Annotated in this window: 50 protein-coding genes and 2 pseudogenes (2 of these 52 only partly in view); 33 read left to right on the plus strand and 19 right to left on the minus strand. The window is 69.0% G+C overall.

Annotation, left to right across the window (positions count from 1 at the left end):
- The 8 genes in view from TSH64_RS03505 to TSH64_RS03540 are tightly spaced (at most 52 nt apart) and all read left to right on the plus strand, a layout consistent with a single transcriptional unit that may run on beyond the window.
- Positions 1-240 carry the 3' portion of a branched-chain amino acid ABC transporter permease gene (locus TSH64_RS03505; RefSeq protein WP_109095575.1) on the plus strand. 729 nt of this gene lie to the left of the window's left edge, so the window shows 240 of its 969 coding nt (coding positions 730-969); the start codon falls outside the window, past its left edge; the stop codon is at positions 238-240.
- Complete coding sequence (locus TSH64_RS03510; RefSeq protein ID WP_109095576.1) at positions 233-1,015, plus strand: ABC transporter ATP-binding protein; 783 nt, start codon at positions 233-235, stop codon at positions 1,013-1,015. The genes TSH64_RS03505 and TSH64_RS03510 overlap by 8 nt, the downstream gene beginning before the upstream one ends.
- The gene (locus tag TSH64_RS03515; RefSeq protein WP_109095577.1) at positions 1,012-1,734 is read left to right on the plus strand and encodes an ABC transporter ATP-binding protein; all 723 of its coding nucleotides are present in this window, start codon (positions 1,012-1,014) and stop codon (positions 1,732-1,734) included. The genes TSH64_RS03510 and TSH64_RS03515 overlap by 4 nt, the downstream gene beginning before the upstream one ends.
- 24 nt (positions 1,735-1,758) lie before the next feature.
- Entirely contained in the window at positions 1,759-2,922 is a 1,164-nt protein-coding gene (locus TSH64_RS03520; RefSeq protein WP_109095578.1) for a thiolase family protein, read from the plus strand.
- Positions 2,922-3,353: a Zn-ribbon domain-containing OB-fold protein gene (locus TSH64_RS03525; RefSeq protein ID WP_109095579.1), complete on the plus strand. Its 432-nt coding sequence runs from the start codon at positions 2,922-2,924 to the stop codon at positions 3,351-3,353. The genes TSH64_RS03520 and TSH64_RS03525 overlap by 1 nt, the downstream gene beginning before the upstream one ends.
- A gap of 52 nt (positions 3,354-3,405) precedes the next feature.
- Complete coding sequence (locus TSH64_RS03530; RefSeq protein ID WP_158285336.1) at positions 3,406-4,605, plus strand: amino acid ABC transporter substrate-binding protein; 1,200 nt, start codon at positions 3,406-3,408, stop codon at positions 4,603-4,605.
- Position 4,606: 1 nt separating this feature from the next.
- Positions 4,607-5,377: an enoyl-CoA hydratase/isomerase family protein gene (locus TSH64_RS03535; protein ID WP_109095581.1), complete on the plus strand. Its 771-nt coding sequence runs from the start codon at positions 4,607-4,609 to the stop codon at positions 5,375-5,377.
- Positions 5,370-6,197 (plus strand): amidohydrolase family protein, encoded by an 828-nt coding sequence (locus TSH64_RS03540; RefSeq protein ID WP_109095582.1) that lies wholly within the window; start codon positions 5,370-5,372, stop codon positions 6,195-6,197. The genes TSH64_RS03535 and TSH64_RS03540 overlap by 8 nt, the downstream gene beginning before the upstream one ends.
- A 61-nt stretch (positions 6,198-6,258) precedes the next feature.
- Here the strand turns inward: TSH64_RS03540 and TSH64_RS03545 are convergent, their stop codons facing one another.
- Positions 6,259-7,209, minus strand: a complete 951-nt coding sequence (locus TSH64_RS03545) for a response regulator transcription factor (RefSeq protein WP_109095583.1) — start codon at positions 7,207-7,209, stop codon at positions 6,259-6,261.
- Complete coding sequence (locus tag TSH64_RS03550; protein ID WP_109095584.1) at positions 7,178-10,648, minus strand: ATP-binding protein; 3,471 nt, start codon at positions 10,646-10,648, stop codon at positions 7,178-7,180. Before TSH64_RS03550 ends, TSH64_RS03545 begins: the two co-directional genes overlap by 32 nt.
- Before the next feature lie 410 nt (positions 10,649-11,058).
- Between TSH64_RS03550 and urtA (TSH64_RS03555) the strand changes: the two genes are divergently transcribed.
- From urtA (TSH64_RS03555) to TSH64_RS36725, 11 genes and pseudogenes are all read left to right on the plus strand, one after another.
- Positions 11,059-12,333: an urea ABC transporter substrate-binding protein gene (gene urtA / locus TSH64_RS03555; protein WP_109095585.1), complete on the plus strand. Its 1,275-nt coding sequence runs from the start codon at positions 11,059-11,061 to the stop codon at positions 12,331-12,333.
- 93 nt (positions 12,334-12,426) lie between these two features.
- On the plus strand, positions 12,427-13,353 hold the full coding sequence (gene urtB, locus TSH64_RS03560) for an urea ABC transporter permease subunit UrtB (protein ID WP_109050810.1): 927 nt from the start codon (positions 12,427-12,429) through the stop codon (positions 13,351-13,353).
- A gap of 13 nt (positions 13,354-13,366) precedes the next feature.
- Positions 13,367-14,515: an urea ABC transporter permease subunit UrtC gene (gene urtC / locus TSH64_RS03565; protein ID WP_109095586.1), complete on the plus strand. Its 1,149-nt coding sequence runs from the start codon at positions 13,367-13,369 to the stop codon at positions 14,513-14,515.
- Positions 14,516-14,530: 15 nt separating this feature from the next.
- Complete coding sequence (gene urtD, locus TSH64_RS03570; protein ID WP_109050809.1) at positions 14,531-15,277, plus strand: urea ABC transporter ATP-binding protein UrtD; 747 nt, start codon at positions 14,531-14,533, stop codon at positions 15,275-15,277.
- 45 nt (positions 15,278-15,322) lie between these two features.
- Positions 15,323-16,012, plus strand: a complete 690-nt coding sequence (gene urtE, locus TSH64_RS03575; RefSeq protein WP_109095587.1) for an urea ABC transporter ATP-binding subunit UrtE — start codon at positions 15,323-15,325, stop codon at positions 16,010-16,012.
- A gap of 592 nt (positions 16,013-16,604) precedes the next feature.
- Positions 16,605-17,150 (plus strand): annotated as a pseudogene (locus TSH64_RS36185) (methyl-accepting chemotaxis protein); the annotation flags it as partial.
- Between the two features lie 159 nt (positions 17,151-17,309).
- Positions 17,310-18,512, plus strand: a complete 1,203-nt coding sequence (urtA, locus tag TSH64_RS35780; RefSeq protein ID WP_199237747.1) for an urea ABC transporter substrate-binding protein — start codon at positions 17,310-17,312, stop codon at positions 18,510-18,512.
- Positions 18,513-18,576: 64 nt separating this feature from the next.
- A complete protein-coding gene (fmdA, locus tag TSH64_RS03585) occupies positions 18,577-19,809 on the plus strand; it encodes a formamidase (protein WP_109095589.1) in 1,233 nt (410 codons plus the stop codon).
- Positions 19,810-19,830: 21 nt separating this feature from the next.
- On the plus strand, positions 19,831-20,175 hold the full coding sequence (locus TSH64_RS03590; protein WP_109095590.1) for a zinc ribbon domain-containing protein: 345 nt from the start codon (positions 19,831-19,833) through the stop codon (positions 20,173-20,175).
- Positions 20,176-20,599: 424 nt separating this feature from the next.
- Positions 20,600-20,728, plus strand: a complete 129-nt coding sequence (locus tag TSH64_RS36555) for a hypothetical protein (protein WP_282188092.1) — start codon at positions 20,600-20,602, stop codon at positions 20,726-20,728.
- Positions 20,725-20,874 (plus strand): annotated as a pseudogene (locus tag TSH64_RS36725) (helix-turn-helix domain-containing protein); the annotation flags it as partial. The gene TSH64_RS36555 and the pseudogene TSH64_RS36725, both read left to right, overlap by 4 nt.
- A gap of 127 nt (positions 20,875-21,001) precedes the next feature.
- On the opposite strand, the gene cysE reads toward TSH64_RS36725, so the two are convergent.
- Genes cysE through TSH64_RS03610 form a run of 3 tightly spaced genes read right to left on the minus strand, consistent with a single transcriptional unit; the run spans position 21,002 to position 24,603 of the window.
- A complete protein-coding gene (gene cysE, locus TSH64_RS03600) occupies positions 21,002-21,886 on the minus strand; it encodes a serine O-acetyltransferase (protein WP_247872727.1) in 885 nt (294 codons plus the stop codon).
- A gap of 10 nt (positions 21,887-21,896) precedes the next feature.
- On the minus strand, positions 21,897-23,702 hold the full coding sequence (locus tag TSH64_RS03605) for a family 2A encapsulin nanocompartment cargo protein cysteine desulfurase (protein WP_247872728.1): 1,806 nt from the start codon (positions 23,700-23,702) through the stop codon (positions 21,897-21,899).
- Entirely contained in the window at positions 23,674-24,603 is a 930-nt protein-coding gene (locus tag TSH64_RS03610) for a family 2A encapsulin nanocompartment shell protein (RefSeq protein WP_109095593.1), read from the minus strand. The genes TSH64_RS03605 and TSH64_RS03610 overlap by 29 nt, the downstream gene beginning before the upstream one ends.
- A 616-nt stretch (positions 24,604-25,219) precedes the next feature.
- Between TSH64_RS03610 and TSH64_RS03615 the strand changes: the two genes are divergently transcribed.
- From TSH64_RS03615 to TSH64_RS03655, 9 genes are all read left to right on the plus strand, one after another.
- Entirely contained in the window at positions 25,220-26,956 is a 1,737-nt protein-coding gene (locus TSH64_RS03615; protein ID WP_247872729.1) for an EAL domain-containing protein, read from the plus strand.
- A gap of 124 nt (positions 26,957-27,080) precedes the next feature.
- The gene (locus TSH64_RS03620) at positions 27,081-27,683 is read left to right on the plus strand and encodes a helix-turn-helix domain-containing protein (RefSeq protein WP_247872730.1); all 603 of its coding nucleotides are present in this window, start codon (positions 27,081-27,083) and stop codon (positions 27,681-27,683) included.
- A 240-nt stretch (positions 27,684-27,923) separates the two neighbouring features.
- Positions 27,924-29,540, plus strand: a complete 1,617-nt coding sequence (locus TSH64_RS03625) for an ABC transporter substrate-binding protein (protein WP_109095595.1) — start codon at positions 27,924-27,926, stop codon at positions 29,538-29,540.
- 17 nt (positions 29,541-29,557) lie between these two features.
- Positions 29,558-30,556: an ABC transporter permease gene (locus TSH64_RS03630; RefSeq protein WP_109452232.1), complete on the plus strand. Its 999-nt coding sequence runs from the start codon at positions 29,558-29,560 to the stop codon at positions 30,554-30,556.
- Positions 30,553-31,434 (plus strand): ABC transporter permease, encoded by an 882-nt coding sequence (locus TSH64_RS03635; protein ID WP_109095596.1) that lies wholly within the window; start codon positions 30,553-30,555, stop codon positions 31,432-31,434. The genes TSH64_RS03630 and TSH64_RS03635 overlap by 4 nt, the downstream gene beginning before the upstream one ends.
- Positions 31,431-32,483 carry an ABC transporter ATP-binding protein gene (locus TSH64_RS03640; RefSeq protein ID WP_109095597.1) on the plus strand — a complete coding sequence of 351 codons (1,053 nt, stop codon included), beginning with the start codon at positions 31,431-31,433 and terminating at the stop codon, positions 32,481-32,483. Before TSH64_RS03635 ends, TSH64_RS03640 begins: the two co-directional genes overlap by 4 nt.
- Positions 32,467-33,483 carry an oligopeptide/dipeptide ABC transporter ATP-binding protein gene (locus TSH64_RS03645; RefSeq protein ID WP_109095598.1) on the plus strand — a complete coding sequence of 339 codons (1,017 nt, stop codon included), beginning with the start codon at positions 32,467-32,469 and terminating at the stop codon, positions 33,481-33,483. Before TSH64_RS03640 ends, TSH64_RS03645 begins: the two co-directional genes overlap by 17 nt.
- A gap of 22 nt (positions 33,484-33,505) precedes the next feature.
- Positions 33,506-34,054: a carboxymuconolactone decarboxylase family protein gene (locus TSH64_RS03650; RefSeq protein WP_109095599.1), complete on the plus strand. Its 549-nt coding sequence runs from the start codon at positions 33,506-33,508 to the stop codon at positions 34,052-34,054.
- Between the two features lie 133 nt (positions 34,055-34,187).
- Positions 34,188-35,222 carry an aldo/keto reductase gene (locus TSH64_RS03655; protein WP_109095600.1) on the plus strand — a complete coding sequence of 345 codons (1,035 nt, stop codon included), beginning with the start codon at positions 34,188-34,190 and terminating at the stop codon, positions 35,220-35,222.
- A 55-nt stretch (positions 35,223-35,277) separates the two neighbouring features.
- Here the strand turns inward: TSH64_RS03655 and TSH64_RS03660 are convergent, their stop codons facing one another.
- From TSH64_RS03660 to TSH64_RS03710, 11 genes are read right to left on the minus strand one after another with little or no spacing between them, the layout of a single operon-like run.
- Entirely contained in the window at positions 35,278-36,279 is a 1,002-nt protein-coding gene (locus TSH64_RS03660) for a 2-dehydropantoate 2-reductase (protein WP_109095601.1), read from the minus strand.
- Entirely contained in the window at positions 36,276-37,931 is a 1,656-nt protein-coding gene (locus TSH64_RS03665) for a rhodanese-like domain-containing protein (RefSeq protein ID WP_109095602.1), read from the minus strand. The genes TSH64_RS03660 and TSH64_RS03665 overlap by 4 nt, the downstream gene beginning before the upstream one ends.
- Positions 37,928-38,722: a class II aldolase/adducin family protein gene (locus TSH64_RS03670; RefSeq protein ID WP_199237433.1), complete on the minus strand. Its 795-nt coding sequence runs from the start codon at positions 38,720-38,722 to the stop codon at positions 37,928-37,930. Before TSH64_RS03670 ends, TSH64_RS03665 begins: the two co-directional genes overlap by 4 nt.
- A complete protein-coding gene (locus tag TSH64_RS03675; protein ID WP_199237436.1) occupies positions 38,719-39,753 on the minus strand; it encodes an oligopeptide/dipeptide ABC transporter ATP-binding protein in 1,035 nt (344 codons plus the stop codon). The genes TSH64_RS03670 and TSH64_RS03675 overlap by 4 nt, the downstream gene beginning before the upstream one ends.
- Positions 39,750-40,766 (minus strand): ABC transporter ATP-binding protein, encoded by a 1,017-nt coding sequence (locus tag TSH64_RS03680; protein ID WP_199237437.1) that lies wholly within the window; start codon positions 40,764-40,766, stop codon positions 39,750-39,752. The genes TSH64_RS03675 and TSH64_RS03680 overlap by 4 nt, the downstream gene beginning before the upstream one ends.
- A gap of 3 nt (positions 40,767-40,769) precedes the next feature.
- On the minus strand, positions 40,770-41,663 hold the full coding sequence (locus TSH64_RS03685; protein WP_247872732.1) for an ABC transporter permease: 894 nt from the start codon (positions 41,661-41,663) through the stop codon (positions 40,770-40,772).
- A complete protein-coding gene (locus TSH64_RS03690) occupies positions 41,660-42,643 on the minus strand; it encodes an ABC transporter permease (protein WP_109095604.1) in 984 nt (327 codons plus the stop codon). Before TSH64_RS03690 ends, TSH64_RS03685 begins: the two co-directional genes overlap by 4 nt.
- A gap of 25 nt (positions 42,644-42,668) precedes the next feature.
- The gene (locus tag TSH64_RS03695; protein WP_109095605.1) at positions 42,669-43,505 is read right to left on the minus strand and encodes an SDR family NAD(P)-dependent oxidoreductase; all 837 of its coding nucleotides are present in this window, start codon (positions 43,503-43,505) and stop codon (positions 42,669-42,671) included.
- A gap of 25 nt (positions 43,506-43,530) precedes the next feature.
- Entirely contained in the window at positions 43,531-44,931 is a 1,401-nt protein-coding gene (locus tag TSH64_RS03700; RefSeq protein ID WP_109095606.1) for an LLM class flavin-dependent oxidoreductase, read from the minus strand.
- Complete coding sequence (locus tag TSH64_RS03705; protein WP_109095607.1) at positions 44,928-46,313, minus strand: LLM class flavin-dependent oxidoreductase; 1,386 nt, start codon at positions 46,311-46,313, stop codon at positions 44,928-44,930. Before TSH64_RS03705 ends, TSH64_RS03700 begins: the two co-directional genes overlap by 4 nt.
- A gap of 9 nt (positions 46,314-46,322) precedes the next feature.
- On the minus strand, positions 46,323-47,969 hold the full coding sequence (locus TSH64_RS03710; RefSeq protein ID WP_247872733.1) for an ABC transporter substrate-binding protein: 1,647 nt from the start codon (positions 47,967-47,969) through the stop codon (positions 46,323-46,325).
- Positions 47,970-48,361: 392 nt separating this feature from the next.
- Here TSH64_RS03710 and TSH64_RS03715 point away from each other — a divergent pair, with 392 nt between their 5' ends.
- From TSH64_RS03715 to TSH64_RS03730, 4 genes are all read left to right on the plus strand, one after another.
- Complete coding sequence (locus tag TSH64_RS03715) at positions 48,362-49,702, plus strand: LLM class flavin-dependent oxidoreductase (RefSeq protein ID WP_109095609.1); 1,341 nt, start codon at positions 48,362-48,364, stop codon at positions 49,700-49,702.
- Positions 49,703-49,770: 68 nt separating this feature from the next.
- A complete protein-coding gene (locus tag TSH64_RS03720) occupies positions 49,771-51,399 on the plus strand; it encodes an ABC transporter substrate-binding protein (RefSeq protein WP_109095610.1) in 1,629 nt (542 codons plus the stop codon).
- Positions 51,396-52,592: an acyl-CoA dehydrogenase family protein gene (locus TSH64_RS03725; protein ID WP_109095611.1), complete on the plus strand. Its 1,197-nt coding sequence runs from the start codon at positions 51,396-51,398 to the stop codon at positions 52,590-52,592. Before TSH64_RS03720 ends, TSH64_RS03725 begins: the two co-directional genes overlap by 4 nt.
- 31 nt (positions 52,593-52,623) lie before the next feature.
- Positions 52,624-53,865 carry an acyl-CoA dehydrogenase family protein gene (locus tag TSH64_RS03730; protein ID WP_109095612.1) on the plus strand — a complete coding sequence of 414 codons (1,242 nt, stop codon included), beginning with the start codon at positions 52,624-52,626 and terminating at the stop codon, positions 53,863-53,865.
- 61 nt (positions 53,866-53,926) lie between these two features.
- Here the strand turns inward: TSH64_RS03730 and TSH64_RS03735 are convergent, their stop codons facing one another.
- The gene (locus TSH64_RS03735) at positions 53,927-54,202 is read right to left on the minus strand and encodes a hypothetical protein (protein WP_199237439.1); all 276 of its coding nucleotides are present in this window, start codon (positions 54,200-54,202) and stop codon (positions 53,927-53,929) included.
- Between TSH64_RS03735 and TSH64_RS03740 the strand changes: the two genes are divergently transcribed.
- Positions 54,195-54,905, plus strand: coding sequence for an IS6 family transposase (locus TSH64_RS03740; protein WP_109095614.1), 711 nt, complete (start codon positions 54,195-54,197; stop codon positions 54,903-54,905). The two genes, TSH64_RS03735 and TSH64_RS03740, sit on opposite strands and share 8 nt — an antisense overlap.
- Positions 54,906-55,023: 118 nt before the next feature.
- On the opposite strand, the gene TSH64_RS03745 is transcribed toward TSH64_RS03740, so the two are convergent.
- Together TSH64_RS03745 and TSH64_RS03750 are read right to left on the minus strand one after the other, a co-directional pair.
- A complete protein-coding gene (locus tag TSH64_RS03745) occupies positions 55,024-55,998 on the minus strand; it encodes a PQQ-dependent catabolism-associated beta-propeller protein (RefSeq protein ID WP_109095615.1) in 975 nt (324 codons plus the stop codon).
- A gap of 27 nt (positions 55,999-56,025) precedes the next feature.
- Positions 56,026-56,652 carry the 3' end of an ABC transporter substrate-binding protein gene (locus tag TSH64_RS03750; RefSeq protein WP_247872734.1) on the minus strand. 639 nt of this gene lie beyond the right edge of the window, so only the last 627 of its 1,266 coding nucleotides appear in the window; its start codon lies off the right edge, out of view; it ends in the stop codon at positions 56,026-56,028.

Below are 56,652 nucleotides of genomic sequence, written 5' to 3' on the forward strand. Positions count from 1 at the left end.
GGCGGCATGGACACCACCATCGGCCCGCTGCTGGGCGCCATCGCGCTGAAGGCGCTGGAGGAGGTGGCCCGCTCCGTCATCGGCGGCACCGGCTATCAGGTGGTCTACGGCGCCGTGATCATCCTGTTCGTCATCGGCATGCCGCAGGGGATCGTCGGCCTGCTGCGCAAGGCCGCGGCGCTGGCCGGACGCCGCACCGTGGCCGGCGAGAAGAAGAAGGAGCGGGAACGCCATGCCTGACACAGCCTCTCCCGACATCACCCGGCGGTCTGCACAGCCATCCGGCGGCGCGATCCTGGCGGTCGAGGATCTGACCGTGGCCTTCGGCGGCCTGAAGGCGCTCGACGGGGTGTCGCTGTCCATCGCGGCGGGCGAGATCACCGGCCTGATCGGCCCCAACGGCTCGGGCAAGAGCACGCTGGTCAACACCGTGTCGGGCCAGCTTCCCGTCCGCGGCGGACGCATCCGCCTGCATGGCGGCGACGTGACCGGGCGGCGTCCCGACCGGATCGTCCGCGCCGGGATGGCCCGCACCTACCAGATCCCGCGCGTTCCCCCGACCCTGACCGTCGAGGAGGTGCTGTCGGTCCCGCTGCTCTATGCCGGGCGCGACCGCCACCGGCTGCCGGGGCTGGGCGACGCCGCCGCCATCGCCGCCTTCTGCGGGCTGGGGCCGCTGTTCCGCCGGTACTGCGGCGACCTGTCGGTGACCGACCTCAGGCGGCTGGAGATCGCCCGCGCGCTCGCCTGCGCGCCGGACCTGCTGCTGCTGGACGAGGCGATGGCCGGCCTGTCGCACGAGGATTCGGTGGAGGTGATGGGCCTGATCCGCAATGTCCACGAACAGGGGATCAGCATCGTGATCATCGAGCATCTGATGCGCGTCATCACCAGCCTGTGCCACCGCGTCGTGGTGCTGAACAACGGCCGCCTGCTGGCCGAAGGGGCGCCGGCCACGGTGCTGGCCGACCAGGCGGTGCGGGAGGCCTATCTGGGCAAGGGGTTCGCCGCATGAGCCGCTTCGTCGGACGGATCGGCGGCGCCTCCTACGACCGCCTGCGCGTCCTCCACCAGCTCGACATCGCGGTGGAGAGCGGGCACATGCTCGTCATCCTCGGCTCCAACGGTGCCGGCAAGACCACGGCGCTGCGGGCGCTCGCCGGCACCGTCGCCACCAGCGGCCGCCATCTGGCGCTCGACGGGCAGGATCTCAGCGGCTGCGCGCCCTGGCAGCTTCCGGCCCATGGCGTGGTGCTGGTCCCGGACGGGGCGCGCTGCTTCCCGAACCTGAGCGTCGAGGACAATCTGCTGGGCGCCCATGGCGCCGCGGCGGGACGGCGGCGGCAGGCGCCCTACGGGCAGCTGCGCGACATGGTGTGCGGCTATTTCCCGATCCTGCGCGACCGCAGCCGCCAGATCGCCGGCACCATGAGCGGCGGCCAGCGCCAGATGCTGGCGATCGGCCGCGCCCTGATGGCCGAGCCATCGGCCCTGATCCTGGACGAGCCCTCGGCCGGGCTGGCCCCGATCATCGTCGAGGAGCTGTTCGTGACGCTTGCCAAGATCAAGCGCGAGACCGGCTGCGCCATCGTCATGGCCGAACAGAATGTCGGCTACGCCACCCACATCGCCGACCATTGCGTCGTGCTGGAGGAAGGGCGGACCGCCCTCTCCGGACCGATGGCAGAGGTCGTCAACCATCAGAAGCTGCGCAGCGCCTATCTGGGCATCTGACGCAGCGGAAACGGAGCACACCCCATGCCGGCAGTCGGTTCCGACGTCGTCATCGCGGGCATCGGCGAAACCCCCGTCGGTCGCCTGCCCGGCTGGTCGCCGGTCGAAATCCAGGCGGCGGCGGTTCTCGCGGCGCTGCGCGACGCGGGCTTCGCCCTGTCCGATCTCGACGGGCTGATCAACCTCGATCCCTACGCCACCCCCAACAGCATGTTCTCGTCCACGCTGGCCGAGCATCTGGGCGTGGCGCCCCGCTTCGCCTGCACGGTCGATGTCGGCGGCACCGTCACCGGCATGACCATGCTGCAGCAGGCGGTCTGGGCCATCGAGAGCGGCTATTGCGAGGTGGCCGCCTGCGTCTATGGCGAGAACGCCCTGACCGGCCGCCCCGTCGGCGCCCAGGGCCTGCACATGCACAATCTGCTGGGCGGGGAGGAGTGGGAGGAGCCGTTCGGCCTGCACGGCATGGTCATCCCCTACGCCCTGCTCGCCCAGCGCTATCTCGACCTCTACGGCGCCACCGACGCGGATCTGGCGGCGGTCGCCCTGGTCACGCGCCGCCACGCCCTGCTGAACGACAACGCGCAGATGCGCAAGCCGATGACGCTGGAGGATTACCGGGCCAGCCGCCTCATCAGCAGCCCGCTGCGCCTGCTCGACTGTTCGCTGGTGTCGGACGGCGGCGGTGCGCTGGTCCTGACGCGGGCCGGACGGGCGCCGCAGGGCCGCGGCCGCGGCGTCGCCATCCGCGCCATCGGCATGAAGACCACCCACAACTCGGTGGCCCTGATGCCGGACATTCCCGGACTGGGGATGGCGGCCGCCGGTGCCGACGCCTTCGAGGCTGCCGGGATGGGGCCGGAGGACATCCAGATCGCCAACCTGCACGACGCCTTCACCATCTCGGTCCTGGTGACGCTTGAGGCCCTGGGATTCGCCCGGCCGGGGGAGGGCGGGGCGCTGGTGCGCTCGGGCGCCATGGATCTCGGCGGCCGTTGGCCGCTGAACCCGCATGGCGGCCTGCTGTCCCAGGCCCACATCGGCGGGATGCTCCACATCACCGAAGCGGTGCGCCAGCTGCGCGGCGAGGCCGGGCGGCGGCAGGTGGAGGGCGCGCGCCGGGCGCTGGTCAGCGGCAACGGCGGCATCTTCTCGGTCTGCGGCGCCATGATTCTGGAGAAACCCTGATGCTGGATCTGCTCGCCACCCCGCCGAACCCGACGGGGGCCAGCGCCCCCTTCTGGGATGCCTGCGACCGGGGAGAGCTGCTGTTCCCCAAATGCGGACGCTGCGGCCGTCTCTTCTACTACCCGCGCCGGCATTGCCCGCTCTGCGGCGACACCGCGCTCGGCTGGCAGCGGATGTCGGGCCGGGGCACCGTCTTCTCGCACAGCCATGTCCATGTCGCCTTCCAGGGCGGGGCGTGGGACGGACAGCTTCCCTACACGGTGGTGCTGGTCGATCTGGCCGAAGGCCCGCGGATGGTCAGCCGGCTGATCGGCGGCGATGCCGCGGCCGTGCGGAGCGGCGATGCCGTGTCCGTCGTCTTTCCCCGGATCGGCTTTCCACGGATCGGCGAGCGCCGATACCCCTTCTTCGAACGCGCCGCCGCCGGCTGAACCGGCGGTGGAACCCACCCGCGGACAACGACATAAAAAACAGGAGGAAACCATGCGCTTCGTGAAACGGCTGGCGGCCGGCGCCGCAGCATTGGGCATCGCAGCACTGGCGATGACCGGCCCGACCCCGGCCGCAGCCCAGACGGCGGAGCCGATCCGGATCGGCGTGCCGCTGCCGCTGACCGGCGTGCTGGCGGTGGGCGGCCAGACCATCCTGGCCGGCGTGCAGTTCGCGGCGGACGAGATCAACGCCGCCGGCGGCCTGCTGGGCCGTCCGGTCTCCCTGCTGATCGAGGACACCAAGAGCGAGCCCAACACCGCCGCCACCATCGCCTCCAAGATGGTGACCGAGGACAAGGTCTACGCCTTCGTCGGCGGTTACGGCAGCACGGCGGACTTCGCGCTGCTCTCCAGCGTCAAGCGCTACAAGCCGCTGTTCATCCACACCGGTTCCTCGTCCGTCCGGCTGGAAAAGACCTTCGGTACCGAGGACTGGTACCATCACGTCTACATCTGGGATTATCACCGCCAGAAGGCGGCTTCGAGCTTCCTCGCCTCCATCGATCCCAAGGTCAAGACGGTGGCTCTGGCCTATGAGGACGGGCTTTACGGCGCCGACGCCGCCAAATATGCCGAGGAATATCTGACCAAGGCCGGCATCAAGCTGGTGATGAAGGAGCCGTTCAAATCCGGCTCGCCCGACTTCTCGCCGGTTCTGACCCGCGTCAAGTCGCTGAACCCCGACGCCTTCTTCTCCGTCGGCTATTCGGGCGACAACCTCCAGCTCGTCCGCCAGATGAAGAGCCTGGGGATCAAGCCGAAGCTGACCATGGTGGTGTCGGCCGGCGACCGTCGAGCCGACTATGGCGACATGAGCGAGGGGCTGACCATGATCACCGAATGGTCCACCGCCGACCGCACCCCGGCCGCCGCCGAGCTGATCCGCAAGGTGGAGGCCAAGGGCCAGACCATCGCCCCCGTCTTCCCCCAGGGCTATGTCGGCATGATGACCTTGGCCAAGTCCATCGAAAGCGCCGGCACGCTGGACCAGGACAAGGTGCGCCAGGCACTCTCCACCGCCACCTTCGACACCCCCTACGGCAAGATCGGCTACCGGCCGTCGGAAGGCGGCGGCCTGCACCAGCTTCTGTCCGACGAGACGATGGTCATCGTCCAGCACCGCAAGGAGGGCGAGGAGATCGTCTATCCGGCGGCCAAGGCGAGCGGCAAGCTCGTCTATCCGGCACCGTGAGATGACGGTCCGCTTTGAACGGCGCGGAACGGTCGGGCTGATCACCCTGGCGAAGCCCGACCGCCACAACGCGCTGGCCGCCGATCTGGTGGCCGACCTGCTCTCCACGCTCGACCGGCCCGAGGCGCGCCAGGCCGCCGCGCTGGTCATCGCCGGCGACGGCCCGTCCTTCTGCGCCGGGGCCGACATCGGCGACCTGCTCGACGCCGGCTGGATGACGCCGACACCCGGCGGGCCGACGCCGATGGACCTGTTCGAGCGGCTTGACGGCCATCCCCGCCCAACCGTCGCCGCCGTCCATGGCCGGGCGCTCGGCGGCGGGTTCGAGATGACCCTGTGCTGCGATCTGGTGGTCGCGGCGGCGGATGCCGTCTTTGCGCTGCCCGAACTGGGGCTGGGTGTGGTGCCCAACACCGGGCTGGCGCGGCTGGCGCAGATCGCCGGCCCGCGCCACGCGCTGGACCTGATCCTGACCCGCCGCCGCATCGGGGCGGAGGAGGCGGCGACGCTGGGGCTGGTCTCCCGCGTCGTTCCGCCCGGACGCGCCGTGGACGCCGCGGTGGAGCTGGCGCGGGCCATCACCGACGGGGCGCCGCCGGGGGCCATCGCCACGGTCAAGCGCGCGGTGCGCCGCGCGGCCCCCGTCGACTGGGAGGCGGTGCGCACGATGCTGGCCGAGCTGCCCCCCGGCGAATGGGCGGAGGGGCTGGGCGCCTTCCGCGACCGGCGGCGGCCCGACTACAGCGAATTCTGGAGGACATCGGATGCGTGACGCCAAATCCTTCCAGGTCTTCGACCTGCATCACCATGTCGGCTCGCTCGACATTGTCGGCGGCCCAAAAGGCAACGGCGCCTCGGGCGGCATGACGGCCGATGCCGAACAGCGGATCGCCTTCATGGACCTCCATGGCATCGCCCAGGCCCTGCTGATGCCGTCGAACGGATATCAGGCGCCGAACGGCATCGCCGACACCCGCCGCGTCAACGATGCCGTCGCCGAGTATCGCGACCGCTGGATCGACCGTTTCCCGGCGGCGCTCGCCACCGTGTCGCCGCTGGAAGGGGATGCGGCGCTGGACGAGATCGACCGCTGCATCGAGGTGCTCGGGATGAAGGGCATCGTCTGGCACCACCGGTTCCAGGGCTGCGCCATCGACCATCCGCGCATGGATGCGCTGCTGGAGCGCGTGCGCCATCACGGCGTGCCGGCCTTCATCCACATCATCGGCGATTCCAAGCTGGAATCGCCGTGGAAGCTGGAGGTGCTGGCCGAACGCTTCCGCGACGTTCGGTTCGTCGCACTGGACGCCTTCTCGTCTCCCGATTTCGCGCACTGGATGCCGCACATCGCGCGGCGTCATCCGAACATCCTGTTCGACACCGGGGTGATGGTTCCGGTTTCCCACATGATCGAGCGTTTCGTGCGCGAGGCCGGAGCGCACCGGCTGCTGCTGGGCACGGATTTCTACTCCTCGCCCAAGCTGTTCAGCGTTCCTTTCCCCCTGCTGGAGATCCTGGCCTCCGACCTGACCGACACGGACTGCGCGGAGATCCTCGGCGGCAACGCCCGCCGCCTGCTGGGGCTTGCCTGAGAGACCGGCCCGGGTGGTGGCTTCCGCTTGGGATCTGGACCCGTATTCGCAAACCGTCCATCTACCGCCCGTTCAGCGCCCGCACCGCCATGGCGGCGGCGGCGGCCCGGTTCTCGACGCCGAGCTTCGCATAGATCTGCTCCAGATGCTTGTCGACCGTGCGCGGGCTGAGACCGAGGATTTCGGCGATGTCGCGGTTCGGCTTGCCGTTGGCGACCCACATCAGCACCTCCGCCTCGCGCGGGGTCAGCGACAGCTTGTCTTTCAACAGCCCGCCCTCGCCGGCACCGGATTCCTCGGCCAGTTGCAGCAGGATCTCGTCGGGGCCGGTCTGGCCGACCGGGCTGAGGCGCAGGCGGCGGCCGTCGGCAAGGGTGGCGATCACCACGCTGTCCGGCTTGCGCCCGGCGCCGCCGGCCTGACGGTCGGCCAGCCAGCGGCGCGCCTCCTCCGGCAGCGAGACGCCGGTGGCGTGGCCGTCGGCGGCGGCGGGGCCGAAGGCGGCCTCCAGCATGCGGGTGGTCTGCGGCGTGCACCACAACACCTCGCCCCGGTGGTTGGCGGCGAGCAGGGTGCGGCCGGTGACGTCCAGCGCCGCCCGCGTGCTCTGGGCGACACGGGCGTTGGCGAGGTGGGCGTACATGCGGGCGATCAGCGTTTCGGCGACGATCGGCTTGGTGACGTAATCGACCCCGCCGGCGGCGAAGCCCTTCAGGATGTGCTCCGTCTCGGTCAGGCCGGTCATGAAGATGACGGGGACATGGGCGACCTGGCTGCTGCGCTTCAGCTGCCGGCAGGTCTCGAAGCCGTCCAGCCCCGGCATGATGGCGTCCATCAGGATGACGTCGGGGGTCACTTGCTCCAGCAGGGCCAGCGCCTTGCGGCCGTCCAGCGCCACCAGCACGGTCACCCCGGCCTCCTCCAGCGCGTCGGTCAGGAAGCTGAGGGCTTCGGGCGAATCGTCGACGACGAGGACGACGTCACGCGGTCTGGTTACGGATTTCATCGTCATGGCTGGCATCGTCATGGCTGTCATCGCGGTACACCGCCTCCAGCGCGGCCATATACTGGTTCAGGTCGTAGTTGCTGACGAGCGTCCGCATGCGGCCGACGAAGCGCTCCAGCTCCGGATGGGCGGCGGCGATCTCGGCCAGCTTGGCCTGCATGCCGCGGACATAGCCGATGCGGCCCAGATGGATCAGCTCGGCGATGTGGTGCTGCGGCGGCAGTTCGGATGCGGCGAAATCCGCCGGGCCGTCGTCCGCGCCGGCCGGTGTCTCGTATTCCCAGTCGATGCCGCGCAGCCGGCCGATGCAGGCGAGCAGCTTCGGGATGGAGACCGGCTTGGCGACAAAGCCGTCATGCGGCTGGCCCCCATCGGCGCGGGCGTCGGCACCGGTCCCGGCTCCCAGCCCGGCGGCGGGCCGGTCCTCCCGCGTGTCGGCCGACACCAGGACGATGGTGGTGTCGTCATGGCCGGAGGCGCGCAGCCGCCTCGCCACCTCCAGACCGTTCATGCCGGGCATCGAGATGTCGAGCAGCAGGATGTCCGGCCGGTGAAGCTCCGCCATGGCGAGGCAGGTCGGGCCGTCGGTCGCCTTGAAGACGGTGAAGCCAAGCTCGGCCAGCAGGTCGGCCAGCAGGTTGCGGTGGGCGAGGTCGTCGTCGGTGACCAGCACGGTCAGGCGCGGCCCGCGATAGCCGCGGATCGGAAGATCGGGCTGGGACGAGGCGGTCGACAGCATCGCCGCCGACATCATCAGCCGCACCCGGAACAGGCTGCCGGCGCCGGGCGTGCTGGTCACGGTGATCTCGCCGCCCATCACCTGGGTCAGCAGCTTGGTGATGGTCAGGCCGAGCCCCATGCCGGGCACCATCGGGTTGGCGGCAGAGCCGCGCTCGAAGGGCTGGAAGATGCGCTCCAGATCGGCCGCGGCGATGCCGGGACCGGTGTCCTCGACCTCGAACTCGGCGATCTGGCTGCGGTGGCGCACCCGCAGGCAGACGGCGCCGCTGTCGGTGAACTTGATGGCGTTGGACAGCAGGTTGATCAGGATCTGGCGGATGCGCCCCTCGTCGGTGAAGACCACCGGCGGCAGATCCTCCGGCGCCTCGAAGCGGAAGGCGATGCCCTTGGCTTCCGCCTGGAGGTGGAACATGCCGACGAGCTGGTCGAGCAGGTCGCCGAAGCGCACCTCCGCCCGGTTCAGCTGCAACCGGCCGCTCTCGATCTTCGACACGTCGAGCAGCCCGTCGAGCAATCCTGACAGATGCTCGGCGCTGCGGCGGATGACGCGCACCGCATCCACCCGGTGCGGCGGCATGGCCGGATCGCGCTCCAGCATCTGCGAATAGCCGAAGATGGCGCTGAGCGGCGTGCGGAACTCGTGGCCGATGCCGACCAGATAGCGGCTCTTGGCCAAGTTCGCCGCCTCCGCCGCCTCCTTCGCCTTCTGAAGCTGGGCGTCGGTGCGCTCATGCGCCTCGATCTCCCGCATCAGCAGGTCGGTCTGCCGGTGCGTCTCCTCCTGCGCCACCTTGCGGCTTTCCCGCGCCAGCACGAACAGCCAGGTGGCGACGCCGGCGACGATCATCAGGATGAAGAAGACCTTCCACAGCGTGCTGCGGATCAGCGCCTGCGCCTCGGCGTTGACCGACGCAACCTCGACATAGACCAGCGACAGCACGGCGCCGATGGCGAGCGCCAGCATCAGCAGGACGCCGAGATAATGCCCGAGCCGGGCCTTCAGCGCCGTGGCGGCCCGCGGCGGCAGGACGGCGTCGAGCGCGTGGCGCAGCTGCACGCCCAGCCGCGCGTCCTTCTTGCAGCCGTCGCCGCAGCGGGCGTCCAGCGAACAGCAGAGCGAGCAGATCGCCCCGGCATAGACCGGGCAGAAGGCCATGTCGTCGGGCTCGAAGGCATGCTGGCAGATGCGGCAGCGGATCGCCTCCTCGCCGTTCCAGTCCTCGAAGGGGCGGCGGGCGATGTAGTAGCGGCCGCGGGTCGCCCAGGCGATGGCGGGGGCGGCGAGGAAGGCGGCGGCGAAGGCGAGGAAGGGGGCGCAGACCTTCAGGGTCGTCCCCAGCCCGCCCAGGAAGGCCAGCATCGACAGCACCGTCGCCAGCAGCATGGCGCCGACGCCGACCGGGTTGATGTCGTAGAGATGGGCGCGCTTGAACTCGACATGGCGCGGGCTGAGGCCGAGCGGCTTGTTCACCACCAGATCGGCGACCAGCGCGCCGATCCAGGAGGCGGCGACGCTGGAATAGAGCCCCAGCACCGGCTCCAGCGTCTTGTAGATGCCGAGTTCCATCAGCATCAGGCCGATGACGACGTTGAACACCACCCACACCACCCGGCCGGGATGGCTGTGGGTCAGGCGCGAGAAGAAGTTCGACCAGGCGATGGAACCGGCATAGGTGTTGGTGACGTTGATCTTCAGCTGCGACAGCACGACGAACAGGCCGGTCAGGCCCAGCGCCAGCTGCGGCGACGGCGTCACATACTGGAAGGCGACGAGATACATCCGCGTCGGCTCCGCCGCCAGTTCCACCGGCACGGCGTTCTGCAACGCCAGCACCACCAGGAAGGATCCGAGCAGAAGCTTGATCGTGCCGATGACGATCCAGCCCGGCCCGGCCGCCACCAGCGCCGCCCACCAGCCGAGCCTCTTGCGGCCTTTCGCGTCGGGGTCGTAGGGCAGGAAGCGGATGAAATCGACCTGCTCGCCGATCTGCGCCAGCAGCGAGAACACCACCGACGCCGCGGCGCCGAACAGCATCGGGTCGAAGCCGCCAGCCGCATCCGGCGCCCGGCCGGGGAAGCGGGTCCAGGCGGCGAAGGCCTCGCCGTCCTGGACGGCGATGAACAGGAAGGGGAGGGCGTGCAGCGCCAGCCACAGCGGTTGGGTCCACAGCTGGAGGCGGCTGATGACGGTGAAGCCGTAGGCGACCAGCGGGATCACCAGCAGCGAGCTGACGACGTAACCGGCGGCCAATGGCAGGCCGAAGACCATCTCCAGCGCCGTCGCCATGATCGCCGCCTCGATGGCGAAGAAGATGAAGGTGAAGGACGCGTAGATCAGCGAGGTGATGGTGGAGCCGATATAGCCGAAGCCGGCGCCGCGCGTCAGCAGATCCATATCCACGCCATAACGGCTGGCGTAATAGCTGATGGGCAGCGCGCTGGCGAAGATCAGGGCGGCGGCGGTCAGGATGGCGAGCAGCGCGTTGGTGAAGCCGTAATTCAGCGTGACCGCCCCGCCGATGGCCTCCAGCGCCAGGAAGGAGATCGAGCCGAGTGCCGTGTTGGCGACGCGCAGCGGAGACCAGCGCCGCGCCTTCCGCGCGGTGAAGCGCAGCGCGTAATCCTCCAGCGTCTGGTTGGCGACCCACCTGTTGTAGGTCCGCCGGACCGCGATCACCCTCTGGCGCCCCGCCGTCGGCCCCATTCGCCCTCCCTGAAATCAGTTTGCGGTACAGATTGTTTGAAATTTCCCCTTGTTCCCCGGTCTCATAGTAAAGCCCGCGGTTCCGCCAGTCTGTCAGAAATAAAGGCACCGAACAACAAGGCCTGAGGGCCGCTATAGTCTGCGAGAGGACACGGAGCCGTCACTCGCTCTTGGGTGGTTGCGAGCGCCGGATCGAATTCGGACTGCCGCGATTTTATAACGATTTGCCGCCCGCCACCCCTATACGCAAATCCACGTATTGCTGCACCGCACCGTTCGGCCAACCATCGGGGCGTCCTGTCGCGGATGGTTCCGCCAACTCCCCCCGAAAAAAAGCGCCTTTCAAAACAGCCGTCCCCCGGTTGCGGGCGGTCTTTGCAGGGCGACAACGGCCAACATCAGGAGGCTTCATGTCCTCGGACAAGATCAATGCGGACAAGCTCACCGGCGGCGCTCACTCGCCGCTCCGCCGCAAGCTCCTCCTCGGCATGGCGGCGCTGCCGGCCATCGGCCTGCTGCCGCGCGGCGCGCTGGCCCAGGCGCTGCCGACCGACGCCGTCAACACCACCAAGCTGGCCGTCACCGACAGCACGGTGAAGGTCGGCATCCTGCATTCCACCACCGGCACCATGGCGATCTCCGAGACCGGTTCGGTGCAGGCCGAGAAGCTGGCCATCGCCCAGATCAACGAGATGGGCGGCGTGCTGGGCCGCAAGATCGAGGTGATCCAGGAGGACGGCGCCAGCGACTGGCCGACCTTCGCCGAAAAGGCGCGCAAGCTGCTGGTCGAGGACAAGGTGGCGGCGGTGTTCGGCTGCTGGACGTCCGCCTCGCGCAAGGCGGTGCTGCCAGTGTTCGAGCAGTACAACGGCATGCTCTATTACCCGACCTTCTACGAAGGGCTGGAGCAGTCGAAGAATGTCATCTACACCGGGCAGGAAGCCACCCAGCAGATCCTGGCCGGGCTCGACTGGGTGACGAAGGAGAAGGGGGCGAAGACCTTCTTCCTGATCGGCTCCGACTATATCTGGCCGCGCACCTCCAACAAAATCGCCCGCAAGCACATCGAGATGCATGGGCAGAAGGTGGTCGGCGAGGAGTATTTCCCGCTCGGCCACACCCAGTTCAACTCGGTCATCAACAAGATCAAGCTGACCAAGCCGGACGTGATCTACGCTTCGGTCGTCGGCGGGTCGAACGTCGCCTTCTACAAGCAGCTGAAGGCGGCCGGCATCGACCTGAACAAGCAGACGCTGATGACCATCTCCGTCACCGAGGACGAGATGCTGGGCATCGGCGGCGAGAACATCGCCGGCGCCTATGCCTGCATGAAGTATTTCCAGTCGCTGAAGAACCCCAACAACGAGAAGTTCGTCGCCGCCTTCAAGAAGATGTGGGGCGGGGAGAGCGTGATCGGCGACGTCACCCAGGCGGGCTATCTCGGCCCCTGGCTGTGGAAGCTGACGGCGGAGAAGGCCAAGAGCTTCGACATCGACAAGATCGCCGCCGCGTCGGCCGGCATCGAGTTCACCGGCGCGCCGGAAGGCTATGTCCGCGTCCACGAGAACCATCATTTGTGGAGCAAGACGCGCGTCGGCCGCGCCCGCACCGACGGCCAGTTCGACGTCGTCTTCGAGACCGCTGACCTGATCGAGCCGAACCCCTTCCCCAAGGGCTACCAGTAAGCGGCGGCGGGGCTGGACCTGCCCCCTCTCCGGCCTTTCCCCGTCCAACGGCGGCGGGCCGGAGCGGGGGCCTCTCTGACGGGAGTTCCCATCATGTTCGAGGGCTACAGCCTGGCCGAGCTCGGGTCGATCTTTGCCATGCAGGGATTCGCGGGGCTCATCCTGTTTTCCGTTTTCGTGCTGATGGCGCTGGGCCTCGCCATCATCTTCGGGCAGATGGGCGTCATCAACATGGCGCACGGGGAGTTCATGATCCTCGGCGCCTATGTGACCTATCTCTGCTCCAACTTCATCTCCAGCACCGCGCCGGCGCTTTTCCCGGCCTATTTCTTCATCGCCATGGCGCTGGCCTTCCTCGCCAGCGGGGCGCTGGGGATGCTGGTGGAGTGGGCGATGATCCGCTTCCTCTACCGCCGGCCGCTCGACACGCTGCTGGCGACCTGGGGATTGAGCCTGATCCTCCAGCAGATCTTCCGCTCCGTCTTCGGCGCGCGCGAGGTCGGCGTGGTGCTGCCCGACTGGCTGATGGGATCGGTCGCCGTCACCGACACCATCGAGGTGCCGATCAACGGCCTGTTCGTCATGGGTTTGACCATGACCATCACCGTCGTGATCTACGCCGTGATGTTCCGCTCGCGCTGGGGCCAGGGCGTGCGGGCGGTGATGCAGAACCGGGTGATGGCCGGCGCCGTCGGCATCAACACCGAGAAGGTCGACCGCTACACCTTCGGGCTCGGCTGCGGCATCGCCGGGGTGGCGGGCAGCGCCTTCACCATGGTGGGTTCCACCGGGCCGACCTCGGGCCAGCTCTACATCGTCGACACCTTCCTGGTCGTGGTGTTCGGCGGCGCCCAGAGCCTGATCGGCACCATCGCGTCGGCCTTCACCATCAGCCAGGCGCAGTCGACGATGGAGTTCTTCCTCAGCGGCTCGACCGCCAAGGTGCTGACGCTGCTGACCGTCGTCGTGATCCTGATGCTGCGCCCGCAGGGCCTGTTCGTCCTCAAAGTCCGCCGCTGAGGAGCCATTGACCATGACGCGCACCCCAAACAGTCGCTTCTTCGGCCGCCTGGACGGCGACATCGCGGGCATCCTGCTGCTGGCCGCCCTGCTGATCGTCGTCCTGCCGCTGGGGCTCGACATCTTCCGGCTGAACATGGTCGGCAAATACCTGACCTACGCCTTCGTGGCGCTCGGCCTCGTGCTGTGCTGGGGCAGCGCCGGCATCCTTTCGCTGGGGCAGGGCATCTTCTTCGGCATCGGCGGCTATTGCATGGCGATGTTCCTGAAGCTGGAGGCCTCCAGCCCGGAGGCGACCAAGATCCAGTCCACCCCCGGCATCCCCGACTTCATGGACTGGAACCAGCTGAAGGAACTGCCCTGGTTCTGGGAGCCGTTCCACAGCCTGACCTTTGCCACCGTCGCGGTGGTGGCGGTCCCGGCGCTGCTGGCCTTCATCGTCGGGCTGGCGATGTTCAAGCGGCGGGTCGGCGGCGTCTATTTCGCCATCATCACCCAGGCCTTCGCCGCCATCCTGACCATCCTGATCGTCGGCCAGCAGGGCTACACCGGCGGCATCAACGGCATCACCGACCTGCGCACGCTGAAGGGCTGGGACATCCGCACCGACGAGGCGAAGCTGGTGCTGTATTTCGTCAACGCCGCCTTGCTGATCGGCTGCATCCTGCTGTGCCTCTATGTCCGCCGCTCCAAGCTGGGCCGCATCCTGGTGGCGCTGCGCGACAAGGAGGACCGGGTCCGCTTCTCCGGCTACGACGTCGCCAACTTCAAGATCTTCGTCTTCTGCTTCGCGGCGGCGCTGTCGGCGGTGGGGGGTGCCATGTTCACGCTCCAGGTCGGCTTCATGTCGCCGTCCTTCGTCGGCATCGTGCCGTCGATCGAGATGGTCATCTACTGCGCGGTCGGGGGCCGGCTGTCGCTGCTGGGTGCCGTGTACGGCACGCTGCTGGTCAACTGGGCCAAGACGATGCTGTCTGAGAGCTTCCCGGAGCTGTGGCTGTTCGCCATGGGCGCGCTGTTCATCGGCGTGGTGATGGTGTTCCCCAACGGGCTGGCCGGGCTCTACCAGCAGTTCATCGCCCCCAGGCTTGGCCGCCTGCGGCCCCGTTCGGGGTCCGGTGCCGGCGCGCCGATCATCCCGCCGCACACCGCCGCCGACTGAGGAGGGACGGATCCCATGGCGAACCCCACCGATTACCTGCTGGCGGTCGAAGGGCTGACCGTCTCCTTCGACGGCTTCAAGGCGGTCAACGACCTGTCCTTCTACGTCGACAGCAACGAGATCCACGTCATCATCGGCCCGAACGGCGCCGGCAAGACCACGGTGCTCGACCTGATCTGCGGACGGACCAAGGCGTCCGGCGGCTCCATCAAGTTCCGCAACCGGGAATTGACGGCGATGAAGGAGCACCAGATCGTCACCGCCGGGGTCGGGCGCAAGTTCCAGAACCCGTCGATCTACGACGACCTGACGGTGTTCGAGAATCTGGAGATCTCCTACCCCCGCGGCCGCAGCGTGTTCGGCGCGCTGGCCTTCAAGCGCGATGCCGCGGTGCGCGAGCGGGTGGCGGAGATCGCCGAGATGATCTTCCTGGCCGACCATCTCGACCAGCGCGCCGAATATCTCAGCCATGGCCAGAAGCAGTGGCTGGAGATCGGCATGCTGCTGATCCAGGACCCCGAGCTGCTGATGCTGGACGAGCCGGTCGCCGGCATGAGCGTCAACGAGCGCAAGAAGACCGCCGAGCTGCTGAACCGCATCATCCAGAACCGGTCGGTGCTGGTGATCGAGCACGACATGAAGTTCGTCGAGGACATCGCCCACCGCGTCACCGTGCTGCACCAGGGGAAGATCCTGTCGGAAGGCAGCATGGAGCGGGTGAAGAACGACCCCAAGGTCGTCGAAGTCTATCTCGGCCATTGATTCATCGGGCCAGAGTCATTTGGGCCATTGACCGGAGGAACCGACATGCTGTCCGTCAACCAACTGCGCGTGTCCTACGGCGAGAGCGAGGTTCTGCACGGGCTGGACTTCACGGTGGCGCCGGGCGAGATCGTCGCCGTCATGGGCCGCAACGGCATGGGCAAGACGACGCTGATGAAGTCGCTGATGGGGATCGTGCCGGCCCGGTCCGGCGCCGTCCGCATCGGCGGGACCGAGATCACCGGTCTCAAGAGCTACGAGCGGGTGGCGAAGGGCGTCGCCTATGTCCCGCAGGGCCGCATGATCTTCCCTGCCATGACCGTGCAGGAGAACATCGAGACCGGCCTGACCGTGCATGGCGGGCGCAGCGTGCCGGGCGATCTCTACGAGCTGTTCCCGGTGCTGCTGGAGATGAAGGGCCGCCGTGGCGGCAACCTGTCGGGCGGCCAGCAGCAGCAGCTCGCCATTGCCCGCGCCCTGGCGACCAAGCCGAAGGTCCTGCTGCTGGACGAGCCGACCGAAGGCATCCAGCCGTCGATCATCCGCGAGATGGCCCGCACGCTCCGCCGCATCCGCGACGAGAAGGGGTTGAGCATCGTCGTGTCGGAGCAGGTGCTGAGCTTCGCGCTCGACATCGCCGACCGGGTGCTGGTGATCGAGAACGGCGAGATCGTCCACGAGGACAGCCGCGACCGCATCGACGAGGCGAAGGTCGCGCGACTGCTGTCGGTCTGACCCCGGGCAGGACACTGCCGCCTTCGCCCCTTTCCCGCATCCCGCCTCTCCACCGCAGAAGGGAAGCGCCATGACTCCCGCGAAGTCCGCATCCACCGCCTGTGCCGTGGTCGCCCTGCTGTCCGCTATGGCGGTGCCGCTGACCGGTTCGACCGGTGTGGCGACCGCCGGCCTCGCCGTTTCCGCAGCGCTGGCCGCCGCCGCCGCCGTCTTCGCGCACCGCCGGGACGCGGCACTCGGGCCGCTCGGCACCCGCGCCGCGGCGCTGTCCGGTTCGGGCGGTGGCACAGGCGGTGGCACGGGCGGCGACCCGGTGCGCGAGCTTGCCGACGCCCTCGACCGCATCGCCGCCGCCACAGAGCTGCGCGACGCTCGGGAGGCGGAGCGCGAGGCAGAACGCAAGGCGACCGAGGAGCGCGCCGCCCGGCTGGAGGCGCTGACCCGTGCCTTCGAGAGCAAGGTCGGCCGGCTGGTGCAGACCGTCTCGTCGGCCGCCGCCGAGATGACCGGCACCGCCACGGCGATGAGCGAGACCGCCGGGCGCAGCAACCGGCTGTCGGCGGCGATGTCGCAGTCGTCGGCCCAGGCGTCGATGAATGTCCAGACCGTGGCGACGGCGACGGAGGAGCTGTCGGCCTCGATCCAGGAGATCGGCCGGCAGGTCGCGTCCTCGGCCGCCATCGCCGGCAAGGCGGTCGCCGACACCCGCCGCACCGACACGGTGGTGCAGAGCCTGGCCGACAGCGCCGGGCGGATCGGGCAGGTGATCGGGCTGATCCAGGGAATCGCCGGCCAGACCAACCTCTTGGCGCTGAACGCCACCATCGAGGCCGCGCGTGCGGGGGAGGCCGGCAAGGGCTTCGCCGTCGTCGCCAGCGAGGTCAAGACGCTGGCCAACCAGACCGCCAGGGCGACGGAGGACATCGCCACCCAGGTCGGCGCCATCCAGTCGGCGACGGCCGAGGCGGTGTCCGCCATCCGCTCCATCGCCGGCACCATCGCCGAGATCAACGAGATCGCCGCCGCCATCGCCGCCGCCGTCGAGCAGCAGGGGGCGGCCACCGGCGAGATCGCCCGAAACGTGCAAGAGGCGGCGCGCGGCACCGAAAGCGTGGCGTCCAACATCGCCGGCGTCTCGGACGCGGCGTCCGACACCGGCACGGCGGCCGGGCAGGTGCTGGGCGTCGCCTCCCAGGTCGCCGGCCATGCCGACGAGCTGAGCCGCGAGGTCAACAATTTCCTGGCGGAGGTCAGCCTGCAGGCGGCGCTGCGCCGCCGCGCCTCGGTCGCGGGGCGGATGGCGGCGGCCACGGTGCGGCGCACCCAGGGTCTGGCGCCCGGCGCGCCGGCCACCGCCGTGGTGAACAAAACCGGCATCGCCGTCACCGACGAAACGGTTAAGGTCGGCATCCTGCATTCCGTCACCGGCACCATGGCGCTGAGCGAGGGCGGGTCGATCCAGGCGGAGATGCTGGCGATCCAGCAGATCAACGAGTTGGGCGGCGTGCTGGGCCGGCGGATCGAGATCGCGCAGGAGGACGGCGCCAGCGACTGGCCGACCTTCGCCGCCCGCGCCGACAAGCTGCTCGGGGCCGACAAGGTGGCGGCGATCTTCGGCTGCTGGACCTCCGCCTCGCGCAAGGAGGTGCTGCCGGTGCTGGAGAAGCGCGGCGGCCTGCTCTACTACCCGACCTTCTACGAAGGTTTGGAGCAGTCGAAACACGTCATCTACACCGGGCAGGAGGCGACGCAGCAGATCCTGGCCGGGCTGGACTGGGTGATGCGCGAGAAGAAGGCGAAGAGCTTCTTCCTGATCGGGTCGGACTATATCTGGCCGCGCGCCTCCAACGCCATCGCCCGCCGCCACATCGAGGCCAGTGGCTGCCGCGTCGTCGGCGAGGAGTATGCCGAACTCGGCGACACCCGCTTCGAGACCATCGTCGCGCGGATCAAGGCGGACAAGCCCGACGTGATCTACGCCATCGTCGTCGGTGGCTCCAACGTCGCCTTCTACAAGCAGCTGAAGGCGGCCGGGATCGAGCTGGACCGCCAGATCCTGATGACCAACAGCGTCACCGAGGACGAGATGATGGGCATCGGCGGCGAGAACATCGCCGGGGCCTTCACCTGCGCCAAATATTTCCAGAGCCTGGAGCTGCCGGCCAACCGCGCCTTCGTCGCCGCCTTCAAGGCGATGTGGGGAGCGGACAGCGTCATCGGCGACGTCACCCACAATGCCTATCTAGGCCCCTGGCTGTGGAAGCTGGCGGTGGAGAAGGCCGGCAGCTTCGACGTGGCGCGCGTCGTCGCCGCCTCGCCCGGCATCGAGTTCGCCGGGGCGCCAGCCGGTCCCCTGCGCATCCACGAGAACCATCACCTGTGGACCCGGACCCGCATCGGCCGCGCCCGGCGCGACGGCCAGTTCGACTTGGTCTTCGAGACACGGGACCTGATCGAGCCGAACCCCTTCCCGGACGGCTTCCGGGAACTGGCGGCCTGAGTTCGGCAGACCGCGTCCCCGCCTTTCGCCCCCCCATCAGTCCAGCAATAAGGAAGAGCAAACCATGGCTGACACCCTGATCAAGGCCGACCTGTCGCAGTCTCCCTACGAGAACGACATGATCCACAACCGCTGGCACCCGGACATCCCGATGGCGGTGACGGTGAAGCCGGGCGACGACTTCATCCTTGAATGCTACGACTGGACCGGCGGCCAGATCAAAAACGACGACGATGCCGCCGACGTGCGCGACGTCGACCTCAGCCAGGTCCATTTCCTGTCCGGCCCGGTCGGGGTCGAGGGGGCGGAGCCGGGCGACCTGCTGGTGGTCGACCTGCTCGACATCGGCGCCTTCCCGCAGCAGCAGTGGGGCTTCAACGGCTTCTTCTCCAAGCAGAATGGCGGCGGTTTCCTGACCGAGCATTTCCCGCTGGCCCAGAAGTCGATCTGGGACTTCGAGGGCATGTTCACCAAGTCGCGCCACATCCCCGGCGTCCGCTTCGCCGGCCTGATCCACCCCGGTCTGATCGGCTGCCTGCCGTCGCACGACCTGCTGGCCAAGTGGAACAAGCGCGAGCAGGCGCTGATCGACACCAACCCGACCCGCGTCCCCGGCCTCGCCAACCCGCCCTATGCCCCGACCGCCCATATGGGCCGGCTGAAGGGCGAGGCCCGCGACAAGGCGGCGGCGGAGGGTGCGCGCACCGTGCCGCCGCGCGAGCATGGTGGCAACTGCGACATCAAGGACCTGTCGCGCGGCTCGCGCATCTATTTCCCGGTCTATGTGAAGGGCGCCGGCCTGTCGATGGGCGACCTGCATTTCAGCCAGGGCGACGGCGAGATCACCTTCTGCGGCGCCATCGAGATGGCGGGCTGGGCACACCTGAAGGTGAACCTGATCAAGGACGGCATGGCGAAGTACGGGATCAAGAACCCGATCTTCAAGCCGAGCCCCATCGTCCCGACCTACAACGACTACCTGATCTTCGAGGGCATCTCGGTAGACGAGGCGGGCGAGCAGCATTACCTGGACGTCCATGTCGCCTACCGGCAGGCCTGCCTGAACGCCATCGAATATCTGAAGAAGTTCGGCTATTCCGGCGCCCAGGCCTATTCGATCCTCGGCACCGCCCCGGTGCAGGGCCACATCAGCGGCGTCGTCGACGTGCCCAACGCCTGCGCCACCCTGTTCCTGCCGACGCAGATCTTCGACTTCGACATCAGCCCGAACGCCGACGGCCCGACCAAGTTCATCAGCGGCGATGTCGACATGCCCATCGCGCCGGACTGGGTCTAACCAGCAAGGGGAGGCTGCGCCATGCCGATGTACGATTACGAGTGCCCGACCTGCGGCGACTTCACCGAGATGCGGCCGATGGCGGAAAGCGGCCTGCCGCAGCCCTGCCCCTATTGCGAGGTGCCGTCGCCGCGGGTGATCCGCCGGGCGCCGGCTTTCTCCAGCGTCTCCGCCGCGACGCGGACGGCGCATGCCACCAACGAGCGCAGCGCCGACCGGCCGAGCCTGCTGTCGGAGGTCGGGCCGAAGCACAAGCATGGTCCCGGCTGCGGCTGCGGAAGCGGCGGAAAGGGACGGTCGGTGCTGCGCACCCCCGACGGTGCAAAGGGGTTTCCGACGGCAAGGCCGTGGATGATCAGCCACTGAAGGGGGGGGCATCCGGGGAGGGCTTCGGACGGTGGACGGGTGCGGAGCCTGTCCAACGCCCCCGATCCCACAACGCGGCTCCTCCGGAAGAGCCGGCCCGGTTCAGATTGACTTGGATTGCCTGGCCTGTGGCCATGAGCGGCGTCGTGCGTGATTCGGCATCCGGGGGCATTGCCGTGTGAAAAACACCGGCAAGCTCCTTCACGGGGTTGGAGTGGGTCGCCCGGTAGGCGATAATGGAGCGGTGGGTCCGTCGCTGAGACTGCCTGCGCTCGACACCCGTGAAGGAAAACAGAAAGTGATGTTGAACTCAGACTTCGGGGCCCCCCTCGACAAGCTCTGCCCGAAGTGCGAGAGCGCAAATCTCGTCCACAGCGTGGAAACGCAGGCGGTCCGTTTCCCCTATGGACCCGGAGACGTCCTGATGGCGACCGTCGATGTGCAGGTCCCCGTCACCACCTGCGGATCCTGCGGGGACGCCTGGACCGATGCCCGGGCGGAGAGCGTCCGGGAGGAAGCCGTCTTGCAGCGCCTTGCCGAGTTGAAGGCCTGAGCGGTCTGCCGCAGCGCGCCCCGGCCAGGCGGTCGGGACTCAGCAACGGACTGATTTCATTGATCGAAAAGGACCGGGTCAGTCCGTCCGTCTCCTCCCTGGAGAAGATTCTCGACAGCTTTCCAATCGGTCTGGCCGACTTCTTTGCGATGCCGTCCGGCGCCTTCGCGGAGCCGGGCCTTGTCGGCCGCATGGACGAGGGGGCATCGCCCTGAGGGTATGCTCCGGTGGCGGCGTGGGGCTCTCCCACGCCGGTCTCCATGACGGCAGGGGTCAGATCGTGTAATCCGGCTCCGGCAGGCTCATGTCCATCTCTTCCGCCGGGGCCTGCGGCGAGGTGGTCCAGCCGACGATCCTGGCCGGCACCCCGGCCACGGTGGCGCCGGGCGGCACCGGCTTCAGCACCACGCTGCCGGCGCCGACCTTGGCATGCCGGCCGATCTCGATGTTGCCGAGAACCTTGGCGCCTGCGGCCAGCAGGACGCCGTCGCGCACCTTGGGATGGCGGTCGCCATGCTCCTTGCCGGTGCCGCCCAGGGTGACGCCCTGGAGGATCGACACGTCGTCGCCGACCTCCGCCGTCTCGCCGATGACGACGCCGGTGCCATGGTCGATCAGCACGCCGCAGCCGAACGGCACCGCGGGATGGATGTCGACGGCGAAGGCTTCCGACACCCGGCTTTGCAGGAAATGCGCGAGTTCGGTGCGCCCATGCCGCCACAGCCAATGGGCGACGCGGTGCCATTGCAGGGCATGGAAGCCCTTGAAGTAGAGGAAGGGCGTCAGGCAGCCGTCGGCCGCCGGATCGCGGGCGACGATGGCGCCGAGGTCGGCGACCGCCGCCGCGACGATGGCCGGCTCCTCCGAATAGGCGGTCTCGGCGAGATCGGCGAGCCGCTCCGCCGAGATGTACCAGTCGCCCAGCTTGCGGGCGAGATGGCCGCCCAGCGCCGATCCGAAGCCTTCATGCGACAGCACGGCGATGTGGATGAAGCTGCGCAGCAGCGGATCGCGGCCGGCAGCATCCTCGGCATCCGCGCGCAGCCTGGTCCACAGCGCGGCTTCGGCCCGGTCGCCCGCCGCCGCCCGTTCGGGAGTCCGCGACGCGGCGGCGAAGCAGGCCGGGGTGACGATGCGGCCCATGGGCGTCTTCCTCACGACCGCCGTCTCACGACCGCTGCCCGCGCCGGACCAGCTCGGCCCGGATGCGGTGGAGGGCGGCGGTCAGCGCGTCGATGTCCTCGCAGCTGTTGTAGAAGGCGAGCGAGGGGCGCACCGTGCTTTCCACCCCGAAGCGGCGCAGGATCGGCTGGGCGCAGTGATGGCCGGAGCGCACGGCGATGCCCTCGCGGTCGAGCGCGCGGCCGATGTCCTCCGTCCTGCAGCCGTCCAGCACGAAGGACAGCACGCCGGCCTTCTCCCGCGCGGTGCCGATCAGCCGCAGGCCGGGCACGGTCAGCAGGCCGGCGGTCGCGTAGTCGAGCAGGTGATGCTCGTAGGCGGCGATGGCCGGCATGCCGATCCGCTCGAGATAGGCGATGGCCGCCCCCAGCCCCACCGCGTCGGCGATGTTGCCGGTGCCCGCCTCGAACCGCATCGGCGCCGGCTGGTAGACGGTCTTCTCGAAGGTGACGTCGGCGATCATGTTGCCGCCGCCCTGCCAGGGCTGCATGCCCTCCAGAACGTCGAGACGGCCGTAAAGCACGCCGATGCCGGTGGGGGCGAACATCTTGTGGCCCGACAGCACGAAGAAGTCGCAGCCGAGAGACTGGACGTTCACCGGCATGTGCGACACCGCCTGCGCCCCGTCCACCAGGGTGCGGATGCCGGCGGCGCGTGCCATCGCCACCATCTCCGCCGCCGGGGTGACGGTGCCGAGCGCGTTCGACACCAGGGTCAGCGACACCAGCTTCGTGCGCGGCCCCAGCATGCGGGCATACTCGTCCATCCGGATCTGGCCGTCGTCGTCGACCGGCACCACCCGCAGCCGGGCCCCGGTTTCGGCACAGAGCTGCTGCCAGGGCACGATGTTGGCGTGATGCTCCAGCCAGGTGACGACGATCTCGTCGCCTTCGCGGACGGAATGGCGGCCCCAGGCCTTGGCGACCAGATTGATCGCCTCGGTGGCGCCGCGGACGAAGACGATCTCGCGGGTGTCGGCGGCCCCGACGAAGCGGCGGACCTTCTCGCGCGCATCCTCATAGGCGTCGGTGGCGCGGGCCGCCAGCGCATGGGCGGCGCGGTGGATGTTGGAGTTCTCCTCCGCGTAGAAGCGGGCGAGCCGGTCGATCACCGCTTGCGGCTTCTGCGTGGTGGCGGCGTTGTCCAGCCAGATCAGCGGTTTGCCATGCACCGTCTGGTTCAGGATCGGAAAGTCGCGCCGGGCGGCACGCGGGTCGAAGGCGGGAGCCGGCGGCAGGGGCAGGTCGGGGATCTGATCGGCGCGCAGCTGGATCGACAGCGCGCCGACATCGACAAGATGGCCGGGAGCGGCTGGAACCGTCGTTGCGGAGCCGCCCGGTGCAGCGGCGGGACTGCGTCCGAGGAAATATGGCTGTCCCGCCGGCAGGGCCGGACCGGTGGCCGGACCGGCGGCCGGCAGGGGAGATGTCTGGGGAGATGCCGGGGGAGATACCGGTGGCGGCACCAGCGACAGCGCGCCGCCCAGCGAATGCAGGATGGAACCGAGCCCGCCGTCGCCGGCCGGGGGTGCGGCGGCCGGAGCGACCGGAACGGCCGGAACCGGTCCCGGCGCATGGACGGCGGAAACCGCAGCCGGCGGCGGGGCCGCGCGGACGGCGGCCGGCTGGCCGTTGGGCAGCGCCTGAAAGAACTGGTTGGCGAGCCGGGCGATCAGGCCGGCATCGGGCGAGCCCGCGAGGCCGGCATCCCCTGCCGCCGCCGACGGCGGCAGGGTGAGCGCGTCGGCGGGAAGGCCGGCGGGATCAGGCATAGTCGTAATAATGGCCGACATTGACATCCTCCAGCACGCCGATGGCATCCTCGGTCAGGATCGCGGCCGAGCAGTAGAGCGAGATCAGGTAAGACGCGATGGCCTTGCGGTTGATGCCCATGAAGCGGACCGACAGGCTGGGCGCCACCTCGCCCGGAACGCCGGGCTGGAACAGGCCGATGACGCCCTGCTTCGCCTCGCCGGTGCGCAGCAGCAGGATGTTGGTGCGGCCGTCCGGCGTGACGTGCAGCTTGTCGCTGGGGATCAGCGGCAGGCCGCGCCAGGTCAGGAAGGGCGAGCCGTGCAGGGTGACGGTGGGCGGCGGCACGCCGCGGCGGGTGCATTCGCGGCCGAAGGCGGCGATGGCGCGCGGATGGGCCAGGAAAAAGGCGGGCTCCTTCCACACTTTGGCGATCAGCTCGTCCAGGTCGTCGGGGGTGGGCTGGCCCTTGCGGGTCTTGACGCGCTGGCCGGGGGCGGCGTTGGTCAGCAGGCCGTATTCGGCGTTGTTGATCAGCTCGCTTTCCTGGCGCTCCTTCACCTTCTCGATCAGCAGCCGCAGCTGTTCCTGGATCTGGTCGATGGGGTGGCTGTAGAGGTCGGAGACGCGGGTCTGGACGTCCAGAACCGTCGTCACCGCGTTCAGCGAATATTCGCGCGGGCTTTCATCGTAGGGGACGAAGGTTTCCGGCAGGTCGGCGTCGTTGCGCGGGCTGCATTCCACCTCGGTCCGCACCTGGCCCTGCGGGTCGATGACGCGGTTCAGGCGGTAGATGCCGGCCTCGACCGGCGTCCAGGGCAGAAAGGACACCAGCCAGCGCGGCGTGATGCCCGACCATTGCGCCCGCGTCTTGGTGGCGTTGGCGAGTTGGCGGGCCGCCTGCTCGTTCAATGTTCGGCGCAGCTCGGTGTCTTCGGACATGGGAATCGGCTCCTTGCGAAGGGCGATGGCAGTGAATGGCGCTCCGGCGGCGCGTGTGACGGCGATGGCCGCCGCGGCGGCTGCGTGGAGGTGTCGGTGCGGGGAGTGGGTCGGGCTGACCGGCGGAAGGGGAAGCCCTCGCCTCGGGTCGCGGTCCGCCGGCGGCGGCCGCATCCCCGGCATCGGGGCAAGGCCGACCATGCACAGCTTCCGGCTGCCTCTCAAGCACCGGTAAAACAGCGCAGGTCGATTGATCCGCTATAACGGACAGACCTCCGTTCAATTGGGCCAAACCCTGATACCGGAGTATTCTCTGTTTAGAATCAGGAATTACCGCGGTCTTTTTCCTGTTCAAGAATAGGGAAATGCATGGACGGCTTTTGCGAAGCCGGTCGTGCTCTGTGGGGACGCCTGTGAAAGACCGGTGAAAACTTGGCGGTCGATTTTTATCGATGCGGGGGAATGCGCGGTAAAAACATACAAAATATGTACTATTATAATAATGCACACTGTGGATAATAATTCTCTCTTATGTGACATGGAAATGGTGACTCCCATGCCGCACTCGTCCCTTCGCCGGGCGGTTCCCTCGGCTGTGCAACCTGAGGAGGCCGGCGTGGCGCCGATCCTCCGTCTCGTCCTCGACAATATGGCGGAGGGGGTGTGCGTCGCCGGCTGCGACGGCCGCATCATAACCGCCAACCCGGCGGCGGAGGCGGTCTTCGGTCCGCTGGGCGGCGTCGCCTTCGATGCGCATTTCGGCAACCGCCTGCGGCTGGAGGACGGGGTCAGCCCGTGCCCAGACGCCCTGTGGCCGATGGGCCGGGCGATCCGCGGCGAGACGATGGACCGCGAGAGTCTGTATCTCGCCGCGGCCGTTCCCGGCGGAGCGGGCGTCTGGCTGCGGGTGAACGCCCGCCCGCTGGTTCAGGACGGCCGGTCGGTCGGCGGCGTGCTGGTGTTCCGCGACATCACCCAGGTCAAGGCGGTGGAGGACCGGATCGCCTGGCTGGCCCATTTCGATCCTTTGACCGGCCTTCCCAACCGCGTCGAGTTCCGCCGGCGCCTGGAGGCGGCGATTGCGGCGGCGCGGCGGGACGGCACCCGGCTGGCGGTGATGCTGCTCGATTTCGATGGCTTCAAGGAGATCAACGACCAGTTCGGCCATGCGGTGGGCGACGAGCTTCTCGTCGCGGTGGCCCGCCGGCTGCGCGACGCGCTGGAGGCCGGGGCGACGGTCGCGCGGCTGGGCGGCGACGAATTCACCGTCATCGTCGAGGAGGGCGGCGGCCGGACGGCCGATGCGGCCTCGCAGTCCCTGATCCGGGCGATGGCCGAACCGTTTCCGCTTGCCGGCGGCCGGCACCGGCTGACCGTCAGCATCGGCGTGGTCGGCCATCCCGCGCAGGGCGACGGTGCCGACGACCTGCTGCGCAAGGCGGACATGGCCATGTACCGGGCCAAGGAGCGCGGCGGCAGCACGGTCTGCCGGTATGACCCGGCGATGACGGACGCGGCGGCCGAGCGGGCCCGGCTGCGTGGGCTGCTGGCCGGCGCGCTGGAGCGCGGCGAGTTCCATCTCGCCTACCAGCCGCTGGTCGAGGCGGCCGGCGGCCGTCCCGTCGGGGTCGAGGCGCTGCTGCGTTGGCAGCCGCCGGGCGACGCCGCACCCGTTCCGCCGTCGGTGTTCATCCCCCTGTGCGAGGCGAGCGGGCTGATCCTTCCCATCGGCCGCTGGGTGCTGGAAACCGCCTGCCGGCAGATCCGGAGCTGGGCGGACGGCGGCGGGCCGCCTTTGGAGGTCGCGGTCAACGTATCGCCGCGCCAGCTTCGCGACCCTGCCCTGCTGGAGGATGTGCGGACGGTGCTGGAGACGACCGGCATCGATCCCGCCCTGCTGGTGCTGGAGGTGACCGAGGGGTTGCTGATCGAGGATATGGAGTACAGCCGCCATGTGCTGACCGGGCTGAAGCGGCTGGGGGTGCGTCTGGCGCTGGACGATTTCGGCACCGGCTATTCCAGCCTCAGCTATCTCAACAGCCTGCCGTTCGACGTGCTGAAGATGGACGGCTCCTTCACCCGCAATCTGGGGGCGGCGGACCTGGACAATGCCGGCGGACAGGCGGTCGCCCGCGCCATCATCGGGCTGGCGCGCAGCCTGTCGATGACCCTGGTCGCCGAGGGGGTGGAGACGCCGGCCCAGCTTGCCTGGCTGGCGGCGAACGGGTGCCGCCTGATCCAGGGCTACCTCATCGGACGGCCGCAACCGGCGCCGGCCGCCGCCACGCTGATCGGCCGGCTGGCCGCCGAGCATGAGCGCAGGCAGAATGAACGATTCGATTTTGTGATTTGAACCCGAAGGAACAGGCTGCGACGTTAAATCTACTTGCTGTATAGGCTAAAGGAGATATTCTCTTCTCATCCAATGGGAAATGCGGCCGGTGCACACAGGCCCGTTCAAGCGGAGAGGACGATCTGTGAGCGTGGCGAACGACGACTATGCTCCCTCCGGCGAGGATGCGATCCCCGCGATACTCGGGCGTCACCTGCGGCGTCTGCGCACCCGCCAGGGCCTGTCGCTGGAGCGGCTGGCGCGGCTGTCCGGGGTCAGCCGGGCGATGCTCGGGCAGATCGAGCTTGGACGCAGCGCGCCGACCATCACCGTGCTGTGGAAGATCGCCCGTGCGCTGGATGTCACGCTGGCGTCGCTGACCCGGTTCACCGAGCAGGGCGGGGTGGTGGTGGTGCGCCAATCCCAGACCAGGACGCTGGTTTCCGCGGATGGGCTGGCCCAGTCGCGGCTGCTGGCGCCGCCGGGGGAGGGGCGGGGGGCCGATGTCTTCGAGATCCGCCTGCATCCCAGCGGCAGCGAGGTCGGCGGCGGCCATCCGCCGGGGACCGGCGCCCATCTGGTCGTCGCGGAGGGAATGGTCGAGCTTCGGGCCGCCGGCGCCCTGCATAGGCTGGCCGCCGGCGACACCATTCTGTTCGACGCCGACGTCCCCTATGCCTGCGTGAATGTCGGCGACGGTGAATCCCTGCTGTTCCTCGTGCTGTCGCACACCGAAATCCTGCCCTGAGGCTTCCTCTCGGCGCCCGCCGTCACCCAGCCGTGGAACGGCGCGCAGCGTTGCGGTCGCATACGCGAAGATGCGCCTTGACAGCCAAAAATACCTACCATCATACTAGTGAAATAAAATAAAACACAAAAAGAAATAGTGTTTTATTCGCCTCCCGTCCTCCGGGCCATCCTGTTCCGGGCCATCGTGCAAACCCTCACCGGCCCTCGACCCGGTGGGACAGATCAGCAAGGTCATGCCATGACGTCCATTGTTTCCCGTTTCGTCCTGCTGCGCGCCACGGTGCTGGCCGCCGGTGTGGCCTCCCTGTTTGGCGGCGCGGCATTCGCCGGGACGCCGCAGGACGGCGGCACGCTGACCGCCATCGTCCAGCCCGAGCCGGTCACCCTGACCTCGGCGATCAACACGGCGGCGCCGACCGGCTTCATCAGCGGCAACGTCTTCGACGGCCTGATCGATTACGACCTCGACCTCAACCCCAAGCCGGCCCTGGCCGAGCGATGGGAGGTGGCGCCCGACGGCCTGTCCATCACCTTCTTCCTGCGCAAGGACGTGACCTGGCACGACGGGCATCCCTTCACCGCCGCCGACGTGAAATGGACGCTGGAGAATGTCTGGAAGACGATCCACCCGCGCAACCAAGCGACCTTCGGGCGGGTGACGCGGGTCGACACGCCGGACGACCATACGGTCATCCTGCGCCTCAGCGAGCCGTCGCTGGCCATCCTCAGTTCGGTCAATTCCAACGGCGCGCAGGTACTGCCCAAGCATCTGTACGAAGGGACCGACGTCCTCAACAATCCCTACAACCTGAAGCCGGTCGGCACCGGCGCCTTCGTCTTCAAGGAATGGAGCAAGGGCAATTACCTGATCCTGGAGCGCAACCCGAACTATTGGGACAAGGGCAAGCCCCATCTCGACCGGGTCGTCTTCAAGGTGATCCCCGACGCCGCCGCCCGCGCCGCGGCGCTGGAGAAGGGGGACGTGCAGTATGCGGTCTTCAGCCCGGTGCCGCTGAAGGATGCCGAGCGTCTGGGCAAGCTGCCGAACCTGAAGATCGAAACGCGCGGCTACGAGTGGATCTCGCCCTGGCTGTTCTTCGACCTGAACGTCGACAACAAATATCTGAAGGATGTGCGGGTCCGCCGCGCCATCGCCCACGCCATCGACCGCAAGGCGATCTCCAACATCGTCTGGTACGGCTTCGCCAAGCCGGCGATCAGCCCGGTGCCCTCGACGCTTCCCGCCTTCCACGACGCCACCGTTCCGCAATACGAGTTCGACGTCAAAAAGGCCGAGGCGCTGCTGGACGAGGCCGGCTACAAGCGCGGCCCGGACGGGGTGCGCTTCGCGCTGACCCATGACTTCATCCCCTATGGCGACGACTACAAGCGCACCGGCGAGTATCTGAAGCAGGCGCTGAAGCGCGTCGGCATCGAAGTGACGATCCGCAGCCAGGACACCGCCGCCTTCACCAAGCGCGTCTACGGCGACCGCGACTTCGACATTTCCAGCGCCTGGTTCGCCGCCTTCTCCGACCCGCAGGTCGGGGTGACGCGCGCCTACTGGTCGGGCTGGGTCGGCAAGAACACGCCCTGGACCAACGGCTCGGGATACCGCAACCCGGAGGTCGACGCCCTGATCGCCCAGGCCCAGGGGCAGGCGCGCCAGGAGGACCGCATCGCAACCTTCAAGAAGATCCAGCAGATCGTCCAGACCGACCTGCCGTCGATCCCGCTGGCGGAACTGAAGTTCTTCTCGGTCCACGCCGCGAACCTGAAGGACGTGGTGACCCACGGCGACCAGATCTACGGCTCGCTGAAGGACGCCTGGTTCGACAAGGCGGCATCGAACTGATCATGGCCGGATTCTCGATGCCTGTGGGCAGGGTTGGCCGGCGGCGGCTCCGCTTCTGGGCGGGGAGGCTGGTTCACATGGCGCTGGTCGTGCTCGGCATCGCCGTCGTCAACTTCTTCCTGCTGCACCTGGCCCCCGGCGACGCGGCCCAGGTGCTGGCGGGGGAGGCGGGATCGGCAACGCCGGAATACATGGCGGCCCTGCGCCGCCAGTTCGGGCTGGACCAGCCGCTGCCGGTCCAGTTCGTCCAGTATCTCGGCAACCTGCTGACCTTCAACCTCGGTTTCTCCTTCCGGCATGGCCTGCCGGTGCTGGAGCTGATCGGACAGCGGCTGCCGGCCACCCTGCTGCTGATGACCGCCAGCATCGGGTTCGCCGTGCTGGCCGGATCGGCGCTCGGCGTGGTCGCCGCGCGCAACGCCGGTCGGCTGGCGGATACGCTGATCTCGACGCTGGCCCTGCTGTTCTATGCCACGCCGGTGTTCTGGATCGGACTGGTGCTGGTGGTGGTCTTCTCGGTCGGTCTGGACTGGCTGCCGGTCGGCGGCATGACCAGCGTCGAGGCCGGCTATGGCGGCTGGGACCATGTCAAGGATGTGGCCCGTCATCTGGTGCTGCCGGCGGCGACCCTCGGGCTGTTCTACCTCGCCATCTACACCCGCCTGATGCGGGCGGCGATGCTGGAGGTGACGACCCAGGACTTCGTCCGCACCGCCGTCGCCAAGGGGTTGAGGCCGCGCCGCATCGCGCTGCGCCACGTGCTGCGCAACGCGCTGCTGCCCGTCGTGACCATGCTCGGGGTGCAGGTCGGCTCGATCCTCGGCGGGGCGGTGCTGGTGGAGACCATCTTCGCCTGGCCGGGGCTGGGCCGCCTCGCCTTCGAGGCGCTGTTCCAACGCGACCTGAACCTGCTGCTCGGCATCCTGCTGTGCAGTTCGGCGGTGGTCGTGGTCGTCAATCTCGCGGTCGATCTCCTCTACACGGTGCTCGATCCGCGCATCGAGCTTGCCAGATGAGCATCGCCCAATCCGTCCTTCCCGCTGCGGAGGAGCGGCCCGTCCGCCGCGGCCTGTTCGCCCGCCTGCTGCGCCGGCCGTCGGCGGTCGCCGGGCTGGCGCTGCTCGGCGCCATCCTCGCCATGGCGGCGCTGGCCGACGTCGTCTATCCGGCCGATCCGCTCGACATGGTGGGCACGCCCTTCCTCTGGCCGGGCGCCGATCCCGATTTCCCGCTCGGCACCGACATGATGGGGCGCGACATCGCCGCCGGCATCTTCCACGGCGCGCGGGTGTCGCTGCTGATCGGCGGGGTGGCGACGCTGGTGTCGCTGGTCATCGGCGTCGGCGTCGGCGCCATCGCCGGCTTCTTCCGGGGCCGTGCCGATCACGCACTGATGCATGTGACCGAGCTGTTCCAGACCATCCCGCCCTTCCTGTTCGCCATCGTCATCGTCGCCATCCTGCAACCGACCATGACCACGGTGGTACTCGCCATCGGACTGACCTCCTGGCCCAGCCTGGCCCGGCTGGTGCGGGCGGAGGTGCTGCGCCTGCGCGACGGCGAAATGGTCCAGGCCAGCATCGTGCTCGGCCTGTCGGATGCGCGCATCATCCTGACCCATGTGCTGCCCAACGTGCTGGCGCCGATCGTCGTGTCGGCCTCGATCATGGTGGCGTCGGCGATCCTGACGGAATCGAGCCTCGCCTTCCTGGGCTTGGGCGATCCCAACATCGTCAGCTGGGGCAGCATGGTCGGCGCCGGCCGCGAGGTGCTGCGCACCGACTGGTACGTCGCGACATTGCCGGGCCTCGCCATCGTCGCGGCAGTGCTGGCCCTGAACCTGCTCGGCGACGGGCTGAACGATGCTCTCGATCCCAGGCAGAACCGCCGATGACCCAATTCCCTCAACCCGTTCTGGCCCAGCCCGTTCTGGAGGTGGAGGATCTGTCCATCCGCTTCCAGGAGCGCGGGCGCAGCCTGCTGGCGGTGCGCAACCTGTCCTTCCAGGTGGCGCGCGGCGAGACGCTGGCCATCGTCGGCGAGTCCGGCTGCGGCAAGTCGATCACCGCGCTGGCCCTTCTCGGCCTCGTTCCACCGCCGGGCCGCGCCGAGGGCAAGGCGATCCGGCTGGAGGGACGCAACCTGCTGGGGCTCGGTCAGGAGGCTCTGCGCGATGTCCGCGGCCGCCGCATCGCCATGGTCTTCCAGGAACCGATGACCACGCTCAACCCGGTGCTGACCATCGGCGAACAGATCGTCGAAACCATCCGCGACCATGAACCGGTGAGCCGCCGCGAGGCCCGCGACCGCGCGCTGACGCTGCTGGAGCGCGTCCACATCCCCGACCCGGTCCGCCGCTTCGGCGAGCACCCGCACCGGCTGTCCGGCGGGATGCGCCAGCGGGTGGTGATCGCCATGGCGCTGGCCTGCAACCCGGCGGTTCTGGTCGCCGATGAGCCGACGACGGCGCTCGACGTCACCATCCAGGCGCAGATTCTCGACCTGATCGACGAGCTGAAGCAGGGCGGCATGGGCGTCGTCCTCATCACCCACGATCTGGGCGTCGTCGCCGGCCATGCCGAGCGGGTGCTGGTGATGTATGCCGGCCGCAAGGTCGAGGAGCGCGCCGCCGCCGACCTGTTCGCAACCCCGCTGCACCCTTACACCCGCGGCCTGATCGCCGCCCGCCCGCGCCGCCGCGTCGAGGGCGGGGAGCGTCCCCGGCTGGTCGAGATACCCGGCACCGTGCCGTCGCTGGCGGCGATGCCGCCGGGCTGCGCCTTCGCCCCGCGCTGCGCGCTGGCGACGGAGGATTGCACCGCGGCCGAACCGCCCCTGACAGTGCTCAAGAACACATTGTTGGAAGACGGGCAGGTCGCCTGCCTTCGCGTCGGAGACTTCCTTGCCCCAAGCCGCAGCCTTCCCCATGCCCGCCTCGCCTGACCCCGTGCGGCCCGATGCCGGGCAGGGAGACCCGCTGCTGGCGGTCGAAGACCTCGTCGTCCGCTACGACACGCCGCATGGCGTCGTCCATGCGGTGGACGGGGTGTCGCTGACCGTCGGGCGGAGCGAGACGCTCGGCCTCGTGGGCGAGTCCGGCTGCGGGAAATCGACGCTCGGCCGGGCGATCCTGCGGCTGATCGAGCCGGCCGCCGGCCGCATCCGTCTGGACGGCGACGATCTGTCCGGCAAGAGCCGGGCGGCGCTGCGCCCGATCCGGCGCAAGTTGCAGATGGTTTTCCAGGATCCGTTCGGCTCGCTCGATCCCCGCTGGACCGTCGGGCAGCTGCTGGCCGAACCGCTGCACGTCCACGGCATCGGCCGGCGGTCGGAGCGGCGCGACCGCGTTGCCGAGCTGCTCGCCCGCGTCGGCTTGCCCGCGGATGCAGCCTCGCGCCATCCGCACGAGTTTTCCGGCGGCCAGCGCCAGCGCATCGGCATCGCCCGCGCGCTTGCCCTGTCGCCGGCGCTGGTGGTCTGCGACGAGCCGGTGTCGGCGCTCGACGTCTCGGTGCAGGCGCAGATCCTCAATCTGCTGGACGATCTGCAACGCGATCTCGGCGTCGCCTTCCTGTTCATCAGCCACGACCTGTCGGTGGTCGAACACATCGCCGACCGGGTCGGCGTGATGTATCTCGGCCGCATCGTCGAGACCGCCCCGCGCGCGGCGCTGTGGCGGCGTCCACTGCACCCCTATACCCGGGCGCTGTTCGATGCGGTCCCCGATCTGGACCGGCCGGCGGAGCGGCGGACGCGGGCGGCGCTGACCGGCGACCTGCCCAGCGCCTTCGCGCCGCCGGCCGGCTGCCGTTTCCACACCCGCTGCCCCCTTGCGGTCGAGCGGTGCCGCCATGAGGCGCCATCGCTGCGTGCCGTCGGCGACGCGGACCACCTCGTCGCCTGTCACCTTGCCGAGCCCCCGTCGAAAACCGATCTTGTCTGATCCGACAGAAGGAACCGTTCCCATGGCCCGTGTCCGCAACATCGAAATCGAGGACGTCAGCGGCGAAGCACGCGCCGTCTACGAGCGCATCCAGCGCGACTACGGCCCCTTCGGCAACATGTTGCGCGTCTTCGCCCACCGCCCGCCGGCCTTGCGGCATGTCTTCGGGCTGCTGCTGGAGTCCGCCTCCGACGCGGTGATCTCCAAACGGCATCTGGAGATCGTGCTGGTGACCGCGTCGAAGGCGGCGGCCTGTGCCTACTGCGTCGCGCACCATGCCCCGCGTCTGGTCGAGCAGGGCCTGCCTGCCGAGACGGTGGAGCGGATCCTGGAGCCGGACGTGCCGGGGCTCGACCCGGTGGACCGTCTGGTCCGGGACTATGCGGCGCAGGTCACCCGCGACCCGGCACGGGTGAGCGACGCCCTGTTCGCCCGTCTGCGCGAGCATTTCAGCGAGGAGCAGGTGGTCGAACTGACGCTGCGCACCGCGCTCTGCGCCTTCTTCAACCGGTTCAACGAGGCGCTGGGGATCGAGATTGAGGACGACGCCCTGACGCTGCCGCTTGCCTGAATGGCGGGACGGCTGTTCCATTGGTCTCGGCGCAGGGATCGGTCGCGCGGAGTGCGCCCAAGGCTGCCGGCCAAGGGGGCCGCCGGCCGGGGATTCGCAGGGTGAGGCTTCGAGCCAAGGGAGATTTGGGGACATGGTCGATTACCGCAATCTTGGCCGAAGCGGACTGAAGGTTCCGCCGCTGGCGCTGGGCACCATGATGTTCGGCGGGCAAGCCGACGAGGCGACCGCCCACCGCATCATCGCGAAGGCGCGGGCGCAGGGATTCACCTTCATCGACACCGCCGACGTCTATCATCAGGGCGCGTCGGAGCGGGTGGTCGGAAGCGCGATCCGCGGCGACCGCGACGCCTGGGTGCTGGCGACCAAGTTCGCCAACCCGATGGGGGAGGGGCCGAACAGCAGGGGCATCTCGCGCAAGTGGATCGTCGAAGCGGTGGAGAACAGCCTGCGCCGCCTCGGCACCGACTACATCGACATCGCCTATATCCACCGGGCGCCGCTCGATGCACCGCTGGACGAGGCGGTGCGGGCGATCGCCGATCTGATTCGGGCCGGCAAGCTGCGCTATTTCGGCCTGTCCAACTTCAGCGGCTGGCGGATCGCCGAGATCGTTCATCTGGCCGACGCCCACGGCATCGACCGGCCGGTGGCGAGCCAGCCGCTCTACAACATCGTCGACCGCAAGGCGGAGGTGGAGCAGCTTCCGGCCGCGGGCCATTACGGGATCGGCGTCGTCTCCTACTCGCCGCTCGCCCGGGGCGTGCTGACCGGCAAATATGTTCCCGGGGCGGCACCGGCGCCGGACACCCGGGCCGGCCGGGCCGACCGCCGCATCCTCGAAACCGAATGGCGCCCGGAATCCCTGGCCATCGCCCAGGAAATCCAGAACCATGCGGCCGCCCGCGGCATCTCCGCCGCCGATTTCGCACTGGCCTGGGTGTTGAACAACCGGCTGGTCACCGCCGCCATCGCCGGCCCCCGCACCGAGGAACAGTGGGACGCCTATGTGCGGGCGCTCGATTACCGCTTCACCGCCGAGGACGAGGCGCTGGTCGACCGTCTGGTGTCGACGGGCAATGCGTCCACCCCCGGCTACAACGACCCCGGCTATCCGGTCGAGGGCCGCGTCCCGCGCATCCAGGCGGCCGGCCCGGTGCCGGACTAACGGGGTGTTTGCCGCCGATGGCGATGCAGGGGTTAAAAAAAGACCTGCGGCGCCGTCACCGGCGCAGGGACCGGTCCAGGCCGCGCAGAATCGGCAGGACGATGTCGATGACCGGCGTCGGAACGGACCGCTCCCTGGCATAGGCCTGCACTTGGCCGAGCAGGCATTCGACCTCGGTGGCGCGGCCGTGCAGGACATCCTGCAGCATGGAAGGCCGGGTTTCCGAGCGCGTGGCTGCCCACCCCATCGTATCGTCGGCATCGGCGTGCTGGGTCAGATCATAGCCGAGCGCCCGAGCGGTGTCGGCCACCTCGCCGGCGATGCGCCGCCCGAGGTCCGCCAGCTCGGGGTCGGCGGCCCGGTCCTTCGCCGACAATCGGGTCAGGGCGGCCAGCGGGTTGCCCGGCGCGTTGACCAGCAGCTTGAGCCAGATGTCGGTCCGGATGTCGGTCGACAGCAGGGCGGGCATGCCGGCGGCGGTGAACAACTCGACCAGTCCGCGGGCCCGTGGGCTGTCGCCGCCGTCAGGCTCGCCGATGATGAACCGGTTGTGTGCGCCATGCACGACGACGCCCGGCTCGACGATCTCGTTGGGCGACATCACGACCCCGCCCAACGTCCGCGCCGGCCCGACGTTTCGCCAGAGCGCGGCGTCAGGATCGAGCAGCGGCAGCGGACCGCCGCTCTCCCGCAGGCCGCCTTCCCGCAGGCCGTGGTTCCACCACCACGGGATTCCGTTCAGCAGGAAGACCGCGACTCCCTCGGGAGCCAGCAGCCGGGCGAGAGCGCCTGCCGCCGCTGGGAGGGCCGGCGCCTTCAGCGTGACGACGACGACGTCCTGCGGCGGCAGGGTCGACGGATCGTCGGTCGCCACCGGCACCGCGACGCGGAACTCTTCCCGATCGCTCCGGAAGGTGAGGCCGCGCTCGCGCATCGCGGCCAGGTGAGGACCGCGCGCGATGACGGAGACGTTGGGGACACCGGCGCGCAGCAACCTCGCCGCCACATGGCTGCCCACCGCGCCGGCCCCGAAGATGCAGATCCGTGGGGCGGTCATCGCGCCGCCGCCGGTCCGATGCGGAAGCCGGCGGCTTCCGGTGTGCCGACGGCCCCCGGCAGCGACAGCTCCCAGTCGAGATAGGCGCGCGACGCTTCGAGGTTGCCGCTGTGGCGGTCATGGAGCCAGAACAGATGGTCGATGCGGTCGGCATCGGCAGGGTCGGAAGGCGACGTGACGACCGTAAGGCCGGCGGCCGTCCAGGCCGCTTCGCCGCCGGGAAGGACCGCGGCCGGAATGCCGGCCTCTTCCAGATCCAGGGCGAGGAGATGGGCGGTCACCGGATCCCGCCCGGTCACCACGACCCCGGCCGCGCGGTCGAACCGATCCGGCGGACCGAGGCGCGAGCGGTTGGCCCAGAGGGCTCCCGCCGGGTGGGAGCGACGGTAGTCGCCGCTGGAATCCGAGAAGAGCAAAACCGCACCGCGCCGCAGCCGGTCGCCGGCCTCCTCGGCGGAAAGAACCTTCGCCCGCGGTGGGGCGGCGGGCACCGCATGGGCGGGGGGCGGGGCGGTCCCCGACACCAGCCCGGGCAAGACCAGCGCATCCCAGCCGAGCTGGCGCAGCCAGTGCGCCGTCACGGTGGCGCGCACGCCGTCGTCGTCGGTCAGCACGATCCGTGCCCCGCGGGTGGCCGCCCATGTGTCGAGTGCCTGCACCAGCTGCCCGCCCTGGGCGGACGGAACCCCGTCGGCGTGTCCCCCGGCATGTTCGGCCGGCAGGCGGACGTCGAAGAGATAGGTGGTTCGGGCGGGATCGGCACGCAGCCGCCCCAGCGCGGCGCGGTCGATCACCGGGACGGCGAAGCGCCGGGCAAGGTCGGCGGCGCGCTGTCGCGCCAGCTCGCGGGCCTCCGGCCCCACCGGCGGCCGGGGCGGAAGCGGCGTGTCGCGCTCCAGCTCGAAGCCGGCAAGGCGCCAGCCCTGGGTTCCACCCGACAATGCGACCACGCGGTTGGGAACGCCGGCGTTGATCAGCGCCTGCGCGCCGATGATGCCCCGCGTCCGTCCGGCGCAGGACACGACGACGAGGCTGTCCGGCGAGGGAACGAGGTCGGCGAAGCGGTGGACGATCTCGGCACCCGGCGCGCTGACGGCACCCGGCACGTGGAAACGCTCAAACTCCTCGGCGGTGCGGCTGTCGAGAATCACCAGATCAGCCCCGGCCCGGACGAGCCGGTCGAGTTCGGCCGCCTCGATGTCCGGCGTATGATAGGCGTGTTCGACGCATTCGGCGAATGCCTTGCCCGGCACGTTGACGCTGGGGAAGAGCGGCAGGCCGGCGGCGGACCAGGACTCCGCCCCACCGGACAGCACCTGGACGCCGGTATAGCCGAGCGCCGAGAGCCGGCTGGCCGCCCGCGCGGCGACCGGCTCTTCGGCCAGCAGGACGATGCGGGTGTCGGCGCGCGGGACAAGCGCGGCGATGTCGAACTCCAGCCGGCTGAACGGAATGTTGACGGCGAGAAGCGGGTGCCCCTCGCCGAAGGGGCCTTCCTCGCGCAGGTCGAGGACGGCGATCTCGCCGCCGTCCTCCAGCCAGTCCAGAAGCGTCCGGGGATCGATGCCGGTCGTCCCGGCTGGCGTTTTGGCCGGGGCGTGGGGGAAGGCGGTCACGGCGGTGCCCTTTCGGTGGAAAACGGAGACGGTCATTCGCGGTAGCCGGGGTTCTGGCGGTCGAGCAGCCGCTTCAGGGCGCCGAAATGCAGCTCGTGGCCCGACGGCACGCCGGGGGCCAGCGGGGTGCCGGTGATGGTGGCGTGGACATGCGCGACCATCTCGCCGGGCAGTTCGCGAAGCGGCTTGCCGGTCCATTGGGCGAAGAGCTGCACCCGCGCCGCCCGCTCCAGCGTGTAGAGCCGGTCGTAGGCTTCCGAGACGGTCCGGCCGGCGACCAGCACGCCGTGGTGCGCCATGATCAGGATGGTCCTGTCGCCGAGGATGTCGGCCAGACGCTCGCCCTCGGCCGGGTCGCGGGCGAGGCCGGTGTAGTCGTCGTCATAGGCGATCTCGGCGATCAGCTGGGCCTCGGTGTGACCGATCGGCAGCAGCCGCTGGTCCTGCAACCGGGTCAGCGCGCTGGTGTAGGGCATGTGGGTGTGGAACAGCGCGGCGTGCTGCGGCTTGCGCCGGTGGATGGGGGCGTGGATGCAGAAGGCGGAGCGCTGGAGCGGTCCCTTGCCGTCGAGCAGGCGGCCGTCGTAGTCGACGGTGAGCAGGTCGCTGGCCTTGATCTCCGACCAGTGCAGCCCGAGCGGGCTGACATAGAAGCGGTCGTCATGTCCCGGCACCGCCAGGGTGAAATGGTTGTAGATGCCCTCGCTCATCTCCTGGATCACCGCCAGGCGCTGGGCCGCGGCCAGATCGACGCGGGCCTGCCTCTGCTCGGCCATCTCGAAAGTCGGGTCATGCGCGGGGACGGGCTTGCCGGTGACGGCGTTCATTGGACGGTGTCCTTCTGCAGGGAATGGGGGAGGGACGGGGCTGCCGCACCACCGGGCGCGGCATCGGGTGCGGCATCGGTCGCGGAATGGAGATGGCAGGCGACCGCATGGCCGGGGGCGATCTCGGCCAGCCGCGGCGCCTGCTCGCGGCACAGGCGGGTCGCGAAGGGGCAGCGGCCGGCGAAGCGGCATCCGGGCGGCGGATCCTGCGGCGCCGGCAGGTCGCCCGGCAGCAGCCGGGTCCGGTCCAGCCCGCGCCGTTCGGGGTCCATGCGCGGAACCGCGGCGATCAGCGCCTGGGTGTATGGGTGGGCCGGCGACCGCCACAGGGCCGCGCGGTCGGCGATCTCGACGATCTGGCCGAGATACATCACGGCGATCCGGTCGGCGAGATGCTGGACCACCGAAAGGTCGTGGCTGATGAACAGGTAGGCGATCCCGCGCGACGCCTGGAGGTCGGCCAGCAGGTTGAGGATCTGCGCCTGCAGCGAGACGTCGAGCGCCGAGACCGGCTCGTCGCAGACGATCAGGCTCGGCTCCAGCATCAGGGCGCGGGCGATGGCGATGCGCTGGCGCTGGCCGCCGGAGAATTCATGCGGCAGCCGGTCCGCCATCTCCGGGTGCAGCCCGACCTGGGCCATGACCTCGCGCACCCTGTCGCGCCGCTCGCTCCGGTCGCCCCGGCCATGCACGGCCAGCGGCTCCTCCAGGGCGCGGCGGATGCGCTGGCGCGGATCGAGCGAAGCCGCCGGATCCTGGAACACCATCTGGAAGCGGCGGCGGTGCGGGCGCAGATTGTGGCCGCTCAGCCGGCCGATGTCCACGCCGTCGAGCCGGATGGCGCCGGAATGCGGATCGACGATCCGCATGATCGCCTTGCCGAGCGAGGATTTGCCGCAGCCGGACTCGCCGACCAGACCCAGCGTCCTGCCGGCGTGCAGGGAGAAGGACACGCCGTCAACCGCCATCAGGGAGCCGCGCCGGGTGGCGTAGCGGACGCGGAGATCCTCGACCTCGAGAAGCGCGCTCATTCCGCCGCCCTCCATTGGCTGCGGTCGGTCCATCGCGGGACCTGTCGGGGCGTCCAGGCCGGCAGTTCGACCTTGTGGCAGGCGACCGCGGCCCGCCCGTGCCGCTGCAACGGCGGAACGGCGGCGCAGCCGGCATCGGCGTCGGCGCAGCGCGGAGCGAAGGCGCATCCCGGCGGGATCGCGCCCGGCAGGGGCACCAGGCCGGGGATTTCCTGCAGCCGCTGCCGCGGCGGCGGCTCGCCCAGCGTCAGCCGCGGCTTGGCCCCCATCAGCCGGCGGGTGTAGGGGTGCAGCGGGGCGGCGAACAGGCCGGGCGTGTCCTGCTCCTCGACCTTGCGTCCGGCATACATGACCAGCACGCGGTCGGCGGTTTCGGCAACGACGCCGAGGTCGTGGGTGATGAGGATCAGCCCCATGCCGAGGTCGCGGCGCAGCTCGTCCAGCAGGCAGAGGATCTGCGCCTGGATGGTGACGTCGAGCGCCGTCGTCGGCTCGTCGGCGATCAGCAGGGCGGGGTTGGCGGCGATGGCGATGGCGATGGCGACCCGCTGGCGCATGCCGCCCGAGAAGCGGTGCGGATGGTCGTCGAGGCGGCGGTGGGCGTCGGGAATATGGACGAGATCCAGCAGCTCCGCCGCCCGCGCCCGCGCCGCCCGGGTACCGAGCGGGCTGTGGGCGCGCACCGCCTCGGCGACCTGCTCGCCGACGGTCAGCACCGGATTGAGCGCCGACATCGGGTCCTGGAAGACGATGCCGATGCGGTCGCCGCGCACCGCGCGCATCCGTGGCTCGGGCAGGCCGGTCAGTTCCAGGCCGTCGAGCCGGACCCGTCCGCCGATCCGTCCCGGCGGCCCGACCAGCCGGGTCAACGCCAGCGCCGTCATCGACTTGCCGCAGCCGGATTCGCCGACGATGGCCAGCGTCTCGCCGGCCTCGACCGAGAAGGACAGCCGGTCGACGACGACGGCGTCGCCGAAACGGACGGTCAGGTCTTCGACTTCGAGCAGGCTCATGGGTCACCTCACGGGGGTGCGGGGATTGAGGAGATCGTTCAGGCCGTTGCCGATCAGCATGAAGCCCATGACGGTGAGGAAGATCGCCCCGCCGGGAAGCGCGGTCATGTACCAGGCCGTGCGCAGCATCGGCCGGCCGGCGCCGACCATGCTGCCCCAGCTCATGCCGTTGGGGTCGCCGAGGCCGAGGAAGGACAGCGAGGCGTCGGACAGGATCGCCTGGGCCACCAGGATCGAGGCGGCGACCACGACCGGCGCCAGGCTGTTTGGCAGCACATGCAGCAGCACGATCCGCCCGTGCCCCATGCCCAGCGTGACCGCGGCGTCGACATAGTCGAGACGGCGCACCCGCACCGCCTCCGCCCGCACCAGCCGGGCGATCTGCGGCCAGGCGGTGATGCCGATGGCGAAGCTGATGCTGGCGGTTGTCGGCCCGAGGATCACCACCAGGATGATGGTGAAGAGCAGGCTCGGCATGGTCTGGAACAGTTCGCTGATCCGCATCAGCACGTCGTCAACGGCGCCGCCGAAATAGCCGGCCAGCACGCCGGCAGTGATGCCGACCAGCAGCGCCAGCATTGCCGCGGCGATGCCGACGGTCAGCGAGGTGCCGGCGGAATGGGCCATCGCCGCCGCCATGTCGCGGCCGAGCATGTCGGTGCCGAGCGGGAAGCGGGCGTCGACGCCGGGCCAGGTGCCGGCGGGGCCGGCCATGTCACGCGGATCGCCCGGATAGAGCAGGCCGGCGGACAGGGCAACGGCGACGACGGCGGCCAGCAGCAGCAGGCCGACCAGCAGCGCCCGCGAGCCGCGCAGCCGGCGCAGTCCCGGTGTGCGCATCAGGCGCTGGAGGATGCCGCCCGGCATCCCGCCATGGGTCGGGGCGGACAGGCTCATTGACGGACCTCCACCCGCGGGTCGAGCGCCGCATAGAGCAGGTCGACCGACAGATTGACGACGATGACGATGAAGGAGCTGCACAGGAAGATGCCGAGCAGCAGGTTGACGTCGCGCGAGAATACCGCCTCCTGCGCCAGCCGGCCGAGACCGGGCCAGCCGAAGACCGTCTCGACCACAACCGTGCCGCCGAAGATCGCGCCGAGCTGCAGGCCCGTGACCGTCACGATTGGCAGCAGGGCGTTGCGCAGCACGTGGCGGACCACCACGCGGGCCTCTGTCAGTCCCTTGGCCCTGGCGGTGCGCACGAAATCGAGCCCGTAGACCTCCAGCATCGCCGAGCGCGTGATGCGGACATAGATCGACAGGAAGAACAGGCTGAGCGTCACGGCCGGCAGCACCAGATGCCGACCGATGTCGAGCCACTCGTCCCAACGGCCGTGGTAATCCGCTCCCACCGTCACCATGCCGGCGGACGGCAGCCAGCGCAGCTCGATCGAGAACAGCACGATCAGCATCAGCCCGACCCAGAACAGCGGGGTGGCGAAGCCCATGGTGGAGACGACCGAGATCGCCTCATCCAGCAGGCTTCCGCGCGACCGCGCCGCCACCACGCCGAGGAGCACGCCGATCAGGAGCGCGAACAGGATCGCGGTCAGCGACAGCAGGATCGTCGCCGGCAGGCGTTCGAGGATCAGCTCGCCCACCGGCATGCCCTGGCGGAAGGAATAGCCGAGGTCGAAATGCAGGATGCCCTGGATGTAGTTCAGGAACTGGAGGTGGACCGGAATGTCGAGCCCGTAGAGCCGGCGCAGGTTCTCCATGAACTCCGGCGTCGCCGAGCCGGACTCCCCGGCGATGACGTCGGCGAGGTCGCCCGGCGTCAGCTTCAGCAGCAGGAAGTTCAGCAGCACGATGGCGAAGGCCATCGGCAGTGCCTGGACCAGCCGGCGGAAGACGTAGCGCAGCGATGTCGGCATGGCGTTCTCCGTCCGCAGTCGGCCGCTACAGGGCCAGGCTCTGGCCGCCGTCCACCGCGACCAGCGCGCCGACCACGTAGCTCGCCCGCTCGCTGGCCAGGAACAGCGCCACCTCGGCGATCTCGTGGGCCTCGCCGTAGCGGCGCAACGGCGTGGCGGCGGCACCGGCGGCCAGCGCCTCGTCGCGGCTGATGCCGAGGCGTTTGGCCTCCAGGGCGAGGTTCTGCTCGATGCGGTCGGTCAGGGTGAAGCCGGGATTGATGGCGTTGATGCGGATGCCGTAGGGCGCGTATTCGCGGGCCAGCCCCAGCGTCGACAGCAGCAGGGCGGCGTTGGCGGAGCCGCCCGGCAGATGGGTGCCGGAGGGAATCCGGCCGCCGGTGCCGACGATGTTGACGATGGCGCCGATCTGCCGGGGCGGAGGCAGCCGGGGTTCCGCCCGGCCATCCGCCCCGGCCCCCGCCCTGCGCCGGAAGCTCCTGAGCACGGCGTCCTGGGCGTGGATGTAGGGGAAGAACTTGGCGTCCAGCCCGGCCTTCCAGGCGGCGGCGTCGAGGTCCTCGGCCGGGGTGCGCTTCGCGGCGCCGGCACTGTTGATCAGCACCTCGACCGGGCCGAAGGGGCGTTCGGCCTCGGCGACGGCACGGGCGGCCTCGGCTGCGTCGGCGAAATCGGCGGCGACCGTCGCGACCTCCAGCCCCTCGGCGGCCAGGGCGGCCTGTGCGGCGGCGAGGTTCTCACGGCTGCGCGACGCGATGACCACGCGCGAGCCTTCCCGGGCGAAGGCGCGGGCGGCGGCGAGGCCGAGCCCCTTGCTGCCGCCGGTGACGAGGACGACCTTGCCGGCAAGGGCGAGATCCATGGCGAAACTCCTGTTGATCTGGAGGTCAGGCTGTCGGGCCGGGATGGCGGAAGGCATGGCCTGGATGGCGCGGCGAAAGCCGGGCGCGGCCGGGACCGAACAGCTTCTCGCGCAGGGTGCCGGGGCTGTAGTCGGTCTTGTAGACCCCGCGGTCCTGGAGTTCGGGCACCAGCAGGTCGACGATGTCGGTCAGGTTGGCCGGCTCCACCACGCGGGTGAGGTTGAAGCCGTCGGCGCCGGCCTCGACCCAGGTCAGCAGCTCGTCGGCCACCTGCGTCGGCGTGCCGACGATGAAGGGGCCGCGCCCGCCGACCTCGCCGAAATCGGCGAGATCGCGCACCCGCCAGACGCGGTCCGGGCTGCGCAGGGTCATCGCCTCGATCTTCGACTGCATGCCGTTGCTCTTGACGTAGCGCACCGGATCGTCGGGGCCGTATTGCGAGAAGTCGATGCCGGTCCAGCCCGACAGCAGGGCGAGGGCGCCCCGGGTGTCGAGATGGCTGCGGTACTCCTCGTACTTGTCGCGCGCCTCCGCCTCGGTCGAGGCGACGATGACGGTGGCGCCGACGAAGACCAGCAGATCCTCCGGGTGCCGGCCATAGGCGGCGGCGCGGCGGCGGATGTCGGCGGCGGCCTCCGCCACCGCGGCCCTGCTCTGGTTCATGAACACGCATTCGGCGTGGCGGGCCGCGAATTCGCGCCCGCGGCCCGAGGTGCCGGCCTGGTAGAGCAGGGGGGTGCGCTGCGGCGAGGGTTCGCTCAGATGGATGGCGTCGAGATCGAAGAAGGTGCCGCGATGGGTGATCCGGTGAACCTTCTCCGGCCGGACGAAGACCCGGCCGGCCTTGTCGCGAACCGCGGCATCGTCCTCCCAACTGCCCTCCCACAGCCGGTAGGCCAGTTCCAGGAACTCGTCGGCGCGGTCGTAGCGCTGGTCGTGCTCCCGCACCCCGCCGTCGCCGATTGCGCGGGCGGCGCTCTCCAGATAGCCGGTGACGATGTTCCAGCCGACCCGCCCCTTGGTCAGGTGGTCGAGCGTGGAGAAGCGGCGGGCGAGGTAATAGGGCTGCTCGTACCCGACCGACGCGGTGACGCCGAAGCCGAGATCGCGGGTCGCCGCGGCCATGGCGGAGATCAGGACCGACGGGTCGTTGCTCGGGATCTGGGCGCCGGCCGCCAGCGCCGCGTCCGGCGTGCCGGCATAGACGTCGTAGACGCCGGAGACGTCGGCCAGGAAGATGCCGTCGAGCTTGCCGCGCTCGGCGGTGCGTGCCAGCTCGATCCAGAAATCGAGGTCGGTATAGTCGGCGCAGCGGTCCTTCGGGTGGGTCCACAGGCCGGCCCAGGAATGGCCGGGCGCGTTCATGTGGAAGGCGTTGAGACGGATTTCCCTACGGATTTCCCCGTGGCGGGTCCGGCCGGTCATGCCGCGTCCTCCGCCGGCAGATGCCGGAAGGCCGCCGCCGGATGCGGAGCGCTCAGCTGGGCCCGCCCAGGGCCGTAGAGCTTCTCGCGCAGCGTGCCGGGGGCGTAGTCGCGCTTGTAGGCGCCGCGGCTCTGCAGTTCCGGCACCACCAGATCGACGAAGTCGACGTAGCTGTCCGGCGCCACCGCATAGGCGAGGTTGAAGCCGTCGGCGCCGACCTCCTCGACCCAGGACTGCAGTTCGTCCGCCACCTGCGTGGGCGAGCCGACGATCACCGGTCCCTGCCCGCCGATGCCGGCATGGCGGGCGATCTCGCGCAGGGTCCAGGAGCGGTTGGGATCGGCGGTGGTGAAGGCCTCGATGGTGGAGACCACGCCGTTGTCGCGGTCCTCGAAGCGCAGGACCTCGTCGGGATCGCGCCCGGCGAGATCGATTCCGGTCCAGCCGGAGAAGAGCACGAGGGCGCCTTCGTGGCTGATGTAGCTCTGGTAGTCCGCCAGCTTGGCCTTCGCCTCCCGTTCGGTCTCGCCGGTGATGACGGTGACGAGCGGGAAGAACAGAAGCTCGGCCGGGTCGCGGCCGTTCTCGGCGGCGCGGCGGCGCACGTCGCGGACGACGGCGCCGGCCACCGTCTTGGTAGGGGCGGCCAGGAAGATGCCTTCGGCGTGCCGGGCGGCGAACTGGCGCCCGCGCTGCGACCCGCCGGCCTGGAAGAGCAGGGGCGTGCGCTGTGGCGACGGCTCGGTCAGGTGGATGGCGTCGAGGCGGTAATGCTCCCCGTCGTGACGGACGCGGTGCACCTTGGCGGGATCGGCGAAGATGCCGGCCTCGCGGTCCCAGAGGACCGCGTCGTCCTCCCAGCTGCCCTCCCACAGCTTGTAGACCACCTCCATGAACTCGTCGGCGATGTCGTAGCGCCGGTCGTGGGCGACGATGCTGCGCCCCAGCCCCTTGGCGCCGGCCGCCGATTTGCCGGTGACGATGTTCCAGGCCAGCCGTCCGCGGGTGAGCTGGTCGAGGGTGGACAGCCGGCGGGCGAACAGATAGGGCTGCTCGAAGGACAGGTTGCCGGTGACGGCGAAGCCGAGGTCGCGGGTGGCATGCGCCATCGCCGGGATCAGCAGGATCGGGTCGTTGGTCGGCACCTGCGAGCCGTGGCGCAGCGCCGCCTCGATCCCGCCGCCATAGACGTCGTTCACCCCGATGCCGTCGGCGAGGAAGACGGTGTCGAACCTGCCGCGCTCCAGCGTGCGCGCCAGTTCGACCCAGTAGCCGAGATCCTGGTAGGAGGTGGAGCGGTCGCGCGGGTGCCGCCACAGTCCCGGCGACTGGTGGACCGGCCGGTTGACGACGAAGGCGTTGAAACGGATTTCCTTGGCCATGCGTTCCTCTCAGGCCGACAGCCAGGCGTCGGCGAGCGAGGCCAGCGCCGCATCGGGGGCCTGTGACAGACCCCGGAGTTTCCGGCTGTGGATGGTGACGTGCCGCATTTCGGACAGCGGCAGGATCGGCAGATCGGTCATGGCGATCGCCTGCAACTCGCCGAACAGCGCCTTGCGTTTTCCGGCATCCGGCTCGACCTGGAGGGCCTTGATGACGCGGTCGGCCTCCGGGTTGTCGTAGCCGGTGTTGTTGGAGGTCGGAACCCCCCGGACATGGTTGGTCGACAGCAGCAGCCGCGGCAATCCCATCTCCGGATCCATCATCACGGCCACGGTGTTGCTGTCGATGTCGTAGGCGTAGTCGGTGTAGACCCGTCTGGTCCAGCTCGGATAGTCCTGGCCGCGCAGCACGAAGTCGATGCCGACCTTCTTCAGGTTGTTGCGGATGTATTCGCCGGCATCCCGATAGGTCTCGCCGAAGGGCAGATAGTCGTGGGTGACGGTGAAGCGGACGCCGTTCGCCCCCCGTGGCAGGCCGGCCTCGTCCAGCAGCGCTTCCGCCCTGGCGGGATCGTGGTCGTGGCGCGGGACGTCGGGATTGTGGAAGCGGGAGAGCTGCGATGGCACGGGGCTCACCGCCGGCTTGCCGAAGCCGTACCAGACCGTGTCGATCAGTCCCTGGCGGTCGATGGCATGGGCAATGGCGCGCCGCACCCGCAGGTCGGCCAGATGCGGGTTCGACAAATTGAAATCGAGCAGGAAGACGTGGGACTGGAAGGCATAGCCGCTGGTGCTGACCGCCAGCGCCGGGTCGTCGCGGAGCCGGGCGACATCGGCGAGCGGGACCGCGGTGAAGGGAGCATAGTGGATCTCGCCGGTCTCCAGGGCCACCGCCCGCGACGCGGCATCGGGAATGATCCGGAAGACGAGGCGGTCGAGGTGGGGCTTGCCCTCGTCCCAGTAGGCGGGATTGCGGTCCAGCACGATGTGCTGGCCCTTCCTCCACTCCTTGAAGATGAAGGGGCCGGTGCCGACCGGCGCGTTGTTCCTGGGGTTCTTCAGGATGTCGGTGTTCTCGTACAGGTGCTTCGGCATCACCTGCGATTCCGCCGCGTTCAGCGCGCTCAGGATCACCGGGGCCGGCGCCGAGAGGCGGAAGATCGCGGTGTGCGGATCGGGCGTCTCGACGTCGAGCAGGGCGGCGAAGGTCACCCGGCCGCGCGCATGCAGCTTCTTCCACAGCTCCAGCGCGCTGAACCGCACGTCGGCGGCGGTGAAGTCCGCGCCATCATGCCATTTCACCCCTTTGCGCAGCCGGAAGACGATGCTGCGGCCGCCGTCCGACACCTCCCAGGATTCGGCCAGCGCCGGCTGCGGCAGCATCTCCCCGTCGTAGCGCAGCAGACCGTCATAGACGTTCGCGCTGACCGAGGCGTTGGCATAGTTGTTGTTGATCGCGCTGGCGAGTGCCGTCGGTTCCGGCTGGATGACCGCCACCAGGGTGCCACCGCGCACCGGCTGTCCGGCGGCGGGAACCGCTGCCGCAGACGCCACTCCTCCCGGCAGTCCCAGCGCGGCGAGCGCGACGAAGGCCCCTTGTGAGAAGCGGCGGCGCGAGACCGCCGCAAGCGGCGGTCGTGAGGGATTCTTTAGCAACGCGGCCTCTCCCGGCCGGCATCGGCCGGCCTCTGTCCTGATGGCGTTGAGAGCGATCTTGCGGCGGGCACCCGGCCGGACCTGACACTGTCCGTCTGGTCCGGATCCGCCTGGCGAGGGTGGCTGGAGGGTGTCCAGGGGTTCCTGCCCGTCTGGTTTCTATCCTTACTCATTTTTGTCTATAAGATCCATAGACAAAAATATCCCGGTATGTGATTTTATGTATAACAACGATGGACATGCGTAAAACCTGTCCAGATTTCCAGGCTTTCCCGTGGAACCGGGCGGCCCTCCGTGCGGCCCGGCCGTCCAGGGACTTAGCGCCCGTCCCGACCGTCCGCAGCCCTTCCGTCTTCCATTCCAGCGCCATGCGCCATCCAGCGAGAGCCGCCATGAGCCCCCCAAGACAGCTGCACCTGAATCTGAACTTCATGAATGCCGGTTCCTACAGCTCCGCCTGGCGACGGCCGGAGAGCGAGGCGACGGACTTCATCGACCCTGCCTTCCTCGTGCGCCAGGCCCAGCTCGCCGAGCGGGGCACCTTCGACGCCGTCTTCCTCGCCGACAATCCGGCCCTACCGGACCGGCCGGACCTGCGGCCCTACCAGGCCCTGGAGCCGACCATCGTGCTGGCGGCGATGGCTGCGGCGACGACGCACATCGGGCTGATCGCCACCCTGTCGACCACCTACAACGAGCCCTACAACGTGGCGCGCCGCTTCGCGTCGCTCGACCATGTCAGCGGGGGCCGGTCGGGATGGAACATCGTCACCACCGCTGAAACCGGCACGGCGCGCAACTTCGGTCTCGACGAGGTGCTGCCCCATGACCAGCGCTATGCCCGCGCCGTCGAATTCGCCGATGTCGTGACCGCCCTTTGGGACAGCTGGGAGCCGGACGCCCTGGTCGGCGACAAGGAAAGCGGACGCTTCATCGACGGTTCCCGCATCCGTCCGATCAAGCATCGGGGACGCTACTTTTCCGTACAGGGGGCTCTCAACGTTCCGCCTTCGCCGCAGGGCCGGCCGGTCATCGTCCAGGCCGGAGGGTCGGGCGACGGCCAGGAGCTTGCCGCCCGCCATGCCGATCTCGTCTTCTCGGTCGCGCACAGCCTCGATGAGGCCAGGAGCTTCGCCGATGGCTTGCGGGCCCGGCTGCTGCGTGCCGGCCGGGCCCCGGCCGACGTGGTGATCTGCCCCGGTATGGTCACCATACTCGGCAGCACGGAGGCCGAAGCGAAACGGCGCGAGCGGGAGCTGTGGGAGAGCGTGCCCATCGACTACGGGCTCGCGCGGCTGGCCCGCACCCTCAACGTCGATCCCGGCCGGCTGAAGCTGGACGAGCCGCTCCCCGCCGACATCCCGTTCCCGGAGAATCACAGCCAGACCTTCTTCAAGGGAACCGTCACGCTCGCCCAGCGGAACGGACTGACGGTGCGCGATCTCGTCAAGGCCCAGGGCGGCGGCGGCACCCAGCACCGCCTGGCTGTCGGCACGCCGGAGCAGGTGGCCGACGGAATCGAGGCGTGGTTCCGCTCGGGCGCCGTCGACGGCTTCAACATCATGCCGGACGTCACCGCCTCCGGCCTGGAGATCTTCGTGGAGGAGGTCGTTCCGCTGCTGCGCAGGCGCGGGATCTTTCGCGAGGCCTACAGCGGACGAACGCTGCGCGACCATCTGGGTTTGCCGCCGCCTGCCGTCCGGCATCGTCGACCGGTGGCAGCCACGGTCTGATGCCGGTCCCGCAACGCCGGACTTTCACACCCAGACTTTTACACCGCACGATCCAGAAGGAATCGACCATGGTCCTCGTCCGTGGGCGCCCCGCCGCGCGCCCATTCGTCCGTCCGCTCGCCCTTGCCGCCCTGGCCTTCGGACTGGCGGCGCTCCCGCTCCAGGCCGGGGCACAGCAGAGCGCGGCGCCGGTGCGCGGCGGTACGCTGATCGCCACCATCGAACCCCAGCCGTCCGTCCTCACCACCGCCTTCAACAACCAGTATGCCAACGCTGCCCTGTCGACGAACGTGTATGACGGGCTGTTGAGCTATGCCGAGGATCTCTCGGTCCGGCCGAGCCTCGCCGAAAGCTGGGAGGTCGCGCCCGACGGGCTGTCGATCACCTTCAAACTGCGTCACGGCGTCAAATGGCATGACGGCGTCGAGTTCACGTCGGATGACGTGAAGTTCAGTGCGCTGGAGGTGTGGAAGAAGACGCACCCACGCGGGCGGCTGACCTTCGCCTCGCTGCAGGATGTCGAGACGCCGGACAGATACACCGCCGTCTTCCGCCTCTCCGCGCCGTCGCTGGTGATCCTGAGTGCCTTGAACGCGGCGGAATCCCAAATCCTGCCGAAGCATGTCTTCGAGGGCGCGCCGATCCAGACCAACCCGGCCACCACCCGGCCGGTCGGCACCGGCCCCTTCCGCTTCAAGGACTGGAAGAAGGGCCAGTATGTCGAGCTGGAGCGCAATCCGGACTATTGGGACGAGGGCAAACCTTATCTCGACCGGGTCATCTTTAAGGCCATCCCCGACACCGCGAGCCGCGCCGCGGCGCTGGAAACCGGGGAGGTGCAGTACGCACCCTACGACGCGGTGCCGTTCGGCGACGTCGCCAGGCTGCGCAAGGATCCGAACCTGCGGTTCGAGACGCGCGGCTACGATTACCATTCCCAGTTCTACATCCTGGAATTCAACCTGCGGAACCCGATCCTGGCGAACGACAAGGTCCGCAAGGCGGTCGCCCATGCGGTCGACAAGGCGAAGCTGGTGGAAACCGTGTGGTACGGGCTGGGTAAGCCGTCGACCGGGCCGATTCCGGCCAGCGTCAAGACATTCTACACGCCCGACGTCCAGCGCTATGACTTCGACGTCGCGGCGGCGAACCGTCTGCTCGACGAGGGCGGCTATCCGCGCAAGGCCGACGGCATCCGCTTCGCGCTCAACCTCGACTTCACCGCGGTCGGCGACGTGACCTCCCATTCGGCCGAGTTCATCCGGCAGAACCTGAAGGCCGTCGGCATCGACGCGAAGCTGAACAGCACGGACGATCCGACCTATCTGCGCAAGGTCTACAAGGACTACAGCTTCGATTTGAACCTGTTGCAGATTTCGCCGCTGATCGATCCGCAGATGGGGCTGTTCCGGCTTTACTGGACCAAGGCCCAGGCACCGGGCGTCCCTTACGTCAACGCGTCCAGCTATTCCAGCCCGGCGATGGACGGCATCATCGAGGCGATCCGCGTCGAGAGCGATGCGGACAAGCGGAAGCTCCTGTTCCATGACCTCCAGCGTCAGGCGATGACCGACCTGCCGCTGGTGCCGCTGTTCGACATGCAGCACTTCACCTTCTACAACCGCAAGGTCCACGGCATCAACACGACCCCGGACGGCGCGATCTCGTCGCTCAAGAATGTGTGGATCGAGCGATGAGCGGCCCTCCCGTGCGTGACCGCGCCGCGCTCGTCGAACTGTCCGCCGAATTCGGCCGGCGCTTCGCCACAGGCGCCGCTGCCCGCGACCTCGAACGCCGGATGCCGTTCGAGGAAATCTCCGAGCTTGCCCGCAGCGGCCTGCTGGCGGCCCGCGTGCCGGCCGCCTATGGCGGGCCGGAAGTGAGCATGGGCGAGTTCGCCCGGATCGTCCTCAACCTGTCGAAGGGCGATCCGAACATCGCGCAGTCCGCCGCCGCGACCTTTCCCAACGTCGAGAAGATCCGCATCTACGGCAGCGAAGCGCAGAAGCGGCGCTATTTCGGCCTGCTGCTGGACGGCCGCCGGCTCAACGGCAACGCGGCGGCGGAGCGTGGCGGCACCCGCATCGGCGACATGGCGACGCGGATTGTCTCCGACGGCGGCGGCTACCGGCTCGACGGGCGCAAATACTACACGACCGGCAGCCTGTTCGCCGAATTCACCCTGGTCACGGCTCTGCTGGAGGGCGGCCGGGCCGCGGCGGTGGTTCCGGTCGACCGCGCGGGCGTCACCGTCATCGACGATTGGGACGGGATGGGGCAGCGCACGACGGCGAGCGGCACCATGATCTTCGAGAATGTCCGGCTCGATGAGGGCGAGGTCATGCCCATTCCCGATTACGGCCGCCGCCGGACCTACGAAGGCGCCTTCGCCCAGCTTCTTCATTCGGCACTCGACACCGGGATTGCGCTGGCGGCGCTGGAGGACGCCGTCGCCTACGGGCGGACCCATGCCCGTCCGCTGCCCGAGGCCGGGGTCGGGCACGCGGTCGAGGACCCTTACGTCCAGTACACTGTCGGCGAGATGGCGGTCCTGGCCCATGGCGCCGAGGCGCTGGTCGGGCGCGCCGCGGCGGTTCTGGACGAGGCGGTCCGCCTGTTCCACCGCGACGGCGCCGCCGACCGGCCGCTCGGCGAGGCTTCGGTCGCCGTCGCCGAGGCGAAGTTCGCCGCCAGCGAGGCGTCGGTGAGGGTGAGCGAGATGCTCTATCGGATCGGCGGGGCATCCGCCACCTCGCGGGCGCTCAACCTCGACCGCCACTGGCGCAATGCGCGCACCCATACCACCCACGATCCGGTGGCCTACAAGGCCAAGGCAATCGGCAACTTCTACCTCACCGGCGCGCTGCCTCCGATCAACACCAAGATCTGACCCGCACCGGGTCGACATAGTGGAGACGACAATGACCGTTATCGACAGGACCGGCCCACGCCATGGCGAACCCGGGATCGGCAAGGCCGAGGTCCCCGGATCCGGCTCGCCCGCGCTGCGCCGACTGGTCGAGGCCATCGCTGCGGGGGCCGAGGCCCGCGACCGCGGCGAGGCGAGGGCCGGCGAGGCGATCGATCTGCTGCGGGCGGCCCGTCTCGGCGCCTTCCGGCTGCCGCGGCAGGACGGCGGTGGCGGGGCGTCGCTGACCGACCTGTTCGAGCTGGTGCTCGATCTTGCCGAGGCCGATTCCAACATCCCCCACATCCTGCGCAACCATTTCGCCTTCGTGGAGAAGGCGCTGCGCACCGCGGACAATCCGAAATACGCGCGCTGGCTCGGCCATGTGCGCGAAGGCCGCATCATCGGCCTCGGCGTCAGCGAACTCGGCATCCAGAACATCGGGCTGAACGACGGCGACACCCGCCTCGAGCCGTCCGGGACCGGTTACGTGCTGGACGGACGGAAATACTACAGCACCGGCAACTTCTATTCCGACTTCATCCTGGTGAATGCGCGGACGCCGGACGGCAGGACGGCGTCGGCCTTCGTGCCGACCAGCAGTGAAGGGGTGACCGTCGACGACGACTGGGACGGCATCGGCCAGCGGCTGACCGCCAGCGGCACGACGGTCCTGTCACGGGTGCCGGTGTCGCGGGACGACGTGCTGTTCGGCGCCGACGAGGATGTGCGGCTGCCTTTCCGGGCAACCTTTGCGCAGCTCTACCTGACCGCCATCGTCGCCGGCATCCTGCGTGCCGTGGTGGCGGATGCCGCGGCACTGGTGGCGGGGCGCGAGCGCAACTACTACCACGCCGTCGCCGCCCGTCCGGCCGACGACCCGCTGCTGCAGCAGGTCGTCGGCCGGCTGTCGAGTGCTGCCTATGTCGCCGAGGCCGCGGTGCTCAGGGCGGTCGACGCGCTGGATGCCGCCTTCCGCTCCGCTGTCGCCGGGTCTCCCGATCAGGCGCTTTTCGTCGAGGCGGCACTGCGCACCGCGAAGTCGAAGGTGATGGTGGACGAACTGGCTCTCGATGCGGCGACCCGCCTGTTCGAGGTCGGCGGCGCCTCCGCCATCCGGGCCGGCAACCGTCTGGACCGCCACTGGCGGAACATCCGCACCCTCTCGTCACACAATCCGAATGCCTACAAGGCGCGGGCAATCGGCGATCATGCGGTCAACGGGACCCCGCTGCCGACCGCGGCCTTCTTCTGAATGGACCTCTGTCGGAACCAGCCTGCCTGACCGACGCCGCCGATCAACCGCACCCTGGGGACTATCGTGCCGTCACGTCCTGCCGGGCGACGACGAAGGGTGACAGCATGTCGGCGTTCAGCTCGATGCCGAAGCCCGGACCGTCCGGCACCGTGACGGTCCCGTCGCCGTTGACGGCGGGACGGCCGCAGAGATCCAGCAGCGGGTTGGGGCCGGCATCGAATTCGAGGAACGGATAGCCTCCGGCCGCGCTGCCGCTGCGCAGCGCGGGCAGGGTCGCGGCGTTGTCAGGTTGGCGTTGGCCGCTCTGGCATGGCAGGCTGGCAAGCATGAGCACGACGTCCAATCCCTATCGCGGTTTCCGCTTTCCGGCCGAGATCATCAGCGAAGCGGTGTGGCTGTACCACTGCTTCAGCCTGAGCCTGCGCGAGATCGAGTTGATGCTGGCGGCGCGCGGCATTGAGGTCAGTTACGAGACCATCCGAGAATGGGGCCTCCGTTTCGGGCGCGACTTCGCCAACACCCTCAAGCGGCGCCGGCCCAAGCCGGGCGACAAGTGGTTCCTGGACGAGGTCTTCATCCGCATCTGTGGCAAGCAGCATTACCTGTGGCGCGCCGTCGATCAGAATGGGGTGGTGCTGGACATCCTGGTGCAGAGCCGGCGCAACACCAAGGCGGCCAAGCGCTTCTTTCGCAAGCTACTGAAAGGACTGCGCTATGCGCCGCGGGTCGTGGTCACGGATAAGCTGAAATCTTACGCCGCAGCGAAGAGGGAGATGAAGCTCGGCAGCGAGCATCGGCAAAGCCGATACCTAAATAATCGCTGCGAAGTCTCACACCAGCCGACCCGATGGCACGAGCGGCACATGAAGCGGTTCAAATCAGTCCGACACGCCCAGCGGTTTCTCTCCATCCACAGCCGGATCCACACTCACTTCCAACTGCGCCGCCACCTGATCTCCGCCTCCGAGTACCGCGTCGCCCGTGCTCGCGCCTTCACCGCTTGGCGCGAGGTGACCGGGCTTGCTCAGGCCAGCTGACCAACGACCCTGCAGCGGGGCGGCTCAGCCTCACTGCGTCCTTGGCTGGTCAAGTTGACAACACCCCGTCCCCTCATGCTCGGTCCGGAAGAGGCCGCGGCGCTGGGGTTCCGTCCGCTCACGGCTTGACGACGATTCCCCAGGGCGCGCCGCCGACCGGAATGCTCTTGATCACCTTGTTGCGCTCCAGGTCGATCACCGACAGATCGTTGCTGATGCCGTTGGTGGTGTAGAGCCGCTTCTCGTCGGGGGAGAAGGCGAGGTTCCACACGCGCTGCCCGACCAGGAAATAGCGCTTCACCTCAAGGCTGGCGGTGTCGATCTCGGCGATGCGGTTTGCCGGACCCAGCGCCACGAAGGCGCGCTTGCCGTCCTTCGTCATCTGGATGCCCACGGCCTGGATGGCCTCGCGCCGGACGCCGGTGACCTCGAACCGGATCTTCCTGATCACTTTGTGGGCCGCCGCATCGATCACGCTGACCGTGCCGCCGATCTCGCTCGACACCCAGACCTGCTTCCCGTCGTCGGTGAAGCGGGCGACGCGCGGCCGGCTGTCCACCAGCACATTGCCGACGACGGCATGCTTCTCCGTGTCGATGAAGTGCGCCATGTTGGTGGTTTCGGAGGTGTTGACCAGAATCCTGCCGTCGGGGCTGATCCCCATCCCCTCCGGCTCGACGCCGACCTGGATGTTGCCGATGGCCTTGCGTTCGGCGACGTCGATCACCGTCACCATGTTGTCGTTCTCGTTGGCGACGTAGAGTTTTGTCCCGTCCGGCGACAGCACGAACAGTTCCGGATCGGGGCCGGAGGGCAATGTGTGGACGATCTTGCCGCTGGCGATGTCCACCACGTCGATGCGGTTGTCGTCGCCGACGCAGACATAAAGCTGCGTCCCGTCGGCGCTCAGCGTGATGCCGCGCGGACGCCGGCCGACCTTGATCTTGGTCTTGATCTGAAGGCTGTCGCCGTCGACCACGGCGATCTGGTTGTCCTTCTCGTTGGACACGAAAATCGTTTCGGCGAGCAGCGGCTCGGCAACCAGGACCGGGCCGGCGAGAAGCAGAAGGGTGCAGGACAGCAGGTGTCGCATGGTGTGGTCCGCCTTGTTGGGTCCGCCCTATCGGTTGAGACGGCATTTGCTTTCCGGCGCATCGTCGCCGAGCGTGTCGAGAGGTGTGACCGGGTGCAGGAACCCCTCCTGCGGCGACACCGAGACCAGCATCCGCGGCCCGGCGATCAGGATGGGTTGGCGCATCTGGCCGTCCCAGGCGCGGAAGGACAGCGCCTCGCCCTTGAAGCCGGCCAGCTCGAAATCGGGGCTGTGCAGATAGCCGGCCAAGCCGTCGAAGCCGGTGGCGCCGGTGCGGGCCGCCGCCTCCCCGACGCTGCGCACCGCCAGCCACGCGGCATAGTCGCGAGGGGTCATCCAGCGTCCGGCCAGCTTTTCGAACCGGCTTTGCAACTGGGTGCCGCCCCACTGTTCGTTCACCCGGGACCAGGCCGTTGCGGTCAGCCCCTGGGTGCCGGCAACCGGGCGCGGATACCAGGTGCGTCCGTCGAGATAGTCGCCGAAATCGCCCGCTTCGTCGGCGACGACCAGCACGTCGTAATCCGGCCCCTGGGTGGCGAGCGGGATGTCGGACTGGATGGTGGTGACGCCGGTGTCGGTGCGCCGGTTGCCGGTGTCGAAGGTCCAGGATTTCTCATCGACGATCCGGCCGCCGAAGCGCTTGGCCGCGCGGCG

The sequence above is a fragment of the Azospirillum sp. TSH64 genome, assembly GCF_003116035.1.
In the GTDB taxonomy this organism is placed as follows: Bacteria; Pseudomonadota; Alphaproteobacteria; order Azospirillales; family Azospirillaceae; genus Azospirillum.

Excerpts from the sequence above, each read along its gene's own strand:
- TSH64_RS03660 (WP_109095601.1), bottom strand. The coding sequence starts at position 36,279 with ATGACCGCCCCACGGATCTGCATCTTCGGGGCCGGCGCGGTGGGCAGC.
- TSH64_RS03590 (WP_109095590.1), top strand. The coding sequence starts at position 19,831 with ATGCCGATGTACGATTACGAGTGCCCGACCTGCGGCGACTTCACCGAG.
- TSH64_RS03630 (WP_109452232.1), top strand. The coding sequence starts at position 29,558 with ATGCCTGTGGGCAGGGTTGGCCGGCGGCGGCTCCGCTTCTGGGCGGGG.
- TSH64_RS03650 (WP_109095599.1), top strand. The coding sequence starts at position 33,506 with ATGGCCCGTGTCCGCAACATCGAAATCGAGGACGTCAGCGGCGAAGCA.
- TSH64_RS03690 (WP_109095604.1), bottom strand. The coding sequence starts at position 42,643 with ATGCCGACATCGCTGCGCTACGTCTTCCGCCGGCTGGTCCAGGCACTG.
- TSH64_RS03640 (WP_109095597.1), top strand. The coding sequence starts at position 31,431 with ATGACCCAATTCCCTCAACCCGTTCTGGCCCAGCCCGTTCTGGAGGTG.
- TSH64_RS03540 (WP_109095582.1), top strand. The coding sequence starts at position 5,370 with ATGCGTGACGCCAAATCCTTCCAGGTCTTCGACCTGCATCACCATGTC.
- TSH64_RS03535 (WP_109095581.1), top strand. The coding sequence starts at position 4,607 with ATGACGGTCCGCTTTGAACGGCGCGGAACGGTCGGGCTGATCACCCTG.
- TSH64_RS03625 (WP_109095595.1), top strand. The coding sequence starts at position 27,924 with ATGACGTCCATTGTTTCCCGTTTCGTCCTGCTGCGCGCCACGGTGCTG.
- TSH64_RS03520 (WP_109095578.1), top strand. The coding sequence starts at position 1,759 with ATGCCGGCAGTCGGTTCCGACGTCGTCATCGCGGGCATCGGCGAAACC.
- urtE (WP_109095587.1), top strand. The coding sequence starts at position 15,323 with ATGCTGTCCGTCAACCAACTGCGCGTGTCCTACGGCGAGAGCGAGGTT.
- TSH64_RS03515 (WP_109095577.1), top strand. The coding sequence starts at position 1,012 with ATGAGCCGCTTCGTCGGACGGATCGGCGGCGCCTCCTACGACCGCCTG.
- TSH64_RS03730 (WP_109095612.1), top strand. The coding sequence starts at position 52,624 with ATGACCGTTATCGACAGGACCGGCCCACGCCATGGCGAACCCGGGATC.
- TSH64_RS03645 (WP_109095598.1), top strand. The coding sequence starts at position 32,467 with ATGCCCGCCTCGCCTGACCCCGTGCGGCCCGATGCCGGGCAGGGAGAC.
- TSH64_RS03740 (WP_109095614.1), top strand. The coding sequence starts at position 54,195 with ATGAGCACGACGTCCAATCCCTATCGCGGTTTCCGCTTTCCGGCCGAG.
- TSH64_RS36555 (WP_282188092.1), top strand. The coding sequence starts at position 20,600 with ATGGCGACCGTCGATGTGCAGGTCCCCGTCACCACCTGCGGATCCTGC.
- TSH64_RS03720 (WP_109095610.1), top strand. The coding sequence starts at position 49,771 with ATGGTCCTCGTCCGTGGGCGCCCCGCCGCGCGCCCATTCGTCCGTCCG.
- fmdA (WP_109095589.1), top strand. The coding sequence starts at position 18,577 with ATGGCTGACACCCTGATCAAGGCCGACCTGTCGCAGTCTCCCTACGAG.
- TSH64_RS03525 (WP_109095579.1), top strand. The coding sequence starts at position 2,922 with ATGCTGGATCTGCTCGCCACCCCGCCGAACCCGACGGGGGCCAGCGCC.
- TSH64_RS03725 (WP_109095611.1), top strand. The coding sequence starts at position 51,396 with ATGAGCGGCCCTCCCGTGCGTGACCGCGCCGCGCTCGTCGAACTGTCC.
- urtB (WP_109050810.1), top strand. The coding sequence starts at position 12,427 with ATGTTCGAGGGCTACAGCCTGGCCGAGCTCGGGTCGATCTTTGCCATG.
- TSH64_RS03745 (WP_109095615.1), bottom strand. The coding sequence starts at position 55,998 with ATGCGACACCTGCTGTCCTGCACCCTTCTGCTTCTCGCCGGCCCGGTC.
- TSH64_RS03655 (WP_109095600.1), top strand. The coding sequence starts at position 34,188 with ATGGTCGATTACCGCAATCTTGGCCGAAGCGGACTGAAGGTTCCGCCG.
- TSH64_RS03715 (WP_109095609.1), top strand. The coding sequence starts at position 48,362 with ATGAGCCCCCCAAGACAGCTGCACCTGAATCTGAACTTCATGAATGCC.
- TSH64_RS03610 (WP_109095593.1), bottom strand. The coding sequence starts at position 24,603 with ATGTCCGAAGACACCGAGCTGCGCCGAACATTGAACGAGCAGGCGGCC.
- TSH64_RS03695 (WP_109095605.1), bottom strand. The coding sequence starts at position 43,505 with ATGGATCTCGCCCTTGCCGGCAAGGTCGTCCTCGTCACCGGCGGCAGC.
- TSH64_RS03700 (WP_109095606.1), bottom strand. The coding sequence starts at position 44,931 with ATGACCGGCCGGACCCGCCACGGGGAAATCCGTAGGGAAATCCGTCTC.
- TSH64_RS03605 (WP_247872728.1), bottom strand. The coding sequence starts at position 23,702 with ATGTCGGCCATTATTACGACTATGCCTGATCCCGCCGGCCTTCCCGCC.
- TSH64_RS03635 (WP_109095596.1), top strand. The coding sequence starts at position 30,553 with ATGAGCATCGCCCAATCCGTCCTTCCCGCTGCGGAGGAGCGGCCCGTC.
- TSH64_RS03665 (WP_109095602.1), bottom strand. The coding sequence starts at position 37,931 with ATGACCGTCTCCGTTTTCCACCGAAAGGGCACCGCCGTGACCGCCTTC.
- urtA (WP_109095585.1), top strand. The coding sequence starts at position 11,059 with ATGTCCTCGGACAAGATCAATGCGGACAAGCTCACCGGCGGCGCTCAC.
- TSH64_RS03510 (WP_109095576.1), top strand. The coding sequence starts at position 233 with ATGCCTGACACAGCCTCTCCCGACATCACCCGGCGGTCTGCACAGCCA.
- urtC (WP_109095586.1), top strand. The coding sequence starts at position 13,367 with ATGACGCGCACCCCAAACAGTCGCTTCTTCGGCCGCCTGGACGGCGAC.
- TSH64_RS03545 (WP_109095583.1), bottom strand. The coding sequence starts at position 7,209 with ATGACGATGAAATCCGTAACCAGACCGCGTGACGTCGTCCTCGTCGTC.
- TSH64_RS03680 (WP_199237437.1), bottom strand. The coding sequence starts at position 40,766 with ATGAGCCTGCTCGAAGTCGAAGACCTGACCGTCCGTTTCGGCGACGCC.
- TSH64_RS03675 (WP_199237436.1), bottom strand. The coding sequence starts at position 39,753 with ATGAGCGCGCTTCTCGAGGTCGAGGATCTCCGCGTCCGCTACGCCACC.
- urtA (WP_199237747.1), top strand. The coding sequence starts at position 17,310 with ATGGCGGCGGCCACGGTGCGGCGCACCCAGGGTCTGGCGCCCGGCGCG.
- TSH64_RS03530 (WP_158285336.1), top strand. The coding sequence starts at position 3,406 with ATGCGCTTCGTGAAACGGCTGGCGGCCGGCGCCGCAGCATTGGGCATC.
- TSH64_RS03705 (WP_109095607.1), bottom strand. The coding sequence starts at position 46,313 with ATGGCCAAGGAAATCCGTTTCAACGCCTTCGTCGTCAACCGGCCGGTC.
- TSH64_RS03685 (WP_247872732.1), bottom strand. The coding sequence starts at position 41,663 with ATGAGCCTGTCCGCCCCGACCCATGGCGGGATGCCGGGCGGCATCCTC.
- TSH64_RS03550 (WP_109095584.1), bottom strand. The coding sequence starts at position 10,648 with ATGGGGCCGACGGCGGGGCGCCAGAGGGTGATCGCGGTCCGGCGGACC.
- urtD (WP_109050809.1), top strand. The coding sequence starts at position 14,531 with ATGGCGAACCCCACCGATTACCTGCTGGCGGTCGAAGGGCTGACCGTC.
- TSH64_RS03670 (WP_199237433.1), bottom strand. The coding sequence starts at position 38,722 with ATGAACGCCGTCACCGGCAAGCCCGTCCCCGCGCATGACCCGACTTTC.